The sequence below is a fragment of the Streptomyces sp. HNM0574 genome, assembly GCF_012726235.1.
GTDB lineage: Bacteria > Actinomycetota > Actinomycetes > Streptomycetales > Streptomycetaceae > Streptomyces.
The window spans coordinates 800,385-855,990 of the sequence record NZ_JAASAH010000001.1; the positions used below are offsets into that span (position 1 = coordinate 800,385).

The window sequence follows — 55,606 nt, forward strand, 5'->3', positions numbered from 1 at the left end:
GAGGGGGAGGGGAAGCCGCCGGTGTGGATCGGCGTGCGCTCCAGCATCCGCAGCTGGTCGTGGATGGCGCGGGCGACGTCCCAGCTGCGGAAGGGGTTGATGTCGGCCTCGGGGTTCTTCGGCACCAGCTCCTCGGCCAGCTGCCAGCTGCCCCAGCGGGTGCCCATGCCGAGTATCCCCTTGGGGCCGGCGTAGTAGACGAGGTTGCTGGCCTGCTCGGCGGTGAGCTTGGCCAGGCCGAGCCGGATGCGTTCGGCACCGGCGTCGCCCGGGTCCTGCGGGACGGCCTCGGGGATCTTCGCGCCGGAGCCCGAGCCGCCGAGCAGGCTGCCCCAGTGTCCGCGCAGGTCCTTCGCGGCCTTCTCGCAGATCTGCTTCGCCCACAGCCAGCCGAGGACGGGGGCGACGAGCATCGCGCGCAGGTAGATGCCGAGCACACCGTCCAGCGGCAGCTTGATCATCAGCATCACGGCCAGACCGCCGAGGACGACCATCGCCGCCGCGCCGAGGCTCCCGGCCCGCTTGTTCTGCGCGCCCGCGATGGAGCGGCGCAGCTGGAAGACGAGCAGCCACAGCAGGGTGCCGGGCAGGAAGACGAGGCCGAAGGTGGCCATGACGAGGGTGAGCCGGGTGTCCCTGACCTTGCGGATCCGGTTGGCCGCGAGGCAGTGCTCGACCACCGACTGCGGTTCGATGCCGAAGGACTGGATGAGCGCCTTGCGCGCCCCGCCCAGCATCCGGACCTGGACGGCCCGGGAGAACGCCTCGCCGAGGTTCGGCTCGAACAGCGAGAGCTTCGGCTTCTTCACCTCCGCCGCCTCGTTGGCCTGGAGCACGTCGGCCACGGGGCTGTCGCGGTAGGCGGCCGAGGCCAGGGCCTGCGTCGCCGCCGTCCGTCCGCTGCCCGAGCCCTGCAGCGGGACCTGGGCGCCGGGGCTGAAGTCGCTCCCGATCGCGGCCGCTTTGGAGAGATCGTCGAAACCGGCCACTGAGCCCCCACTTCACCGAGCTGTTCCCGTAACGCGTGCGCACCGGCCACGGCCAACTTGCCCAACTGCCGTGGCCGGTACACCTTTTCACGTCGGGCGTCCGCGCACACGCACGCCCGGCGCGGTGCACGCCTGGCGCCCAGAGTAGCCCCGATCAGGACCTCTTCTCCTCCTCTTCCAGGATCCTGGCGGCCACTTGAGGGGGCATCGGCTCGTGTCCGGCGTACGAACGGGCGAACCGGCCGGTGCCGTGCGAGAGGGAGCGGAGGTCCACCGCGTACCGGTCGATCTCGATCTCGGGGACGCGGGCCCGGATCAACGTACGGGCGCCCGGGGTCTGTTCGGTTCCGGAGACCCGGCCGCGGCGGCCGGACAGATCGCTCATCACCGGTCCGACGAACTCCTCCTCGACCAGTACCCGCAGGTCGGCCATCGGCTCCAGCAGGTGCATCCCGGCCCCGGCCGCCGCCTCGCGCAGCGCGAGCGCCCCCGCGGTCTGGAAGGCGGCGTCCGAGGAGTCCACGGAGTGCGCCTTGCCGTCGTGCAGGGTGACCCGGACGTCGACGAGCGGGCGGGAGCCGCCGCCCGCGGTCACGCCCCTGGCGGCCTGCGCCCGTACGCCCTTCTCCACGGACGGGATGAACTGGCGGGGCACGGCGCCGCCGACGACCTTGTCGACGAACTCGATGCCGGAGCCGGCCGGCAGCGGCTCCACCGTGATCTCGCAGATCGCGAACTGGCCGTGCCCGCCCGACTGTTTGACGTGCCGCCCGCGCCCGGAGGCCGGCTCGGCGAAGGTCTCGCGCAGGGCCACCTCGTGCGGCACCCGGTCGACCTGGACGCCGTAGCGCGTCCGCAGCCGCTCCAGCGCCACGTCGGTGTGTGCCTCGCCGAGGCACCAGAGCACCAGCTGGTGGGTGTCCTGGTTCTGCTCCAGGCGCATCGCCGGGTCCTCGCCGACGAGCCGGGACAGCGCCTGCGAGAGCTTGTCCTCGTCGGCCTTGCTGTGCGCCCTGATGGCGACCGGCAGCAGCGGGTCGGGCATCTGCCAGGGCTCCATCAGCAGCGGCTGGTCCTTGGCCGAGAGGGTGTCCCCCGTACCGGCGTGGCCCAGCTTGGCGACGCAGGCGAGGTCTCCGGCGACGGCGCGGGACAGCGGGCGCTGCTGCTTGCCGAAGGGCAGCGTCAGCGCCCCGATCCGCTCGTCGGCCTCGTGCGGTGCGCCGTCGGGGTCCGCCTGCCCGTCCGTACGGCCGCCGTCGCCGTTGCCGCCGTCGTGCCCGTTCGCGTGCGCCGGGTGCAGGCGGTCCTCGGCGCCGTGCCCGCTGACGTGCACCGTCTCGTCCGGCCTGAGGGTGCCGGAGAAGACCCGGACCAGGGACATCCGGCCGACGTACGGGTCCGAGGTGGTCTTGATCACCTCGGCGGCCAGCGGGCCGTCCGGGTCGCACACCAGCGGCGGGCGGGAGGCGCCCTGCGGGGTGCGGACGTCCGGCGGCTCGTGCTCCTGCGGGGTGGGGAAGCCGCCGGTGATCAGATCCAGCAGCTCGACGGTGCCCAGGCCGCGGCCGGTGCCGTCGGGGGGCGGAGCGGCGGCCAGCACGGGGTGGAAGACGCCGCGGGCGACGGCCTTCTCCAGGTCCTCGATCAGGGTGGCCACCTCGCACTGCTCGCCGCCGAGGTAGCGCTCCATGAGGGTCTCGTCCTCGCTCTCCGCGATGATCCCCTCGATGAGCCGGTTCCTGGACTCCTCCAGCTGCGGCTGGGTCTCGGCGGCCGGGTCGTGCTCGGTGCGCTCGCCGCCGGTGTAGTCGAAGACGCGGCGGGTGAGCAGGCCGGTCAGGCCGGTGACGGGGGCGTGCCCGTCGGGCCCGGGGGTGCCGCGCCGTGGCAGGTAGAGCGGGATGACGGCGTCCGGGTCGTCGCCGCCGAAGGTCTCGCGGCAGGAGGCGACCAGCGCGTCGAAGTCGGCGCGCGCGGCGTCCAGATGCGTCACGACGATCGCGCGGGGCATGCCCACGGCGGCGCACTCGTCCCAGACGGCGCGGGCCTGGGCGTCCACGCCGTCGGCGGCCGAGACGACGAAGAGGGCCGCGTCCGCCGCGCGCAGACCGGCCCTCAGCTCCCCGACGAAGTCGGCGTACCCGGGGGTGTCCAGCAGGTTGACGCGGATGCCGTTCCACTCGACGGGGACCAGGGAGAGCTGGACGGACCGGTGCTGCCGGTGCTCGATCTCGTCGTAGTCGGACAGGGAGCCGCCGTCCTCGACCCGGCCCGTCCGGTTGACCGCGCCGGACGTCAGCGCCAGCGCGTCCACCAGGGTCGTCTTGCCGGAGCCGGTGTGGCCGACCAGCACCACGTTCCGCAGCGCGGAGGGGTGGCCGGCCGCGCTCGCCCTGCCGGCGGCTCCGGGGTGTGCGTTCGCTTTGTCGCCCATGTGTCCCGCCTTCCGGTCGACACCTGCTGGGACGGGGGCGCGGAAACCCGCGGTCCTCCGAGCCTTCCACCGCTACCGGGACGCGTCCATACGTCGGACGGGCCCCGCGCGTCCGCCGGGCGCACGCCGCCGGGCCGGGCGCCGGGGTGCCGGGTGGGGCCGAACGCGTGACCGGCCGGGGCCTCCGGTGCCTCAGCTCTCGTCGGCCGCCGTGCGCGGGGGCCAGGCGGACGGGTCGAGGACGCCGAGGGTGTAGGCGCGGGCGACGAGCGCGGTCCGGCCGCGTACGCCCCAGCGGTCGGCGAGGCGGGCCAGGTGGTAGTTGACGCCGTCCACGCCGAGGCCGACCGCGCCCGCGATCGCCGAGGTGGTCTCGCCCGCCGCGGCCAGCGCCAGGATGCGGGTCTCGACGGGCCCCGCGGTGCCGGGCCCCGCCTGCGGCGCCGGGCCCGTCGCGGCAGGCCGCCGGACGAGGAGCTGGACCAGGAGCGTGGGCTCGTCCAGCGGCGAGTCGCTGACCGGCTCGACGGTCAGCTCCCCGTGACGCTCCTCCCCGCCGGTGTGCCAGCGCACCGCGAGCGGGTAGCGGGAGCGGCGGCCCAGGCGGAGGGCCTCGGTGAGCCGCTCCAGCTGGCCGGTGCCGCGCGGGCGGAACAGCTCCAGCGCGTTCCGGCCGAGGAGCCTGCCGGGGGAGGTGCCCCACTCGTGGCCCATGGCCGGGTTGGCGATCAGCATCGTGCCGTCCCTGCGGCAGACCACCAGGGGGTTCTGGACGCGGTCGAAGAGCAGCAGGAAGCGGTTCCGCCAGGCCACCGCGTCGGGTGCCCGGTGGGGACCGGCGCGCCAGGTGGTCAGCGCGGCGGACGCGAGGAGGCGCGTGTCCGGCTGCCCCGCACCGGGTTCCTCCGTCGTCCCGCTCACGGCGTCCGCTCCCTCCTCCGTCGCGTTAGCACCGGACGCGCTGCCGGCGCAAGGGGTCCGCGTACCTCAGGACTACACAATCACGTAGTCCGGCGGCCCGGTCCGGCGGGTGCGGCGGGCGAGGCTGTGGGGACGGGCCCGCTCGCCGGCCCGTACGCGAGTCGTGAAATCCCCTACCGTGGAAGGCACTTCAGCCATGAGCCAGGTTCCCCAGCCCGCGACGCGGGACGGCGGCGCGGCCCCGGCGGACGGCATCCCCGTCGTCGACATCTCCGCCACCGGCCTCACCAGCACCCCGGTCCAGAGCGCCATGGAGCTGGCCCGGACCCACGGGCCGGTGTTCCGCCGCCGGCTGCACGGGCGGGACATGCTGTTCGTCAGCGACCCCGGCCTCGTCGCCGAGATCGCCGACGAGACGCGGTACCGCAAGACCATCGGCCAGGCGCTGGAGAACGTGCGCGAGTTCGCCGCCGACGGGCTCTTCACCGCGTACAACGAGGAGCCCAACTGGGCCCGCGCGCACGACATCCTGATGCCCGCCTTCGCGCTCGGCTCGATGCGCACCTACCACCCGGTGATGCTGAAGGTCTGCCGCCGCGTGCTGGAGTCCTGGGACGCCAAGGCCGCCCCGGAGGCCGGGGAGCGCGGCGTCGTCGAGGTGTCCGAGGACATGACGCGGATGACCCTCGACACCATCGGACTCGCGGGCTTCGGCTTCGACTTCGACTCCTTCTCCCGCGAGGAGCCGCACCCCTTCGTCGACGCGATGGTGCGCTGCCTGGTGTGGAGCATGCGGAAGCTCGGCCGCAAACCGGGCGAGGACCACGAGGCCGAGGACGCGGACTTCCGCGCCGACGCCGGCTACCTCGCCTCCGTCGTCGACGACGTCATCACCGCGCGCCAGGAGTCCGGCGACACCTCCACCGACGACCTGCTCGGCCTGATGCTCGGCGCCACCCACCCCGGGGACGGCAGCCGCCTGGATGCGCAGAACATCCGCAACCAGGTCATCACTTTCCTCATCGCGGGGCACGAAACCACCTCCAGCGCCCTCTCGTTCGCGCTGTACTACCTGCTCAAGAACCCCACCGTGCTCGCCCTCGCACAGCGCGAGGCCGACGAACTGTGGGGCGACGGCCCGGAGTACCCCGAGCCGGCCTTCGAGGACGTCGGCAGGCTCCGCTACACCCGCCAGGTGCTCAGCGAGGCGCTGCGGCTGTGGCCCACCGCGCCCAACTTCGGCCGCGAGCCCCGCGAGGACGTCCTGCTCGGCGGCCGCTACCCGCTGCGCGCGGGCGAGGCCGTCGTCGTGCAGTCGACGATGCTGCACCGCTCCCACGTGTGGGGCGACAACCCCGAGTGCTTCGACCCCGCACGCTTCACCCCCGAGGCCGAGGCGGACCGCCCCGTGCACGCGTACAAGCCGTTCGGCACCGGTGAACGCGCCTGCATCGGGCGGCAGTTCGCGCTGCACGAGGCGACCATGCTGCTCGCGATGATCGTCCACCGGTACCGGCTCGTCGACCACACCGACTACCGGCTGCGCATCAAGGAGACCCTCACCCTCAAGCCCGAGGACTTCACCCTCACCCTCGCCCCGCGCACCCCCGCCGACCGCGCCGCGCTCCGCGCCGCCTACGGCCCCGCCCGCGACACCGACGCCGGCGCCGCCCCCGCGAGCGACCCCGCGCTGCCCGCCCGCGTCCGCGCCGGCACCGGACTGCTCCTGCTGCACGGCTCCAACTACGGCACCTGCCGCGAGTTCGCCGCCGACCTCGCCGACCTCGCCGGCGAACTCGGCTGCGCCACCGAGACCGCGCCGCTCGACGCCTACGGCCCCGGCGGCGCCCCGCTGCCCACCGACCGGCCCGTCGTCCTCGTCGCCGCCTCGTACAACGGTCGCCCCACCGACGACGCGGCCCGCTTCCACGCCTGGCTGGAGTCGGCGGAGGACGGCGCGGCCGAGGGCGTCACCTTCGCGGTGCTCGGCGTCGGCGACCGCGCCTGGGCCGCCACCTACCAGCGCGTCCCCACTTTCCTCGACGACCGGCTCGCCGCGCTCGGCGGCACCCGGCTGCTGCCCCGCGCCGAGGCCGACGCCTCCGGCGATCTCGGCGGCGCCGTACGGGAGTTCACCGCCCGGCTGCGCGGCGCCCTGCTGGAGCGGCACGGCGACCCGGACAGCGCCGGCGCCGCCCCCGCCACCGGCGACGACGGGCCGTCCTACGAGGTCACCGAGGTCACCGGCGCCCCGCTGGACGCGCTCGCCGCCCGGCACGGGCTGGCCCCCGTCACCGTCACCGAGGCCCGCGACCTCACCGCGCCCTCGCACCCCCGGCGCAAGCGCCTGCTGCGCGTCGCCCTGCCGGACGACGGGAGCTACCGCACCGCCGACCACCTGGCCGTCCTCCCCGCCAACGGCGCGGACGCCGTCGAACGCGCCGCCCGCCTCCTCGGCGCCGACCCGGACACCGTGCTCGACATCCGCTCCCGCCGCCCCGGCCGCGGCCGGCTCCCCGTCGACCGGCCGCTGACCGTACGGGAACTCCTCACCCGGCACCTCGAACTCCAGGAGAGGCCCACCGCCGCGCAGACCGCGCTGCTCGCCGAGGCCGACCCCTGCCCGCCGGAGGCGTCCGCGCTGGCCGCGCTCGCCGCCGACGAGGAGGCACGCGCGGCCGACCACCGCACCGTCCTCGACCTGATCGAGGACCACCCGGCGCTGACCGGAGCGCTCGGCTGGCAGCAGATCCTCGACCTGCTGCCGCCGCTGCGCACCCGGCACTACTCGATCTCCTCCTCGCCCCGCCACGACGCCCGCACCGCCGACCTGATGGTCTCCGTCCTGGAGGCGCCCTCCCGCGCCGGGCGCGGCACCTACCGGGGCACCGGCTCGGGCCACCTCGCCGCGCTGCGCCCCGGGGACACCTTCCTCGCCCGCGTCCAGCCCTGCCGCGACGCGTTCCGCATCCCGCACACCGCGGACACCCCCGTCGTCATGATCGCCGCCGGCACCGGCCTCGCCCCGTTCCGCGGAGCCGTCGACGACCGGCGCGGCCTGCTGCTTCAGGGCCGCCAACTCGCCCCCGCGCTGCTCTACTTCGGCTGCGACCACCCGGAGGACGACTTCCTGCACGCCGACGAGCTCCGCGCCGCGGAGCGGGCCGGCGCCGTCTCCCTGCGCCCCGTGCACAGCGAGGCCCCCGCCGGCGACCTGCGCTTCGTGCAGCACCGCATCGCCGCCGAGGGCGCGGAACTGTGGCGGCTGCTGGAGTCCGGAGCCCGGGTGTACGTGTGCGGCGACGGCTCGCGCATGGCACCCGGCGTACGCGCCGCCTTCCGCGAGCTGTACGTGACATACGGCACGAACGCGACGGGAACCGGGGCCGGTTCCGAGGCCGCCGAGGCCGAGGAATGGCTGCGCCAACTCACCGCCGAGGGCCGGTACGTCGAGGACGTCTACGCGGCGGGCTGACCCCCGCCGCGCCGGGCCGCGGCGCCCCGTCCCGCCCGTCGCGCGCGGGCGGGACGGGGCGCAACCCGGCACCTCGCGGACGCGTCTTTTTCCCCGGACGGGTGGGGCGCGGCGCAACCCGGCGCCACTGCGATCCGTTCGCGGTGGCCCGCCGCCGCGTGACTACGATGGGCCCGCCGGTGGTCCGACCGCCACCGGTTCGCTTTCGACCACCACAGGACGGCCATGCTGAACAAGTACGCGCGTGCGTTCTTCACGCGTGTCCTCACACCGTTCGCCGCGTTGCTGCTGCGCCTGGGAGTGAGCCCCGACACGGTCACGCTGATCGGCACCGGCGGCGTGGTCGCGGGAGCCCTGGTCTTCTTCCCCTTCGGCGAGTTCTTCTGGGGCACCGTCGTCATCACGCTGTTCGTCTTCTCGGACCTCGTCGACGGCAACATGGCCCGGCAGCTGGGACGTTCGAGCCGCTGGGGAGCCTTCCTCGACTCCACGCTGGACCGCGTCGCCGACGCGGCCGTCTTCGGCGGCATCGCGCTCTGGTACGCGGGCGGCGGGGACAGCGTCCTGATGTGCGCGGTCACCATCTTCTGCCTCGCCAGCGGCCAGGTCGTCTCCTACACCAAGGCGCGCGGCGAGAGCATCGGCCTGCCGGTGAACGTCAACGGGCTGATCGAGCGCGCCGAACGCCTCGTCATCACCCTCGTCCTGGCCGGGCTGGCGGGCTTCGAGACCACCTTCGGGGTGCCCTGGATCGGCGTGCTGCTGCCCGTCGCGCTGTGGGTCGTCGCGCTCGGCAGCCTGGTCACCCTGATCCAGCGCGTCGTCACCGTGCGCCGCGAAGCCGCCGAAGCGGAGGCCGCATGAGTACGGCAGAACCGGCACCGGCCCGGGCCACCGCGGCGGAACGGCTGACGGACGCGCTGTACGGGCTCGGCTGGAGCGCGGTGAAGAAGCTCCCCGAGAGCACCGCCGAGCGGCTCGGCCGCCGCATCGCCGACACCGCCTGGAAGCGGCGCGGCAAGGGCGTCCTGCGGCTGGAGTCCAACCTCGCGCGGGTCGTCCCCGACGCCGGCCCGGAACGCCTCGCCGAGCTCTCCCGCGCGGGCATGCGCTCGTACCTGCGCTACTGGATGGAGTCCTTCCGGCTCCCGTCCTGGACCCCCGAGCAGATCGCCGCGCACGTCCACGTCGACGGCGTCGAGGGCCCCGGCGGCCTGCGCGAGGCGCTGGACGACGACCGCGGGGTGATCCTCGCCCTCCCGCACCTGGCCAACTGGGACCTGGCGGGCGTCTGGCTCACCACCCGGATGAACACCCCCTTCACCACCGTCGCCGAGCGGCTGCGGCCGGAGAGCCTCTACGACCGGTTCGTCGCCTACCGCGAGAGCCTCGGCATGAGCGTCCTGCCGCACACCGGCGGTTCCGCCTTCGGCACCCTGGCCCGGCGGCTGCGCGAGGGCGGCACCGTCTGCCTCGTCGCCGACCGCGACCTCTCGGCCTCCGGGGTGGAGGTGGACTTCTTCGGCGACACCGCGCGGATGCCCGCAGGCCCCGCCGTCCTCGCCCAGCAGACCGGCGCCCGGCTGATGCCGGTGACGCTCCGGTACGGGCCCTCGCCGAAGATACGGATAAGGGTCCACGACACCGTCGAGGTGCCCGCCGAGGGCACCCGCGCGGAGAAGACGGCCGCCATGACGCAGCGCGTCGCCGACGTCTTCGCCGCCGGCATCGGCGAACACCCCGAGGACTGGCACATGCTCCAGCGGCTGTGGCTCTCCGACCTCGAACCCCGTGCGGAGGGCTCCGCCCCCGGGGAGGGAAGCGCGTGAGAATCGGCATCGTCTGCCCCTACTCCTGGGACGTCCCCGGCGGCGTCCAGTTCCACATCAGGGACCTGGCCGAGCACCTGATCCGGCTCGGGCACCACGTCTCGGTGCTCGCGCCGGCCGACGAGGACACCCCGCTGCCGCCGTACGTCGTCTCGGCGGGCCGCGCCGTGCCCGTCCCGTACAACGGCTCGGTCGCGCGGCTGAACTTCGGCTTCCTCTCGGCGACCCGGGTCCGCCGCTGGGTGCAGGGCGGCGACTTCGACGTGCTGCACATCCACGAACCCGCCTCGCCCTCCCTCGCGTTGCTCACCTGCTGGGCGGCGCAGGGGCCGATCGTCGCCACCTTCCACACCTCCAACCCGAGGTCGCGGGCGATGATCGCGGCGTACCCGATCCTGCAGCCGGCGCTGGAGAAGATCAGCGCGCGGATCGCGGTCAGCGAGTACGCGCGGCGCACCCTCGTCGAGCACCTGGGCGGCGACGCGGTCGTCATCCCGAACGGCGTCGACGTCGGCTTCTTCGCCGCCGCCGAGCCCAAGCCCGCCTGGCAGGGCACCCCCGAGGCGCCGACGATCGGCTTCATCGGCCGGATCGACGAGCCGCGCAAGGGACTTCCCGTCCTGATGAAGGCCCTGCCGCGGATCCTGGAGGAGCAGCCGGGCACCCGGCTGCTCGTCGCGGGCCGGGGCGACGAGGAGGAGGCCGTCGCGGGGCTGCCGGAGGAGATGCGCGAGCGCGTCGAGTTCCTCGGCATGGTCAGCGACGAGGACAAGGCCAGGCTGCTGCGCAGCGTCGACCTGTACGTGGCGCCCAACACCGGCGGCGAGTCCTTCGGGATCATCCTGGTCGAGGCCATGTCCTCGGGCGCCCCCGTGCTCGCCAGCGACCTCGACGCGTTCGCGCAGGTGCTGGACGGGGGAGCGGCGGGCGAACTGTTCGCCAACGAGGACGCGGACGCGCTCGCCGAGGCGGCCCTGCGGCTCGTCGGCGACCCGGCGCGGCTGGCCGAACTGCGGGAGCGCGGCAGCCGGCACGTGCGCCGCTTCGACTGGTCCACCGTCGGCGCCGACATCCTCGCCGTCTACGAGACCGTCACCGACGGTGCCGCCTCCGTCGCCCCCGACGAACGCATCGGTCTCCGCGCCCGGTTGGGACTCGCGGCCCGCGACTCCTGAGCGGCGGCTCCCGCCGCAGCACGTCCCGGACCGCCCGGCCGCCCCTTTGAACCGCCCGCCGGGCGGCGGCCGTTGACGGCCCCGCACCCGGCCCACCTGGAGCGATCGCCCCCATGCCCACCATGACCACCCTCGTCCTCGTCGCCGCGGCCGTCGCGCTGACCGGCGTCTACCTCAGCTGGACGGCCGGCCGCCTCGACCGGCTGCACGCCCGCATCGACGCGGCCAGGGCGGCGCTCGACGCGCAGCTGCTGCGCCGCGCCTCGGTCGCCCAGGAGCTCGCCACCGCGGGCATCCTCGACCCGGCCGCCTCGATGGTGCTCTACCAGGCCGCGCACGACGCCCGCCTCGCCAAGGAGGAGCAGCGCGAGGTCGCCGAGAGCGAACTGAGCCAGGCGCTCCGCGCCGTCTTCGCCGACACCGCGCAGACCGACGCGGTCCGTGCCGCGCCCGGCGGCGAGGACAGCGCCGTCGAACTGGCCGCCGCCGTACGCCGGGTGCCGATGGCCCGCCGCTTCCACAACGACGCGGTACGCGCCGCGCGCGCCCTGCGGCGGCACCGTACGGTCCGCTGGTTCCGGCTCGCGGGCTACGCCCCGTTCCCGCTCGCCTTCGAGATGGACGACGAGCCGCCGGCGGCCCTCGCCGACCGCGCCAACGGCGCCCCGCAGTAGCCGACCGGCCCCGGCTCCGGGCCGTCCGCCCAGGGCCGACGGGGCGCAGTGGCCCGGACACGGGGCGGATACGGCGCCCCGTACGGCGAAGTGGCCCCGGGCGTTCAGGCCACCTGTTGCGGATTGGCCCTTTCTCCGGGCGGGCCCGTCGGGCGACCGTCTGCGTGGGGTTCACGGTCCGCGTGGCCCCGGTCGCACCGTAGAACCCGCCGAATGAGGTCGAACCGTGTCCACTGAGTCGTCCGCTTCCACCACCCCCGCCCAGGCCGAGACCGGCACGGCGCGCGTCAAGCGCGGCATGGCCGAGCAGCTCAAGGGCGGCGTGATCATGGATGTCGTCACCCCGGAAGAGGCGAAGATCGCCGAGGACGCCGGCGCCGTGGCGGTCATGGCCCTGGAGCGGGTCCCCGCCGACATCCGCAAGGACGGCGGCGTCGCCCGCATGTCCGACCCGGACATGATCGACGGCATCATCAACGCCGTGTCGATCCCGGTGATGGCCAAGTCCCGGATCGGCCACCTCGTCGAGGCCCAGATCCTCCAGGCCCTCGGCGTCGACTACATCGACGAGTCCGAGGTCCTCACCCCGGCCGACGAGGTCAACCACAGCGACAAGTTCGCCTTCACCACGCCCTTCGTCTGCGGCGCCACCAACCTGGGCGAGGCCCTGCGCCGCATCGCCGAGGGCGCGGCCATGATCCGTTCCAAGGGCGAGGCGGGCACCGGCAACGTCGTCGAGGCCGTCCGGCACATGCGCCAGATCAAGAACGAGATCGGCAAGCTCACCGTCCTCGACAACAACGAGCTGTACGCCGCGGCGAAGGAGCACCGCGCCCCGTACGAGCTGGTCAAGGAGGTCGCGACGCTCGGCAAGCTGCCCGTCGTGCTGTTCTCCGCCGGCGGCGTCGCGACCCCGGCCGACGCGGCGCTGATGCGCCAGCTCGGCGCCGAGGGCGTCTTCGTCGGCTCCGGCATCTTCAAGTCCGGCGACCCGGCCAAGCGCGCCGCCGCCATCGTGAAGGCCACCACCTTCTACGACGACCCGAAGGTCGTCGCCGACGTCTCGCGCGGCCTGGGCGAGGCCATGGTCGGCATCAACTGCGACACCCTCCCCGAGGGCGAGCGCTACGCCAACCGCGGCTGGTGACCACCCGCGCCCGGGCCGGAGGCCCGCCCTCCGGCCCGGGCGTCCCGCACCCCGCACGACGCTGTACGTCGCAGCACGACGGAGAAGGACAACCGTGCCCACCCCACCCATCGGCGTCCTCGCCCTCCAGGGCGACACCCGTGAACACCTCGCCGCACTCGACAGCGCGGGCGCGCACGCCGTGCCCGTACGCCGGGCCGAGGAACTGGAGGCCGTGGCCGGCCTCGTCATCCCCGGCGGCGAGTCGACGACGATCGCTAAACTCGCCGTCACCTTCGGGCTCATGGAGCCGCTGCGCGCCCGGATCCGCGCGGGCATGCCCGCCTACGGCTCCTGCGCCGGGATGATCATGCTCGCCGACAAGATCCTCGACCCCCGCTCGGGCCAGGAGACCATCGGCGGCATCGACATGATCGTCCGCCGGAACGCCTTCGGGCGGCAGAACGAGTCCTTCGAGGCGGCTGTCACCATGGAGGGTGTGGAAGGCGGAGCCGGCCGCCCCGTGCACGGCGTCTTCATCCGCGCCCCGTGGGTGGAGTCGACCGGCGCCGGGGTCGAGACCCTGGCCGAGCACGACGGGCACCCCGTCGCCGTCCGGCAGGGACCGCTGCTGGCGACGTCCTTCCACCCGGAGCTCACCGGGGACCACCGGGTGCACGCGCTGTTCGCCGGTATGGTGCACGAGTCCCGCGAGCGGGACGCGTCCGGCGCCGTCTGACGGCGGGAGCGGACGGGGGCCGTCCGGGTCGCCGGGTTCGCCCCGTACCGTCCCGGGGCCGGGAAGCGGGGTCCGTCGCGCGCGGTGGCTGACGGTAAGATCTCCGCGTTGGTTATGTCGAAGACGTCGAATGGAGCGAGGCTGTGTCCGGCCACTCTAAGTGGGCAACCACCAAGCACAAGAAGGCCGTGATCGATGCCAAGCGCGGCAAGCTCTTCGCAAAGCTGATCAAGAACGTCGAGGTCGCGGCCCGTACCGGGGGCGCCGACCCGGATGGCAACCCCACCCTGTTCGACGCCATTCAGAAGGCGAAGAAGAGTTCGGTCCCGAACAAGAACATCGAGAGCGCCGTCAAGCGCGGCGCCGGTCTCGAAGCCGGCGGTGCCGACTACGAGACCATCATGTACGAGGGTTACGGGCCGAACGGCGTCGCGGTGCTCATCGAGTGCCTGACCGACAACCGCAACCGCGCCGCGTCCGACGTGCGCGTCGCCATGACCCGCAACGGCGGCTCCATGGCCGACCCCGGCTCGGTGTCGTACCTCTTCAACCGCAAGGGCGTCGTGATCGTCCCCAAGGGCGACGAGAGCCTCACCGAGGACGACATCCTGGGTGCCGTCCTGGACGCCGGTGCCGAGGAAGTCAACGACCTGGGCGAGAACTTCGAGGTCATCAGCGAGGCCACCGACCTGGTCGCGGTCCGCAGCGCCCTCGTGGACGCCGGGATCGACTACGAGTCGGCGGACAACAACTTCCTCCCCAGCGTGCAGGTCCCGCTGGACGAGGACGGCGCGCGCAAGATCTTCAAGCTGATCGACGCGCTGGAGGACAGCGACGACGTGCAGAACGTCTTCGCCAACTTCGACGTCTCCGACGAGATCATGGCGAAGGTCGACGCCTGACGCGGCTTCGCGGACCGCAGCGCGGACGGGCCGACGGGAAACACCGTCGGCCCGTCCGCGCTTCCGTGCCCGCCACTGTCGGTGGTGCCCGATAGCCTGCGGGAACGGTCGGACGGCGCGGACCGGCGGCCGGCCGGGGCCGGCGGGAACAGCCCGTCCGGCAGGCACAGTTGAGACGTCACCGACGTCACCGACAGATGGGGAGGGCCGCCGCGTGCGCGTACTCGGGGTCGATCCGGGGCTGACCCGCTGCGGCGTGGGCGTCGTCGAGGGCGTCGCCGGGCGGCCGCTGACGATGGCCGGGGTCGGCGTCGTACGGACGCCCGCCGAGGCGGACATCGCCGAGCGGCTCGTCCTCGTCGAGCGCGGCATGGAGGAGTGGCTGGACGCGCACCGGCCCGAAGCCGTCGCCGTGGAGCGGGTGTTCAGCCAGCACAACGTCAGCACCGTGATGGGCACCGCCCAGGCCAGCGCCGTCGCCATGCTGTGCGCGGCGCGCCGCGGACTGCCCGTGGCGCTGCACACCCCCAGCGAGGTCAAGGCCGCCGTCACCGGCTCGGGCCGCGCCGACAAGGCCCAGGTCGGCACCATGGTCACGCGCCTGCTGCGGCTGGACGCGCCGCCCCGCCCGGCGGACGCGGCCGACGCGCTCGCGCTCGCCATCTGCCACATCTGGCGCGCCCCCGCACAGACCCGGCTGAACCGCCTCCAGCAGGCACACGCGGAGCACGCGGCGGCCGCCCGCGCGGCCCGCGCCGCCGCCTCCGCACGCGCCGCCGGAACCGGCCGCAGGACGAACCGACCGGCGGGAGGCGCCCGTTCGGCACCGACCACCCGCCGCGCACCGAAGGACAGCAGCTCATGATCGCCTTTGTCGCAGGGACCGTCGCGGCTCTCGCCCCGGACACCGCCGTCGTCGAGGTCGGCGGCGTCGGCATGGCCGTGCAGTGCACGCCCGGCACCCTCGCCGGGCTCCGCGTCGGCCAGGAGGCCAGGCTCGCCACCTCCCTCGTCGTCCGCGAGGACTCCCTCACCCTGTACGGCTTCGCCGACGACGACGAACGCCAGGTCTTCGAACTCCTCCAGACCGCCAGCGGGGTGGGCCCCCGCCTCGCCCAGGCCATGCTCGCCGTGCACGCCCCGGACGCGCTCAGGACGGCCGTCTCCGCCGGGGACGAGAAGGCCCTCACCGCCGTCCCCGGCATCGGCAAGAAGGGCGCCCAGAAACTGCTGCTGGAGCTGAAGGACCGCCTCGGCGAACCGTCCGGCACCGGCACCCACGCCGCGCGGCAGGGCGCCGGCACCCCCGCCGCCGCGGGCTGGCGCGAGCAGCTGCACGCCGCGCTCATCGGCCTCGGGTACGCCACCCGCGAGGCGGACGAGGCGGTCACGGCCGTCGCACCGCAGGCCGAGGCCGCCCTGGCCGAGGGCGCCCGGCCGCCCGTGCCGCAGCTCCTGCGCGCGGCCCTCCAGACGCTGAACAAGGCGCGGTGACACCGGAGATGGCGGCGACGGCCGCGAGGGCAGCGGGCACCGCGCCCGGGTACGACGTGAACGAAGCCGGGAGGCGCACCACATGAGCCGGGACGACATCCACCACGAGGACGGCCCGTACGGCGAGGCCGGCGAGCGGCTCGTCGGCGCCGAGGCCGACGGGGAGGACAGCGCCGTCGAGGCGGCCCTGCGGCCCAAGGAACTCGGCGAGTTCATCGGCCAGCCCAAGGTCCGCGAACAGCTCGACCTCGTCCTGAAGGCCGCCCGCCAGCGCGGCGGCACGGCGGACCACGTCCTGCTCTCCGGCGCCCCCGGACTGGGCAAGACCACCCTCTCGATGATCATCGCGGCCGAGATGGGCGCCCCGATCCGGATCACCTCGGGCCCCGCCATCCAGCACGCCGGCGACCTCGCCTCGATCCTCTCCTCCCTCCAGGAGGGCGAGGTCCTCTTCCTCGACGAGATACACCGCATGTCCCGGCCCGCCGAGGAGATGCTCTACATGGCCATGGAGGACTTCCGCGTCGACGTGATCGTCGGCAAGGGCCCCGGCGCCACCGCGATCCCGCTGGAACTCCCGCCGTTCACCCTGGTCGGCGCCACCACCAGGGCCGGACTGCTGCCCCCGCCGCTGCGCGACCGCTTCGGCTTCACCGCGCACATGGAGTTCTACGAGCCGGGCGAGCTGGAGGCCGTCGTGCACCGCTCGGCCCGGCTGCTCGACGTCGAGACGGACGCCGAGGGCGCCGCCGAGATCGCCGGACGCTCCCGCGGCACCCCCCGGATCGCGAACCGGCTGCTCCGCCGCGTACGGGACTACGCGCAGGTCAGGGGCGACGGCGCGATCAGCCGCGAGGTCGCCTCCCGGGCCCTGGACGTCTACGAGGTCGACGCCCGCGGCCTCGACCGCCTCGACCGCGGCGTCCTCGACGCGCTGCTGCGGCTCTTCTCCGGCGGCCCCGTCGGCCTCTCGACGCTGGCCGTCGCGGTGGGGGAGGAGCGGGAGACGGTCGAGGAGGTCGCCGAACCGTTCCTGGTCCGCGAGGGCCTGCTGGCCCGCACTCCGCGTGGCCGGGTCGCCACCCCCGCCGCCTGGGCACACCTCGGCCTCGCCCCGCCGCGCTCCACGGCACCGGGTGCGCCCGGAGCCGCCGGGCAGGCCGGGCTCTTCGGAGACTGACCGCCGCCGCGTGACCACGCATGTGACGGACGTGTGAGCGACCGCGTGACGTATCCGACGGACGCGAGACGCCCACGGGGGAACCCCGGCGCCATGCTCGACGTTGTTCCATCGGCGAGGACTGACTTAGACTCCGCCGACGCCGTCCGTCCTGGGCGGCTTGTCCACCCCCGAATACCAGGCCGCCTCAGACGTGGCCGTGTGAAGGAATATCTTCCGCCGTGGATCCTATTGCTCTGCTCCCGTTCATCGTGCTCATCGGGGCCATGTTCCTGATGACCCGCTCCGCCAAGAAGAAGCAGCGTCAGGCCATGCAGATGCGTGACCAGATGCAGCCCGGCACCGGCGTGCGGACCATCGGAGGCATGTACGCCACCGTCAAGGAGATCCGTGACGACGTCGTACTCCTTGAGGTTGCTCCTGGTGTGCACGCGCTCTACGGCAAGAACGCGATCGGCGCCGTCCTCGAGGCCGACGAGTTCGACCGCATCGTGAACGGCCTCCCCGCCGGCGACGGCACCGTCGTCCCGGACGACGCCTCCTCCCTGACCTCCGAGGACGGCGAGGGCTCCGGCCGCATCGACCTCGGCAAGTCCGACGAGGCGGACACCGCCCGCGCCGAGGACGAGACCTCCGCCACCAAGGGCGAGGCCGCCAAGAGCGACTCCGCCGAGGACGAGGCCGCCGCCGAGGACGACGCGCAGCACAAGGACACCAAGCGCGAAGGTGACAGCGACTCCAAGTAAGGTCGGCGCCGCCGGGCCACCACAGACCGGGTCCGGCGGCGGAGCATGTCCGCACACCACTTCGCGCGCCGCGCGGTGTCCCGGCTCAACTCGACGGCCGGCACCGGCGGTTGGACAGGGAGAGACAGATAGGTGGCAGCACCGAAGAAAGGCCGCAGGACCCCGGCCGGGCAGGGGAAGCCATGGCGTTCGCTGACGCTGATCCTGCTGGCCATGGTGGGGCTGACAGTGGGCATGTTCGCCTCCGGCCAGACCACTCCGCGACTGGGCATCGACCTCGCGGGCGGTACCAGCATCACGCTGGAGGCCAAGAACCAGCCGGGCCGCCCTGACGCGATCAACCCGACGAACATGCAGACCGCCGTCGGCATCATCGAGCGGCGCGTCAACGGTCTGGGTGTCTCCGAGGCCGAGGTCCAGACCCAGGGCGACCGGCACATCATCGCCAACATCCCCCGGGGCACCAACGAGAAGCAGGCACGGGAACAGGTCGGTACGACGGCCGAACTCGGCTTCCGCCCCGTGCTGTCGATGGCGCAGACCACCAAGCAGCAGCCGCAGCAGCCCGAGCCGGAGTCCTCGGCGGGCGAGACCGGCGGCGAGAAGCAGCCCGAGAAGGACACCCCGCCGCAGGGCCGCGCCGTCACCGACGGCCTCAAGACCACGGCGGACAAGACCCCTTCGCCCCAGGCGACGGACGGCGACGAGGGCGCGCAGAGCGAAGCCCCCACCGCCCCGCCCCAGCAGCAGATGCCCCAGCCGCCCGGCGTGCCCAAGAAGCTCGCGGGTGAGCTGGAGAAGCTCGACTGCACCACCAAGAAGGCACGCGCCGACGCCAGTTCGGCCGCCGCTGCCGCCCAGCCCGACGAGCCGGTCGTCGCGTGTGACCAGAAGGAGAAGGTCAAGTACGCGCTCGGCCCGATCGCCGTCAAGGGCAAGAACGTCAAGGACGCCCAGGCATCCCTCGACCAGCAGAGCGGTCAGGGCTGGATCGTCAACATGTCCTTCGACGACAAGGGCAGCAAGCAGTTCGCCTCCGTCACCGGCGACCTGTCCAAGAACCAGCCCCCGCAGAACCAGTTCGCGATCACGCTGGACGGTGAGGTCGCCTCCGCGCCCTCCGTCAACGGCCCGATCGGCGGCGGCAACGCGATGATCTCCGGCAGCTTCACCCAGCAGTCGGCCGAGGACCTGGCCAACATCCTGTCCTTCGGCGCGCTCCCGCTGACCTTCGAGGAATCGGACGTCACGACCGTCACCGCCGCGCTCGGCAGCGACCAGCTCTCGGCCGGTCTCATCGCCGGCGCCATCGGTCTCGCGCTCGTCGTGATCTACCTGATCGTGTACTACCGCGGCCTGTCGGTCATCGCGCTGCTCAGCCTGCTGGTCTCCGGCGTCCTGACGTACACGATCATGACCTTGCTCGGACCGGCCATCGGCTTCGCGCTCAACCTGCCGGCCGTCTGCGGTGCGATCGTCGCGATCGGTATCACCGCCGACTCGTTCATCGTCTACTTCGAACGGGTCAGGGACGAGATCCGCGAGGGCAGAACGCTCCGGCCCGCCGTCGAGCGCGGCTGGCCCCGGGCCCGACGCACCATCCTGGTCTCGGACTTCGTGTCGTTCCTCTCCGCCGCGGTGCTGTTCGTCGTCACCGTCGGCAAGGTGCAGGGCTTCGCGTTCACGCTCGGGCTCACCACGCTGCTCGACGTCGTCGTGGTGTTCTTCTTCACCAAGCCGCTGATGACGCTGTTCTCCCGGACCCGCTTCTTCGCGAGCGGTCACCCCTGGTCGGGGCTCGACCCGCGGCGGCTCGGCGCCAAGCCCCCGCTGCGCAGGGGCCGTCGTCCCTCCGTCGTCAGCACCGACCCGAAGGAGGCCTGAGATGTCGCGACTTGGCGATCTCGGCGCCCGGCTGTACCGCGGTGACATCGGCTACGACTTCATCGGCAAGCGGAAGTTCTGGTACGCCGTCTCGATCCTGATCACGATCACGGCGTTCGTGGGCCTCGCGGTCCGCGGCCTCGTGATGGGCATCGAGTTCGAGGGCGGCGCCGTCCTGACGACGCCGAAGACCAGCGCCAGCGTCCAGCACACCAGCGAGGTGGCGGAGGAGGCCTCCGGGCACACCGCCATCGTCCAGAAGCTGGGCAGCGGCGGCATGCGCATCCAGATCTCCGGCGTCGACACCGAGAAGTCGACCCAGGTCAAGGAGCAGCTCGCCGAGGAGCTGAAGGTCGACCCGAACCAGGTCGACACCCAGCTCGTCGGCCCCAGTTGGGGCGAGCAGATCGCGAACAAGGCCTGGCTCGGCCTCGCGATCTTCATGGTCCTCGTGGTGATCTACCTGGCCATCGCCTTCGAGTGGCGGATGGCTCTGGCCGCGCTGATCGCGCTCATCCACGACCTCACCATCACCGTCGGGGTGTACGCCCTGGTCGGCTTCGAGGTCACCCCGGGCACGGTCATCGGTCTGCTGACGATCCTCGGCTACTCGCTGTACGACACGGTCGTCGTCTTCGACGGCCTGCGCGAGAGCACGACGAACGTCACCAAGCAGACCCGCTTCACCTACAGCGAGATCGCGAACCGGAGCATCAACGCGACCCTGGTGCGGTCCATCAACACCACGGTCGTGGCGCTGCTCCCGGTCGCCGGCCTGCTGTTCATCGGCGGCGGCCTGCTCGGCGGCGGCATGCTGAACGACATCGCCCTCTCGCTGTTCGTCGGCCTCGCCGCCGGCGCGTACTCCTCGATCTTCATCGCGACCCCGCTGGTCGCGGACTTCAAGGAGCGCGAGCCGCGGATGAAGTCCCTCGCCCGGCGCGTGCACGCCAAGCGCGCCAAGGCCGAGGAGCGCGACCACCAGGGCGACGACGGGGACGGCGACGACGGGGACGCCTCCCCGTCCGACGGCCCGCTGCCCTCCGGCGCCTCGCTCACCGTGGGGGAAGCGCCCGCGGGCACGACCCCGGCGGCGGCCGGCGCCCCCGGGGCCCCGGGCCAGCGCAGCCAGCCCTCCCCGCGGGGCAAGGGCCGCGGCCGCCCCTCAGGAAAGCGCAGGTGAACGACGTGAGCAGCATCAGTGACACCCGGGAGTCCGCGGGCGTCCCCGATTCCGTCCGGCAGCTGCTGACGGACCGCATCCGGGACGTCGCGGACTACCCGAAGCCGGGCGTGATGTTCAAGGACATCACCCCGCTGCTGGCGGACGCCGAGGCGTTCGCGGTGCTCACGGACGCCCTGGCGGAGATCGCGCGGGAGCGCGGCGCCACGAAGATCGTGGGCCTGGAGGCCCGCGGCTTCATCCTCGCGGCCCCCGCGGCGGTACGGGCCGGCGTCGGCTTCGTACCCGTACGCAAGGCGGGCAAGCTGCCCGGCGCGACCCTCGCCCAGTCCTACGAGCTGGAGTACGGCAGCGCCGAGATCGAGGTGCACGCCGAGGACCTCGCCGAGGGGGACCGGGTGCTCGTCATCGACGACGTGCTCGCCACCGGCGGTACGGCCGAGGCGTCGCTCCAGCTCATCCGGCGGGCGGGAGCCCAGGTCGCGGGCGTCGCCATACTGATGGAGCTCGGCTTCCTCGACGGGCGCGGGCGGATGGCCCCCGCGCTGGCGGGCGCCCCGCTCGACTGCCTGGTCACCGTCTGACCCGAGCCACGGCGGCACAGCACGGCGGCATCCGCGAGGGCCCTGTACCTTGCGGAGCCGACGGCCGTACTGTGCCGCCGTCGTGCTGTGCGGGGATTCCCGCCGCCCGGCGCCCCGCCCCGACGCCCCTCCGCACCGCCGGGGAGCGCGCCGGGCAGGTGTTCGCCGCCGCCGTCGCAGGGCAGCGGCGGGCAGGGCGCCGATACCATGGCAGTCCGGCCCCCGAGCCGGACTGAGGTCCAACGAGGAGTGCTCTTGCCAGACGAGGCTCAGCCGCTCACCGCCGCACAGCGGGAAGCCGAGGCCCGTGGCGCAGCCGCCACGGGCGGGGGCAAGACGTCCGCGCAGGGCGGCACGAACGACGGCGACCCCGCAGCGGGCCGGCCCGCGCAGGGCGCCGCCAACCCGGCGGCCGAGGCGGCGCCGCCCGCGGTCCGGGGCCCCGGCCCCACGAACGGCAGCACGCCCGCCGGCACCGAACCGGCCCGGGCCGAGGACGGCTCCCGCGAGCGCGTCGCCCCGGCCCGCGCGGTCTCCGGCGTCTCCGGGCGCTCCGGCTCGTCCAACCGCGTACGGGCCCGGCTCGCGCGCCTCGGCGTGCAGCGCTCCAGCCCGTTCAACCCCGTGCTGGAGCCGCTGCTGCGGATAGTGCGGAGCAACGACCCCAAGATGGAGTCGGCGACGCTCCGCCAGATCGAGCGCGCCTACCAGGTCGCCGAACGCTGGCACCGCGGCCAGAAGCGCAAGAGCGGCGACCCGTACATCACGCACCCGCTCGCCGTGACGACGATCCTCGCCGAGCTCGGCATGGACCCGGCGACGCTGATGGCGGGCCTGCTGCACGACACCGTCGAGGACACCGAGTACGGACTCGACACCCTGCGCCGGGACTTCGGCGACCAGGTCGCCCTGCTCGTCGACGGCGTCACCAAGCTGGACAAGGTGAAGTTCGGCGAGGCCGCGCAGGCCGAGACCGTCCGCAAGATGGTCGTCGCGATGGCCAAGGACCCGCGGGTGCTGGTCATCAAGCTCGCCGACCGGCTGCACAACATGCGCACGATGCGCTACCTCAAGCGGGAGAAGCAGGAGCAGAAGGCCAGGGAGACCCTGGAGATCTTCGCCCCGCTCGCGCACCGCCTGGGCATGAACACCATCAAGTGGGAGCTGGAGGACCTCGCCTTCGCGATCCTCTACCCCAAGATGTACGACGAGATCGTCCGCCTCGTCGCCGAGCGCGCGCCCAAGCGGGACGAGTACCTGGCCGTCGTCACCGACGAGGTGCAGGCCGACCTGCGCGCCGCCCGGATCAAGGCCACCGTCACCGGGCGGCCGAAGCACTACTACAGCGTCTACCAGAAGATGATCGTCCGCGGCCGGGACTTCGCGGAGATCTACGACCTGGTCGGCATCCGCGTCCTGGTGGACACCGTCCGCGACTGCTACGCGGCACTGGGCACCGTCCACGCCCGCTGGAACCCGGTTCCGGGGCGGTTCAAGGACTACATCGCGATGCCCAAGTTCAACATGTACCAGTCGCTGCACACGACGGTGATCGGCCCCGGCGGCAAGCCCGTCGAGCTCCAGATCCGCACCTTCGACATGCACCGCCGCGCCGAATACGGCATCGCCGCGCACTGGAAGTACAAGCAGCAGGCCGTGGCCGGGACTTCGAAGGTCCGCACGGATGTGCCCAAGGGTGGCGGGAAAGACGACACCGTCAACGACATGTCCTGGCTGCGGCAGTTGCTCGACTGGCAGAAGGAGACGGAGGACCCGGGCGAGTTCCTGGAGTCGCTCCGCTTCGACCTCTCGCGCAACGAGGTCTTCGTCTTCACGCCGAAGGGCGACGTCATAGCGCTCCCGGCCGGAGCCACCCCCGTCGACTTCGCGTACGCCGTGCACACCGAGGTCGGGCACCGCACCATCGGCGCCCGCGTCAACGGCCGTCTGGTGCCGCTCGAATCGACCCTCGACAACGGCGACACCGTCGAGGTCTTCACCTCCAAGGCACCCGGCGCCGGCCCCTCGCGGGACTGGCTCGGCTTCGTCAAGTCCCCCCGCGCGCGCAACAAGATCCGCGCCTGGTTCACGCGCGAGCGCCGGGACGAGGCCATCGAGCAGGGCAAGGACGAGATCGCCCGCGCGATGCGCAAGCAGAACCTGCCGATCCAGCGCATCCTCACCGGCGACTCCCTCGTCACCCTCGCGCACGAGATGCGCTACCCGGACATCTCCGCGCTGTACGCCGCCATCGGCGAGGGCCACGTCTCCGCGCAGAACGTCGTGCAGAAGCTCGTCCAGTCCCTCGGCGGCGAGGACGCGGCCAACGAGGACCTGGCCGAGACCGCCTCGCCCATGCCGGTGCGCTCCAAGCGCCGCTCGCCCGCCGATCCCGGAGTGGTCGTCAAGGGCGTCGACGACGTGTGGGTCAAGCTGGCCCGCTGCTGCACACCGGTGCCGGGAGACCCGATCATCGGCTTCGTCACCCGCGGCAGCGGCGTCTCCGTGCACCGTGCCGACTGCGTCAACGTCGACTCCCTCTCCAAGGAGCCGGAGCGGATGCTGGAGGTCGAGTGGGCGCCGACGCAGTCCTCGGTCTTCCTCGTCGCCATCCAGGTCGAGGCGCTGGACCGCTCCCGGCTGCTGTCCGACGTCACCCGCGTGCTGTCCGACCAGCACGTCAACATCCTCTCGGCGGCCGTCCAGACCTCCCGGGACCGGGTGGCGACCTCCCGCTTCACCTTCGAGATGGGCGACCCGAAGCACCTCGGCCACGTCCTGAAGGCAGTACGCGGCGTCGAGGGCGTCTACGACGTCTACCGCGTCACCTCGTCCAAGGGACAGCACGGGCAGCACGGGCAGGGCTGAACGGGGGGCGGGTCCGCGGTGAACGCCCCACCGCCGCCCCGGAGTTCGACGGGCCGACCGCACCGGAAACGGAAGAGGCCCCGCCGGTCCCAGGACCGGCGGGGCCTCGTGTGTGCCCGGGGGCGGTTCAGCCGCCGAACTCCTCCAGGCCCTTCATGGCCTGGTCCAGGAGCTGCTGGCGGCCCTCCAGTTCCTTCTCCAGCTTCTCCGCCTTCGCCGTGTTGCCCGCGGCGCGGGCCTGCTCGATCTGGCGGCGCAGCTTGTCGGCGGCCTCCTGCAACTGGCCGGTGAGACCCTCGGCGCGGGCCCGCGCCTCCGGGTTGGTGCGGCGCCACTCGGCCTCCTCGGCCTCCTGGATCGCCCGCTCCACCGCGTGCATACGGCCCTCGATCTTCGGCTTCGCCTCACGCGGCACGTGACCGATCGCGTCCCAGCGCTCGTTGAGCGAACGGAACGCGCTGCGGGCCGACTTGAGATCCGTGACCGGGAGCAGCTTCTCCGCCTCGACGGCCAGCTCCTCCTTCAGCGTCAGGTTCTCCCGCTGCTCCGCGTCCCGCTCGGCGAACACCTCGGACCTGGCCTGGAAGAAGACGTCCTGGGCGCCGCGGAAGCGCTGCCACAGGTCGTCCTCGTGCTCCCGCTGCGCGCGCCCGGCGGCCTTCCACTCCTGCATCAGGTCCCGGTACTTGGCGGCCGTGGGGCCCCAGTCCCGCGAGCTGGACAGCGCCTGCGCCTCCTGGACCAGCTTCTCCTTGCGCTTGCGCGCCTCCTCGCGCTGGGCGTCCAGGTGCGCGAAGTGCTGCTTGCGACGCTTGGAGAAGGCGGACCTGGCGTGCGAGAAGCGGTGCCAGAGCTCGTCGTCCGTCTTGCGGTCCAGCCGGGGGAGGCCCTTCCAACGGTCCACCAGCGCCCGCAGTTTGTCACCGGCCGCCCGCCACTGTTCGCTCTGCGCGAGCTCTTCGGCCTCGGCGACCAGCGCCTCCTTGGCGGCCTTGGCCTCCTCGTTGGCCTGTGCCTTCTTGGCCTTGCGCTCCTCGCGGCGCTCCTCGACCGTCTTCGCCAGGGCGTCGAGCCTCACGCGCAGCGCGTCCAGGTCGCCGACCGCGTGGTGGGCGTCCACCTGCTCCCGCAGATGCGCGATCGCGGCCTGCGCGTCCTTCGCGGACAGGTCGGTGGTCCTCACCCTGCGCTCGAGGAGGCCGATCTCCACGACCAGGCCGTCGTACTTGCGCGTGAAGTAGGCGAGGGCCTCCTCGGGAGAGCCAGCCTGCCAGGATCCGACGACCTTCTCGCCCTCGGCCGTCCGCACGTACACGGTCCCCGTCTCGTCGACGCGGCCCCACGGGTCGCTGCTCACAGCGCCTCCTCCACATGATGCCGATCAGGGCTTCCGCCCCCGGCATCGTCCACATTTCTCGTCAAGGCCAACATAGGCGACCGGCCCCCGCGCTGTCCGCATCCGGCCGAGGCTGTCTGCAACCGCCGGGCGCGGACGGTGCCGCGGCCGCGGAGCGCGGGGCTCCGGTCGCGTTCTTCCGGTTCCGGTCAGGTCTTCCGTACCGTCGCGCGGTCGATGACGACGTGCGCGTTCGGCGCGGAGTTCTGCGTCTGCGGGTCCGGTGCCGAACCCGCGGCGGCGATCTTCTCCAGGACGTCCATACCGCCGGTGATCTTCCCGAACGGCGTGTAGTCCGGCGGCAGTTGGCTGTCCTCGAAGACCAGGAAGAACTGGCTGCCGCCCGAGTCCCGGCCCCGGCCCGAGGCCGCGTCGTACTGGTTGGCCATGGCCACGGTGCCCGCCGGGTACACCCCGTCCCGCACCTCGGCGTCCTTGAGGTTCTCGTCGGGGACGGTGTACCCGGGGCCGCCCTGGCCGGTGCCCGTCGGGTCGCCGCACTGCAGCACGTGAATACCCTCGTCGACCAGGCGGTGACAGCGCGTGTGGTCGAAAAAACCCTCGCCCGCGAGGAAGTTGAAGGAGTTCACCGTGCGCGGCGCCTTCTCCGCGTCCATGGCGACCGTGATGTCACCGCAGTTGGTGCCCAGCGACATGGTGTACGAGGCGGACGCGTCGATCTTCATCGCGGGCTGCGTCTCCCACTGTTCGTCCCCGGGCTTCCCATCCGCCGGCTTCCCGCAGGGGTCCTCGCCGCTCTTCCCGCCCCCGCCCCCGCCCTCGCCGGACGCGGACGACGCGCCCCCCTTCGCGTCCGCCGCTCCGTCCCCGGCGGACCCGCCCTCCCCGCCCGTCACCGCGTACGCCACCGCAGCGACCAGGGCGACGGCCAGGACCGCGCCGCCCGCCGCCAGCCGGATACGCCGCTTCCGCCGGGCCTCGGCCCGGCGCTGCTCCTGGCGCAGCTGCTTCTGGCGGGCGAGCTGTTTCCTGCGCTGCTCCTTGCTGACCACGGTCGTCTCCTTCGGCGCTGGACGGTGGCGGGCGGCGGGCGCCCCTCTGGTCGGGAGGGACGGCACCGGCGGACGCCGCGGGAGCGGGCGCCGCCGGGGTACGGACACGGGTTCGCGGCGCCGTGTCGGCCGCCGGTAGGCTGAGGGTTCTCATCGATCATCGGCGCCGTCGTTCCGCCACGTGAGCGTCACCACGTGCACCGCTCGCGGGGAACGACAGCCGGGTGACCGACAGCCGTGAATTCACTGCCGGACGACTGAAGGACGATCGTGCTCGTTGCCGGGTTCCCCGCCGGGGCCTGGGGGACCAATTGCTATCTGGTCGCCCCCGCCGCCGGTGAGGAGTGCATCATCATCGACCCGGGCCACCAGGCCGCCGAAGGGGTCGAGGAAGCCCTCGCCAAGCACCGGCTGAAGCCGGTCGCCGTCATGCTCACGCATGGCCACATCGACCATGTCGCCTCCGTGGTGCCGGTCTGCGGGGCGCACGACGTCCCCGCCTGGATCCACCCCGAGGACCGCTACATGATGAGCGACCCGGAGAAGGCGCTCGGCCGCACCATCGGCTCCCAGCTGATGGGCGAGCTGACCGTCGGCGAGCCGGACGACGTCGCCGAGCTGACCGACGGCGCCACCCTGAACCTGGCCGGTCTGGAGCTGACCGTCGCGCACGCCCCGGGCCATACCAAGGGGTCGGTGACCTTCCGGATGCCCGAACAGGCCGACGTACCGCCGGTCTTCTTCTCGGGCGACCTGCTGTTCGCCGGCTCCATCGGACGTACCGACCTGCCCGGCGGCGACCACGCCGAGATCCTCCGCTCGCTGGCCCGCGTGTGCCTGCCGCAGGAGGACGAGACCGTGGTGCTGTCCGGCCACGGCCCCCAGACCACCATCGGCCGCGAGCGCGCCGCCAACCCGTTCCTGCGGGACGTGGCGGCCGGCGGCCCCGGGAGCGGTGGGATCGACATCGCTCCGCGACGAGGAATGTGACGAGAGACCGTTGAGCACCTTCAAGGCCCCCAAGGGCACCTACGACCTGATCCCGCCCGTCTCCGCGAACTTCCTCGCGGTCCGCGAGGCCCTCTCCGCGCCGCTGCGCCGTGCCGGGTACGGGTACATCGAGACGCCCGGCTTCGAGAGCGTCGAGCTCTTCGCGCGCGGCGTCGGCGAGTCCACGGACATCGTGACGAAGGAGATGTACACCCTCACCACGAAGGGCGGCGACGAACTCGCCCTGCGCCCCGAGGGAACGGCCTCCGTGCTCCGTGCCGCGCTGGAGTCCAGCCTGCACAAGGGCGGCAACCTCCCGGTCAAGCTCTGGTACTCGGGCTCGTACTACCGCTACGAGCGCCCGCAGAAGGGCCGTTACCGGCACTTCTCGCAGGTCGGCGCCGAGGCGATCGGCGCGGAGGACCCCTCCCTCGACGCCGAGCTGATCATCCTGGCCCACGACGCCTACCGCTCGCTGGGCCTGCGGAACTTCCGCATCCTGCTCAACTCCCTGGGCGACAAGGAGTGCAGGCCGGTCTACCGCGCCGCGCTCCAGGAGTTCCTGCGCGGCCTCGACCTCGACGAGGAGACCCGCCGCCGGATCGACGTCAACCCGCTGCGCGTCCTCGACGACAAGCGCGAGGCCGTCCAGCGGCAGCTCACCGGGGCGCCGATGATGCGCGACCACCTGTGCGAGGCCTGCAAGGAGTACCACGAGCAGGTCCGCGAGCTGCTGACGGCGGCGGGCGTCGGGTACGAGGACGACCCCAAGCTGGTGCGCGGCCTCGACTACTACACCCGCACCACCTTCGAGTTCGTGCACGACGGCCTCGGCTCGCAGTCGGCCGTCGGCGGCGGCGGGCGCTACGACGGCCTCTCCGAGATGATCGGCGGCCCCGCACTGCCCTCGGTGGGCTGGGCGCTGGGCGTGGACCGCACCGCGCTGGCGCTGGAGGCCGAGGGCGTCGAGCTCGAACTGCCCTCCGCCACCGAGGTGTTCGCGGTGCCGATCGGTGAGGAGGCACGCCGCGCGCTGTTCGGCGCGGTGACGCAGCTGCGCCGGGAGGGCGTCGCGGCCGACTTCGCGTACGGCGGCAAGGGCATGAAGAACGCCATGAAGTCCGCCAATCGTTCGGGCGCCCGCTTCGCGCTCCTCGTCGGCGAACGCGACCTCGCCGAGGGAGTCGCCCAGCTCAAGGACCTGACCACGGGCGAGCAGACCGCCCTGCCACTCGATCGTGTGGTGGCCGAAGTCCGGGCGAAACTGGCCTGACGGACAGCCACTTGGTGCACAATGAGCGGCACCTTTCGCGCGGGTACGGGACGGAAACCGCCCGTACCCGCGCGGGCACACGCAGGCACGGCACGCTCAGGCAGACGGCATCGGGCACCCACGAGGACGGCACTTCGCTATGACGACGACGGCACCACGGAATCACGTTCGCTCAGGAGCGGGCAGTCACGCGGACTCCGGCGGTGCCTTCGGCGCGAGCCGGGCCTTCGCCTGGATGCTGGTGATCACCGGCGCCGCCGGGCTGCTCGCGGCCTGGGTGATCACGCTCGACAAGTTCAAGCTCGCCGAGGACCCGGACTTCAAGGCCGGATGCAGCCTCAACCCGATCGTCTCCTGCAACAACATCATGGAGAGCGACCAGGCCGCGGCCTTCGGTGCGCCGAACCCGATGATCGGCCTCGTCGCGTACGGCATCGTCATCTGCGTCGGCGTGAGCCTGCTCTCCGGCGCGCGCTTCCCCCGCTGGTACTGGCTGGCCTTCCACGCGGGCACGCTCTTCGGCGTCGGCTTCTGCACCTGGCTCATGTACCAGTCGCTGTACAACATCGGCTCGCTGTGCCTGTGGTGCTGCCTCGCCTGGGCGGCCACCATCGTCATGTTCTGGTACGTGACGGCGTTCAACGTTCGCGAGGGGCTGCTCCCGGCGCCGGGAGCGGTCCGGGGCTTCTTCGAGGAGTTCCCCTGGGTGGTGCCGGTCGCGCACATCGGCATCATCGGCATGCTGATCCTCACCCGCTGGTGGACGTTCTGGACCAGCTGACCGCCCGCGCGGGGCGACCCGCGCGGACCCGGCTGTCAGTGGGGTGACTTAGGGTTTCCGGCGTGGAGCCCGATCTTTTCACCGCAGCAGCAGAGGAGCGTCAGGCGAAGGACCCCTCGGCCAGCCCGCTGGCCGTGCGGATGCGCCCGCGCAACCTCGACGACGTCGTGGGGCAGCAGCATCTGCTGCGCCCCGGCTCCCCCCTGCGCCGCCTCGTCGGCGAGGGCGGCAGCGGCCCGGCGGGGCCCTCGTCGGTGATGCTGTGGGGCCCGCCCGGCATCGGCAAGACGACCCTCGCGTACGTCGTCAGCCAGGCCACGGACAAGCGCTTCGTGGAGCTGTCGGCGATCACCGCGGGGGTCAAGGAGGTCCGCTCCGTCATCGACGGGGCCCGCCGCTCCTCCGGCGCGTACGGCAAGGACACCGTCCTCTTCCTCGACGAGATCCACCGCTTCAGCAAGGCCCAGCAGGACTCGTTGCTGCCCGCCGTGGAGAACCGCTGGGTCACCCTCATCGCGGCCACCACGGAGAACCCGTACTTCTCGGTGATCTCCCCGCTGCTCTCCCGCTCCCTGCTGCTCACCCTGGAGCCGCTCACCGACGACGACCTGCGCGGCCTGCTGCACCGCGCGGTCGAGGACGAGCGCGGCCTCGGCGGCGCCGTCACCCTCCCCGAGGACGCGGAGGCGCACCTGCTGCGGATCGCGGGCGGGGACGCGCGCCGCGCGCTGACGGCGCTGGAGGCGGGCGCGGGCGCCGCGCTGGCCAAGGGCGAGCCGGCGATCAGCCTGGCCTCGCTGGAGGAGGCCGTGGACCGCGCCGCGGTGAAGTACGACCGGGACGGCGACCAGCACTACGACGTGGCGAGCGCGCTGATCAAGTCCATCCGCGGTTCGGACGTCGACGCGGCGCTGCACTACCTGGCACGGATGATCGAGGCGGGGGAGGACCCGCGGTTCATCGCCAGACGCCTGATGATCTCCGCGAGCGAGGACATCGGCCTGGCGGACCCGACGGCGCTCCAGACGGCCGTCGCGGCGGCGCAGGCGGTCGCGATGATCGGCTTCCCCGAGGCCCGGATCACGCTCGGCCAGGCCACCGTCGCCCTCGCTCTCGCGCCCAAGTCGAACGCGGCGTACAAGGCCATCGACGCGGCCCTCGCCGACGTCCGCGCGGGTCTCGCGGGCCCGGTGCCGCCGCATCTGCGCGACAGCCACTACCAGGGCTCGGCCAAGCTCGGCCACGGCCAGGGCTACCAGTACCCGCACGACCTCCCGGGCGGCATCGCGGCCCAGCAGTACGCGCCGGACGCGATCCACGGCAAGCGGTACTACGAGCCGACGCGGTACGGCGCGGAGGCGCGGTACGCGGACGTCGCGGACCGTGTCCGCTCCCGGCTGAACGGCGAGAACGGCTCCGGCGACTGAGCCCGGAGAGCAACGCAGCGACGGGGCACGGCTGAGAAAAGGGGAGAGGGCCGGGAAGGCCGCTGCCCACCGCCTTCCCGGCCCCGTCTGCCGCCCCCTCCGGGGCCCGGTGCCGGCGCGTCCCCCTCGGCTGCCCGGCTCCGGTGGCTTTCCTCGGTGCTCCCCGCCGTCAGCGCTCCCCGTCCTCGCCGCCGTCCCGCAGCGCCCCGTACGCGGAGCCGGCCCGTCCGCCGCGCTCCAGGGTCTCCTCGGCGGCGGCCTCGAAGAGGCGGTGCATGGCGCGGCGCAGCTGCGCGATGTCGGCGACCGGCTCGGGGAACTCGAAGCGCGCGTCGAAGCAGCGGTCCCGCGAGCCCCGTTCGACGAACCGGACCCGCATCCCGTACCGGTCCAGGGCCAGCGGCAGGGCGCGGGTGCCCGCCGGGCACACCGGCTCCCGGGTGCCCAGCAGCGAGCCGAGGCTCTGCACCTGCTCCTCGTGCGCGGCGGCCAGGTGCTGGAGCAGCTCGGCCTCGTGCGGCATCAGCGGGTCGGCCGCGGCGGCGGCGAACTGCTCGGGCTCGACGTGCTCCTCGCCCCAGAGGTCGTCGACGTACGCCTCGCCGACCTCCAGCCGCACCAGCATCCAGGCGATGTCGGACTCCTCCGCGGCGCCCCCGGGGTACTGCTCGGCGATCAGCTGGGCGCAGACGGCGCGCTCCTCGTCGCGTACCGCGGTGAGCCAGCCGGCGACCCAGGCGCGGCCGCGGATCCGGTGCGGTGCGGAGACCGGTGCCACGTCCGTGAGTTCCATCACGGCGGTCACGTCGTCATCCTGCGCATAAGCCGCGACCTGGGCGGTTGGAGCCGCGGCGGGGAGAAGCAATACGATGTCCCCGTCCGGCGTGACGGCACGCGCTGCTGGTTCTCCGTTACCCAGTGGTCCCGCTTCGGGGGCACCGGTTCCCGGAACGGTCAGCGCGGCAGATACGCTGGACTCCACGAGGGTTCGTACACGCTCGGCAGCCGACGGCTGTCGTGCGTCTTCCACGGGACGCGGCTGACTCCGTCCGGTTTCGGTACCGGGCAGGGGGATCCCAGGTCGAAACATGCGTTCTCCTCCAACGACTAAGGTAAGCCTTACCTAACCTACACGGAGGTCCGTTCAACGTGAACCAGTCGCGTCCCAAGGTCAAGAAGTCGCGTGCACTCGGCATTGCGCTGACCCCGAAGGCCGTCAAGTACTTCGAGCAGCGTCCCTACCCGCCGGGTGAGCACGGCCGGGGCCGCAAGCAGAACAGTGACTACAAGGTCCGTCTGCTGGAGAAGCAGCGCCTGCGTGCGCAGTACGACATCAGCGAGCGCCAGATGCTGCGTGCCTACGAGCGCGCCCGCAAGGTCGACGCCAAGACCGGTGACGCCCTGGTCATCGAGCTCGAGCGCCGCCTGGACGCCCTCGTCCTGCGGTCCGGCCTGGCCCGCACGATCTACCAGGCCCGCCAGATGGTCGTCCACGGCCACATCTCGGTGAACAACACCAAGGTCGACAAGCCGTCCTTCCGCGTGACCCCGGGCGACGTCGTCATGGTCCGCGAGCGCAGCCGCTCCAAGCACCCCTTCCAGGTGGCCCGCGAGGGTGGCTACGACACCGAGGGCGAGACCCCGCGCTACCTGGAGGTCAACCTCCAGGCGCTGGCGTTCCGCCTCGACCGTGACCCGAACCGCAAGGAGATCCCGGTCGTCTGCGACGAGCAGCTCGTCGTCGAGTACTACGCTCGCTGAGCCTCGACCGCTCCACGCCGCACGGCGTTCCGGCCCGCCTGTCTCCCCCTCGGCCCTGAGTTCCGCTCAGGCCGGCGGGGGCGGCACGGCGGGCCGTCGTGCGTCGTCGGCGCGCAGCACGCCCGCCGTGCTCCACGGGCGGGGCGTGCCCGCTCTGTTCTCCTGCCGCCTGGTGGCGGCCGGATGCCGGAGCAGTTCGCGTTCCGTGACGCCCCGGGGGCCCAGCTCCCGGCCGCGGCGGAAGGCCGCGCGCGCGGCCTCCTCGCCCAGCGCCTCGCGCACCCGGTCCCGGCAGGCGATGCCGGCCTCCTCCAGCGAGCGCGGCCCCGGACGGAGCGCGCCCAGCGTCCGCAGGCCCTCGCCCGCGGCGCCGAGCAGCTCACCCGCGCGCTCGGGCTCGTCCGGCACGGTCAGCGCCGCCAGGTGCTGGAGCGCCAGCGCGGTGCCGAAGACGTCGTGAAAGGCGCGCTTCGCGGCGAGGCACTCCAACGTCAACTCGTGCGCCCGCTCCGGGGATCCGAGCCGGGCGTGCGCCTGCGCCAGCGCGTACAGCGCGTAGCTGCGGGCCCACTGCTCGTCGCTGTCGGCCGCGATGTCCCGGGCCTCGTCGGCGAGGGTCAGCGCGGTCTCCGGCTCGTCGTCGGCCAGGTGCGCCACGGCCAGCTGCACGAGCGCGAGGATCACCAGGGTGTTGAGTTCGCCGAGCGCGCGGAAGCGGTCCAGCACCTCGCTCAGCAGGGCCTTCGCGCGGGACGCCTCGCCGCGGGCCAGGGCCAGCAGGCCCAGCATCTGCCGCGCGTACACGGCCGCGGTCTCGTCGTCGTTGGCCTCGGCCAGCTCCAGGCACTCGTGCAGCACGCCCAGCGCGGCGACCAGATCGCCCCGCAGCAGCGACGCCAGCCCCGAGACCCACAGCGCCTTCGCGCGTGCCTCCGGCTGGTCGCCGGACCAGGCCAGGGCCCGGTCCAGCCACGCCTGCCCCTCGGCCAGCCGGCCGCAGCCGAGCCAGTAGAACCAGAGCGTCGCGGCCAGGTACTGGCCGGTGTGCGCCTCCTCCGGGTACTCCAGGCAGTACTCCAGCGCCAGCCGCAGATTGGGCAGTTCCTGGTCGACGTGGGCGGCGATCTCGTCCTGCCGCGGGCTGAACCAGTCCAGTTCGCACCAGGTGGCCAGGCCGAGATACCAGTCGCGGTGCCGGCGGCGCAGCCACTCGGCCTCGCCGAGCTCCTCCAGCCACAGCGCCCCGTACTCCCGGAGCGTCTCCAGCAGGTGGTAGCGGGCCTGCCGGGTGGGGGCCGCGGCCTCCGGGCGGTCCGACGGGTCCCCGGCGTCCGCCACGTCGGGCCCGGTCCGGACCACCACGGACTGGGCGACCAGGGAGGCGAGCGCGGGCAGCACCCGGTCGACGGGCAGGTCGCCGCCCGCGCAGAGGTACTCGGCCGCCTCCAGGTCGAAGTCGCCCGCGAAGACGGACAGCCGGGCCCACAGCAACCGCTCCTGGGCGGTGCACAGTTCGTGGCTCCAGCCGATCGCGGTGCGCAGCGTCCGGTGCCGGGGGAGTGCGCTGCGGTCGCCGCCGGCGAGCAGCCCGAAGCGGTCGTCGAGGCGCTGCCCGATCTGCTCGACGGAGAGCGCGCGCAGCTGCTCGGCCGCGAGCTCCAGCGCGAGCGGGATGCCGTCGAGGCGGGCGCACAGGTCGGTGACGGCGGTGAGCGTCCGGCCGCGCGCCGCGAAGCCGGGGAGGATGCCGCGGGCCCGCTCGGTGAACAGCTCCACGGCTTCCTCGCGCCCCAACGGCCCCAGCGGGAACAGGCGTTCACCCGCGATGTGCAGCGGCCGCCGGCTCGCGACGAGCATCCGCAGGCCCGGCGCGTGCCGCAGCAGCCCGGCCGCGAGTTCGGCGCACTCCTCGGCCAGGTGCTCGGCGTCGTCGAGGAACAGCAGCGCCTCCCGGCCGGCGAAGTGCTCCCGCAGCACCGACCGGGGCGGGCCGCCCGCGCTGTCCTGGAGGCCGAGCGCCTCGATCACGGTGTGGGCCGGCGTCCCGCCGTCCCGCAGCGCGGCCAGGCCGACGTACCAGACGCCGTCGGAGAAGCGATCCTGCACGCGTTCGGCGGCGCGCAGCGCGAGCCGTGTCTTGCCCGTGCCGCCGGCGCCCGTCACCGTCGTCAGCCGGGCCCGCGTCAACTGCTCGGACAGCGCGGCGACTTCCGTCTCGCGGCCCACGAACCCGCTGAGCGCGCCGGGGAGGTTGCCCCGCGTGCGCGGCCGCGCGGGCGAGGGCTCCGGGGAGTGCTCGGGGCGCTGGAAGGGTCGCATAAAACACGGAGCGTACGCGGAGGTGAGCGCACCGTACAAACGCCGTGATGCGGCGGCACGCACCCCGTGACGCCGCCAACCGGCCCGTGGCGCGGGGCCGTTCCCCGGGTGTGCGCGCCGCGCGGCCGCCTCCGCGTGCGCGGCCCGGAATGGGGTACGGACGCGGGGCCGCGGCGCGATAAGGTCGGTACCTGCCGCCGCACCGGGCACCGCCTCGCGACCGAGCAGCTGCCACACGGCGGCGGCCGACCCCCAAGACGACCGAGGGAAGCGGTGCAGCGTGTCCGGTGGAGAAGTGGCCGGTCTCCTGGTGGCCGTCTTCTGGGCGATCCTGGTGTCGTTCCTCGCCGTGGTGCTGGTGAGGCTCGCACAGACGCTCAAGGCGGCGACCAAGCTCGTGACGGGCGTGACGGAACAGGCCGTCCCCCTGCTGGGAGAGGCGTCCGCGACCGTGCGCTCCGCGCAGAGCCAGCTGGAGCGCGTCGACGCCATCGCGTCCGACGTCCAGGAGGTCACCTCCAACGCCTCGGCGCTCTCGTCCACCGTCTCCACCACCTTCGGCGGCCCGCTCGTCAAGGTCGCGGCCTTCGGCTACGGCGTACGGCGGGCCCTCGGGCGGCAGAAGACCGACACTCCCGCGCCCCGCAAGGTGGTCGTGTCCGGCACGCTGCCCCGTGCCCGGCGCGCCGGCCGCAAGCGCGGAAAGGGCTGATCCACGCACATGTTCCGCCGTGCCTTCTGGTTCACCACCGGCGCCGCAGCCGGTGTGTGGGCCACGAACAAGGTCCACCGCAAGCTCCGCAGCCTCGCGCCCGACGCGCTCGCGGTCCGCGCCGCCGACAAGGCCGTCGAAGGCGGCCACCGGCTGCGGGAGTTCGCGCTCGACGTCCGCGCGGGAATGTCCCAGCGCGAGACCGAGCTTAGGGACGTCCTGGGCCTCACCGCGCCCGTGGACCCTCCGCACCAAGACCTCCTGCCCCCGCGGGCCCAGCGGCCCGAACTGGGGACGACCTACTCATACGACCGGAAAGAGGACCACTGATGGAGTCGGCTGAAATCCGCCGCCGCTGGCTGCGCTTCTTCGAGGAGCGGGGGCACACCGTCGTGCCGTCGGCGTCGCTGATCGCGGACGACCCGACGCTGCTGCTGGTCCCCGCGGGCATGGTCCCCTTCAAGCCCTACTTCCTGGGCGAGGTCAAGCCGCCGTACCAGCGGGCGACCAGCGTGCAGAAGTGCGTCCGTACGCCGGACATCGAGGAGGTCGGCAAGACCACCCGGCACGGCACCTTCTTCCAGATGTGCGGCAACTTCTCCTTCGGCGACTACTTCAAGGAAGGCGCCGCGAAGTTCGCCTGGGAGCTGCTCACCACCCCCGTCGACGGCGGCGGTTACGGCCTCGACCCCGAGCGCCTGTGGATCACCGTCTACGAGGACGACGACGAGGCCGAGCGCATCTGGCGCGACGTCGTCGGCGTCCCGGCCGCGCGCATCCAGCGCCTCGGCAAGGACGAGAACTACTGGGACATGGGCGTGCCCGGCCCCTGCGGCCCCTGCTCCGAGATCAACTACGACCGCGGCCCCGAGTTCGGCGAGGAGGGCGGCCCCGCGGTCAACGACGAGCGCTACGTGGAGATCTGGAACCTGGTCTTCATGCAGTACGAGCGCGGCCCGGGCCAGGGCAAGGACTACCCGATCCTCGGCGACCTGCCCAGCCAGAACATCGACACCGGCCTCGGCCTGGAACGCCTCGCGATGATCCTGCAGGGCGTGCAGAACATGTACGAGATCGACACCTCGCGCATGATCATCGACAAGGCCGGGGACCTCACCGGCGTCCGCTACGGCACCGCCGAGTCCTCCGACGTCTCCCTCCGCGTCGTCGCCGACCACATCCGCACCGCCATCATGCTCATCGGCGACGGCGTCACCCCGGGCAACGAGGGCCGCGGCTACGTCCTGCGCCGCATCATGCGCCGGGCCATCCGGAACATGCGGATCCTCGGCTCCGAGGGCCCGACGGTCGCCGAGCTGACGGACACCGTCATCAAGGCCATGAGCCCGCAGTACCCGGAGCTGGAGACCGAGCGCAAGCGCATCGAGACCGTCGCGCTCGCCGAGGAGGCCGCCTTCCTCAAGACCCTCAAGGCCGGCACCAACATCCTCGACACCGCCGTCACCGAGACCCGCGCCGCCGGCGGCAGCGTGCTCTCCGGCGAGAAGGCGTTCCTGCTCCACGACACCTGGGGCTTCCCCGTCGACCTCACCCTGGAGATGGCCGCCGAACAGGGCCTCTCCGTGGACGAGGACGGCTTCCGCCGTCTGATGAAGGAGCAGCGGGAGCGCGCCAAGGCCGACGCGCGGGCCAAGAAGCAGGGCCACGCCGACCTTTCCGCGTACCGCGAGATCGCCGACCGCAGCGGCGCCACCGAGTTCACCGGGTACAAGTCCACCGAGGGCGAGACCTCCGTCGTCGGCCTGCTCGTCGACGGCGTCTCCTCGCCCGCCGCCCGCGAGGGCGACGAGGTCGAACTCGTCCTCGACCGCACCCCGTTCTACGCCGAGGGCGGCGGCCAGCTCGCCGACACCGGCCGGGTGCGGCTCGGCAGCGGCGCCGTCGTCGAGGTGCGGGACGTGCAGCAGCCGGTGCCCGGCGTGACGGTGCACAAGGGCGTCGTCCAGGTCGGCGAGGTCACCGTGGGCGCCCCGGCGTACGCGGAGATCGACGTCACGCGGCGCCGGTCCATCGCCCGCGCGCACAGCGCCACCCACCTCACCCACCAGGCGCTGCGGGACGCGCTCGGCCCGACCGCCGCCCAGGCCGGTTCGGAGAACTCCCCGGGCCGCTTCCGCTTCGACTTCGGCTCGCCCAACGCTGTTCCCGGCACGGTGCTGCTGGACGTGGAGCAGCGGATCAACGAGGTCCTCTCCCGTGAACTCGACGTCCAGGCCGAGTACATGGGCATCGAGGAGGCCAAGAAGCAGGGCGCGCTGGCCGAGTTCGGCGAGAAGTACGGCGACACCGTGCGTGTGGTGACCATCGGCGACTTCTCCAAGGAGCTCTGCGGCGGCACGCACGTGCACAACACCGCGCAGCTCGGCCTGGTGAAGCTGCTGGGCGAGTCCTCCATCGGCTCCGGCGTCCGCCGCGTCGAGGCGCTGGTCGGCGTCGACGCCTACCAGTTCCTGGCCCGCGAGCACACGGTCGTCTCGCAGCTCACCGAGCTGGTCAAGGGCCGTCCCGAGGAGCTGCCGGAGAAGGTGTCCGGGATGCTCACCAAGCTCAAGGACGCGGAGAAGGAGATCGAGCGCTTCCGCGCCGAGAAGGTCCTCCAGGCCGCCGCCGGGCTGGCCGAGGGCGCCAAGGACGTGCACGGCGTCGCGCTCGTCGCCGCGAAGGTCCCGGACGGCACCGCCGCCGACGACCTGCGCACCCTGGTGCTCGACGTCCGCGAGCGGCTCCAGGCGCTGCACGGCGCCGCCGGCCGCCCGACCGTCGTCGCCCTGTTCACGGTGACCAACGGCCGCCCGCTGACGGTCATCGCGACCAACGACGCCGCCCGCGACCTCGGCCTCAAGGCCGGCGACCTGGTGCGGACGGCCGCGAAGACGCTGGGCGGCGGTGGCGGCGGCAAGCCGGACGTCGCCCAGGGCGGCGGCCAGAACGCGGACGCCGTGCCGGAGGCCGTCGCCGCCGTCGAGCGTCTCGTGGCGGAGGCCCGCTGATGCGCCGCGGCCGTCGCCTCGCCGTCGACGTCGGGGACGCCCGGATCGGGGTCGCCAGCAGCGACCCCGACGGGGTCCTGGCCACCCCGGTCGAGACCGTGCCGGGGCGGGACGTCCCGGCGGCGCAGCGGCGGCTGGCCGCGCTGGTGGCCGAGTACGAACCGCTGGAGGTCGTCGTCGGGCTCCCTCGCTCCCTCAAGGGGGGCGAGGGCCCGGCCGCGGCCAAGGTGCGCGCGTTCGCCGAGGAGTTGGCGAGGAACATCACACCTGTGCCGGTCCGGCTCGTCGACGAACGGATGAGCACGGTGACCGCGGCGCAGGGCATGCGGGCCTCGGGAGTCAGCTCCAAGAAGGGCCGTTCGCGTATCGACCAGGCCGCCGCCGTCGTGATCCTGCAGAGTGCGCTGGAGACCGAGCGGACCTCGGGCGAGGCTCCGGGGCATTGCGTCGAAGTGGTTGTCTGATCGCGATACGGTAACGTCTCGCGCGACACGGCAGCCGTCCGAGCACGAGTCGCCGTACGCGTGACCCGGTGAAGGGCGCGTACGCTCGCGCCACTTGGGCAACCGGCTGCCGCATGCCGGCACAAGGGGATCGATGACTGAGTATGGCCGGGGGTACGGCTCCCAACCGTGGCACCCAGAGGACCCCCTCTACGGGGATCAGGGCGGCTGGCAGGACCCGTACGGCGGCGGACAGCATCAGGCCCCGCAGCAGCAGAACTACGCGGAAGCGCCGCAGTACGACGCCTACGGCTACGGCCAGGAGCAGGCCACCGGGCAGCAGTTCCCGCACTACGCGCAGCAGCCCCATCAGCCGCAGCAGGGGTACGACCCGTCCTACGCCGATCACTCCTACGGTGGCCCGTCCTACGGCGATCCCTCGTACGGGGAACCGTCGTTCGGGGGGCAGCACCAGGGCCAGTACGACACGGGCCAGGGCGCGTACGCCGGCGGCTGGGACCCCGCGCAGGGGGACGGCCAGGGGTACGACCCGGCCTACGGCATGGGCGCCACCGACCCGTACGGCATCCCGCCCGTCGGGCCGGAGCACCCGGAGCACCACGAGCCGGACCCGCAGGGGTACCCGTACCCGGAGCGGCAGCATCCGCAGGGCGGCCCGGGGCCCGACCCCGAGACCGGCTGGGACCCGGGCCCGGACCGCGGTGAGCACGCCTTCTTCGCGGGGGGCGACGAGGACGGCGACGACGGGGACGACGTCCCCGAGGGCAAGGGGAAGGGCCGCGGTGGCCGGACCCGTCGCGGTGGCGGCACCAAGCGCCGCAGCGGCTGCGCCGTCTTCGCCATGACGGCCGTCGTCATCGGCGGCGTGGGCGCCGTCGGGTACTTCGGGTACGACTTCTACCAGTCGCGATTCGCCGCGCCGCCGGACTACGCGGGCAAGGGCAGCGGCGAGGTCACCGTCGAGATCCCGGACAACTCGACGATCTCCGACATGGGGAACGCCCTGAAAAGTGGGGGAGTGGTGAAGAGCCACGACGCCTTCGTGGCCGCCGCGACCGAAGGGGGCGGCGACCGCATTCAGAGCGGCACCTACACGATGCGGAAACAGATGGCCGCGTCCGAGGCCGTGAAGCTGATGCTCGACCCCGCCAGCCAGAATGTCCTGATCGTGCCCGAGGGCGCCCGCAACGCCCAGGTCTATTCGATGATCGACGACAAGATCGGGCTGAAGGACGGCACCACCGCGAAGGTCGCCGAGGAGAAGTCCGGAAGCCTCGGACTTCCTTCCTGGAGCGGCGGTTCACACGTCAAGGACCCGCTGGAGGGCTTCCTCTACCCGTCCCGCTACACCGTCGGCGAGGATGCCACGCCGGAGGACGTGCTGAAGCAGATGGTGACGCGTGCGGAGAAGCGTTACGAGAGCATCGGCATAGCGGACAAGGCGAAGAGCGTGGGCCTGGATTCGCCGTTCGAGGTCCTCTCGGTGGCGAGCCTCGTCCAGGCGGAGGGCCGCACGCACGACGATTTCCGGAAGATGTCCGAGGTGGTCTACAACCGCCTCGAACCCGGGAACACCGAGACCAACGGCATGCTCGAATTCGACTCGACGTACAACTACGTCAAGAATCAGAGCGAGATCGATCTCACCGTCAGCGAGCTGCGGAACTACAACAACCGCTACAACACCTATTTCTACAAGGGGCTGCCGCCCGGGCCGATCGGAAACCCCGGCGACGACGCGCTGAAGGCCGCGGTGAACCCGGACGACGGCGGCTGGTTCTACTTCATCTCCCTCGACAACAAGACCTCGCAGTTCACGAAGACGTACAAGGAACACGAGAAGCTCGTCGAGAAGTTCCGGAAGATCCGCCAGGGCAAGTGACGCCTTTTCTCCCGGTGCCGGAACATCCGGCACCGGGAATTGGCGTGGGCGAGGTGTGTCCGGGATGTGATGGTTTGACAGTCCCGAGCCGCGCTGTGTTCCATGGGGCGGATATATGTGGCGGCCGCCTTTCCTGCCGGAGACAACGGCCCGCCGGAAACGCCCGGGCCGGGAAATGCCCGGCGCGTGGCGTCAGGGCGACGCACGCCGCGGAAGACGGCGCGCGGAACCCGCGGAGAGTGGAGGGTGCATGGCTGACCAGGAAGCGGCGCGGCACAGGGCGGCGGTGCTCGGCTCACCCATCGCGCACTCGCTCTCACCCGTCCTGCACCGCGCCGCCTACGCCAAACTCGGCCTCACGGACTGGAGTTACGGCGCGCACGAGGTCGACGAGTCCCGCATCGGCGCCTTCCTCGACAGCCTGGGCCCGCGCGGCGGCGAGCGCGCCGAGGGCGGCTGGCGCGGCCTCAGCCTGACCATGCCGCTCAAGCGCGCCGTCATCCCGCACCTGGACGGGATCACCGAGACCGCCGCCTCCGTCGAGGCCGTCAACACCGTCGTGTTCACCGAGGACGGCCGCCGCACCGGCGACAACACCGACATCCCCGGCATGGTCGCCGCCCTCCGCGAACGCGGCGCCGGCACCGTGGAGAGCGCCGCCGTCCTCGGCGCCGGCGCCACCGCCTCCTCCGCGCTCGCCGCCCTCGCCCGCGTGTGCACCGGCGACATCACGGCGTACGTGCGCAGCGCGGCCCGCGCCCACGAGATGAAGGGCTGGGGCGAACGGCTCGGCGTCCGCGTCCGCGTCGCCGACTGGGCCGAGGCCGACGAGGCGTTCCGCGCGCAGCTCGTCGTCGCCACCACCCCGGCCGGCGCCACCGACGGGCTCGCGGACGCCGTGCCGGACCACCCCGGCACCCTCTTCGACGTGCTCTACGACCCGTGGCCGACCCCGCTCGCCGCCGCCTGGGCCGCGCGCGGCGGCACCGTCGTCGGCGGGCTCGACCTGCTGGTGCACCAGGCGGTGCTCCAGGTCGAGCAGATGACGGGCGTCACCGCCGCCCCGCTCGCCGCGATGCGCGAGGCCGGCGAGGCGGCCCTCGCCGCCCGCTGACGCGTCCCCCCGGTCCGCTCCCTGGACGGGGCCGGGGGAGCCGGCGGCCTCGTGGGAAGATCGGGGGCAGACCGTTCGCACCGCGAATTCGCACCCACGAATCAGGACACGAGGAGCACCGTTGAGCAGGTTGCGCTGGCTGACGGCCGGGGAGTCGCACGGCCCCGCACTGGTGGCGACGCTGGAGGGGCTGCCCTCCGGAGTCCCGGTCACCACGGACATGGTGGCGGACGCACTGGCACGGCGGCGCCTGGGCTACGGGCGCGGTGCCCGCATGAAGTTCGAGCGTGACGAGGTCACCTTCCTCGGCGGCGTGCGGCACGGTCTGACCCTCGGCTCCCCGGTGGCCGTCATGGTGGGCAACACCGAGTGGCCGAAGTGGGAGAAGGTCATGGCGGCCGACCCGGTCGACCCGGCCGAGATCGAGGGCATGGCCCGCAACGCCCCGCTGACCCGCCCCCGCCCCGGCCACGCCGACCTGGCCGGCATGCAGAAGTACGGCTTCGACGAGGCCCGCCCGATCCTGGAGCGCGCCTCCGCGCGCGAGACCGCGGCCCGCGTGGCCCTCGGCACCGTCGCCCGCTCGTACCTGAAGGAGACGGCGGGCATCGAGATCGTCTCGCACGTCGTCGAACTCGGCGCCGCCAAGGCCCCGTACGGCGTCGTCCCCGAGCCCGGCGACGTGGCCCGGCTGGACGAGGACCCGGTGCGCTGCCTGGACGCCGACGCCTCCAAGGCGATGGTCGCCGAGATCGACAAGGCGCACGAGGACGGCGACACCCTCGGCGGCGTCGTCGAGGTCGTGGCCTACGGCGTGCCCGTCGGGCTCGGCTCGCACGTGCACGGCGACCGCCGCCTGGACTCCCGCCTGGCCGGTGCCCTCATGGGCATCCAGGCCATCAAGGGCGTCGAGCTGGGCGACGGCTTCGACCTCGCGCGGGTGCCCGGCTCGCAGGCGCACGACGAGATCGTGCGCGGCGCGGACGGCATCACCCGCTCCAGCGGCCGCTCCGGCGGCACCGAGGGCGGCCTCTCCACCGGCGAACCGCTGCGCGTCCGCGCCGCGATGAAGCCCATCGCCACCGTGCCCCGCGCCCTGGCCACCGTCGACGTCGCCACCGGCGAGGAGGCCCGGGCGCACCACCAGCGCTCGGACGTGTGCGCCGTCCCGGCCGCCGGGATCGTCGCCGAGGCCATGGTCGGACTGGTCCTCGCGGACGCCGTCGCGGAGAAGTTCGGCGGCGACAGCGTCACCGAGACCCGGCGCAACGTCCGCGGCTTCCTCGACGGCCTGGAGATCAAGTGACCGGCGGGGCAGGCGAGTCGGGCCCCTCCGTCGTCCTCGTCGGCCCCATGGGCTCCGGCAAGACGACGGTCGGTGACATCCTCGCCGCCCGCCTCGGAACCACCTGCCGGGACACCGACGCCGACATCGTCGCCGCACAGGGGAAGCCCATCTCGGAGATCTTCCTCGACGACGGCGAACCCGCCTTCCGCGACCTGGAACGCGCGGCCGTCCGCACCGCACTCACCGAACACACCGGCGTCCTCGCCCTCGGCGGCGGCGCCGTCCTCGCGGAGGAGACCCGCGAACTCCTCGCCGGACAGCCCGTCGTCTTCCTGGAGATGGGCGTCGCCGAGGCCGTCAAGCGGGTCGGGCTCGACGCCCCGCGCCCGCTGCTGCTGGTCAACCCGCGCCAGCAGTGGCGCAAGCTGATGGACGAGCGCCGCCCGCTGTACGAGCAGGTCGCCCGCGCCGTCGTCAGCACCGAAGGCCGTACCCCCGACGAGGTCGCCGACGAGATCCTCGAAGCCTTGGAGCTGAAGCAGTCATGACCACCGAGACCCCCACCCGCATCACCGTCGGCGGCACCGAGGGCACCGCGCCGTACGACGTCCTCGTCGGACGGCAGCTGCTGGGCGAACTGCCCGGCCTGATCGGCGAGTCCGCCAAGCGCGTCGCCGTCCTGCACCCCGAGGCGCTCGCCGAGACCGGCGACGCGCTCCGCCAGGACCTGGCCGACCAGGGCTACGAGGCGATCGCCATCCAGCTGCCCAACGCCGAGGAGTCCAAGACCGCCGAGGTCGCCGCGTACTGCTGGAAGGCGCTCGGCCAGTCCGGCTTCACCCGCAGCGACGTCGTCGTCGGCGTCGGCGGCGGCGCCACCACCGACGTCGCCGGCTTCGTCGCCGCGACCTGGCTGCGCGGGGTGCGCTGGATCGCCGTGCCGACGACCGTGCTCGGCATGGTCGACGCGGCCGTCGGCGGCAAGACCGGCATCAACACCGCCGAGGGCAAGAACCTCGTCGGCGCCTTCCACCCGCCCGCCGGCGTGCTCTGCGACCTGGCCGCGCTCGACTCCCTCGGCGTGCACGACTACGTCGGCGGCCTCGCCGAGGTGATCAAGGCAGGCTTCATCCGGGACCCGGCCATCCTCGAACTCGTCGAGAGCGACCCGGAGGCGGCCCGTACGCCCGCCGGCCCGCACACCGCCGAGCTGATCGAGCGTTCCATCCGGGTCAAGGCGGCGGTCGTCACCTCCGACCTGAAGGAATCGGGCCAGCGCGAGATCCTCAACTACGGGCACACCCTCGCGCACGCCATCGAGAAGAACGAGCGCTACAACTGGCGGCACGGCGCCGCCGTCTCCGTCGGCATGGTCTTCGCCGCCGAACTCGGCCGGATCGCCGGACGGTTGGACGACGCCACCGCCGACCGGCACCGCCGCATCCTGGAGTCCGTCGGGCTGCCCGTCACCTACCGCGGCGACCAGTGGCCGAAGCTGGTCGAGACGATGAAGGTCGACAAGAAGTCTCGCGGCGACCTGCTGCGCTTCATCGTCCTCGACGGCCTCGGCAAGCCCGTCGTCCTGGAGGGCCCGGACCCGGCGATGCTGCTCGCCGCGCACGCGGAGATCGCCGCGTGAGCCCGCAGCGCGTCCTGGTGCTCAACGGCCCGAACCTCGGCCGCCTCGGCTCCCGCGAGCCCGACGTGTACGGCTCCACCTCGTACGCGGGCCTCGTCGAGGAGTGCACCGCACGCGGCGCGGAGCTCGGGATGGACGTCGAGGTCCGGGAGACCAACGACGAGGCGGAGATGATCCGTTGGCTGCACGAGGCGGCCGACGGCGCCCTCCCCGTCGTCATCAACCCCGGTGCGTTCACCCACTACTCGTACGCGATGCGGGACGCGGCGGCCCAGCGCAGGGCCCCGCTCGTGGAGGTGCACATCTCCAACCCGCACGCCCGCGAGGAGTTCCGGCACACCTCGGTCGTCTCCGCCGTCGCCAGCGGCACCATCGCGGGCTTCGGCATCGGCTCCTACACGCTCGCGCTGCGCGCCCTCGCCGCCGAACTCACGGGCTGAGCAAGGGCGTCGGGCACGGACGCCGGCCGCCCGGTCACCCCCGGGCGGCCGGGCGCTGTACCGTCCACTACTGTCACACCATCACGGCGCTGCGGGGGCAGTGCCCGCACACGCGAGACGGAGTTGGGGACCGGATGCAGCAGGGCCGCCCGAGCGAGTACGGGGCACAGCAGCCCGTTCCGCTTCCGGAACCCTTCCCCGCCTACGGCCAGGGCCCGGGCTGGAACGGCCCGGGACACCACCGCCCCCCGGCCCCCGGCGGCCCCCCGCCCCCACCGGGCCCGCCCCCCGCGGCCCCGGCCCCGCACGTCCCCCCGGCACCGGCACCCCCGGCCCCCGCACCCGGCGGCCCCGCACCGGCACCCGCGGCACCCGTGCCCGCGCCCGCGCCGTCCGGTCACCCGGGCCACCCCGCGCACCCCAGCGGCCCCCCGCAGGGCCCGGGCACCAGTGAGACCACCGGCCACATCCAGCTGCCCCGGGGCGCGCCCGTCGAGATACCCGCGCCCGGCACCGACCCGGAGCAGCTCGACGCCACCCGCGCCGCCGTCGCCGTCCTGCTGATCGGCCCGGCCGGCGCGGGCAAGACCACCGTCGCGCGCCACTGGGCGGGCCGCCGCGCCGTCCCCACCGCGCACATCAGCCTCGACGACGTCCGCGAGTGGGTACGCTCCGGCTTCGCCGACCCGCAGACGGGCTGGAACGAGCACTCCGAGGCGCAGTACCGGCTGGCCCGCCGCACCTGCGGCTTCGCCGCGCGGAACTTCCTCGCCAACAACATCTCCTGCGTCCTCGACGACGCCGTCTTCCCCGACCGCCCCGTCATCGGCCTCGGCGGCTGGAAGCGGCACGTCGGCCCGGGGCTCATCCCCGTCGTGCTGCTGCCCGGGCTGGAGGTCGTCCTGGAGCGGAACGCCGAGCGCAGCGGCAACCGCAGGCTCAGCGACGAGGAGGTCGCCACCATCCACGGCCGCATGGCCGGCTGGTACGGCTCCGGGCTGCCGATCATCGACAACACCCGGCAGGACGTCGCCACCACGGCCCGCATGCTCGACGACGTCGTGGCCCGCAGCCTCGCCAGCCCGCCCAGCTGGTGAACCGCCCCCGCGCCGCCCGGGAACGGGGCGGCGCGGCAGGCCCCCGGAAGGCCGCCGTCCCCCGCACGGACCCGCTCACCCGGCTGCCCGCGTGCGCGCTCCGTACGCTCGGCACATGTCCGAGGTGCATGTGGTCCGCCGGTCTCAACTGCGCGAGCGCTGCGCCGCGAGCGCGGCCCCGGGCGGCCAGGCCGACGCGGTGCTCGTCTCACGGCCCGCCAACATCCGCTATCTGACCGGCCGCAGCCCCCGCGGCGCCGCCCTGCTGCTCGGCGCGGACGGGCAGGACACCCTGATCGGCCCGGCCGAACCCGACCGCCCCTGCGACGACGGCAGCCACCCGTCCGACGACCTGCGCACCTGCGAGCTCTCCGCGCCCGACGGCGACACCGCCGTCGCCGCCGCCGACCTCGCGGTACGCACCGGCGCCCGCAGCCTCGGCGTCGAGGAGTACCACCTCACCGTCGCCCGGCACCGCGCCCTGGCCTCCGTCGCCCCCGGGCTGCGGCTGACCGACCTGGCGTGCGCCGTCGAACAGCAGCGGGTGGTCAAGGACGAGGAGGAGATCGCCGCCCTGCGGGTCGCGGCGGAGATCACCGACCAGGCGCTCGGCGAGCTCCTGGAGTCGATCCTCGTCGGCCGCACCGAGCGGCACCTCGCGCTCGAACTGGAGCGCCGCCTCATCGACCACGGCGCCGAGGGCCCCGCCTTCCCCACCTCCGTCGCCACCGGACGCCACTCGGGGCTGGCCCGGCACAAGCCCACGGACCGGCGCGTGGAGGAGGGCGACTTCCTCACCGTGCGACTGGGCGCCCGGTACCGCGGCTACCGTTGCCAGATCGGCCGTACGTTCGTCATCGGCACCGCGCCGGAGGACTGGCAGGTCGACCTGTACGACCTCGTCTTCGCCGCCCAGCGGGCCGGCCGCGAGGCCCTCACCCCGGGCGTGGCCTGCAGCGGAGTGGACCGCAGCGCCCGCCGCGTACTGGCCTCCGCCGGGTACGGGGAGGAGGCCGGACCGGTCACCGGGCACGGCGTCGGACTGGAAATCGGTGAGGACCCTCAGCTGTCACCTGCGGCCATGGGTAAACTGGACGATCGTGTGCCGGTCACCGTCCAACCGGGGGTTCATGTCCCGGGCCGAGGCGGCGTCCGGATCGACGACACACTCGTCGTCCGTCCTCAGGCGGACGGCGGACCCGAGCTACTCACCATCACGACCAAAGAGCTGCTCGCCCTGTAGCCCGACGGGCCTGCGGGGCGCTTCAGTGCTTTGGTCCCGCAGCAGCAGTCTCAGGAGATTCCGCGACCGTGGCATCCACGAACGACCTCAAGAACGGCATGGTGCTCAAGCTCGACGGCGACCAGCTCTGGTCCGTCGTCGAGTTTCAGCACGTCAAGCCCGGCAAGGGTCCCGCCTTTGTCCGTACGAAGCTGAAGAACGTCCTCTCCGGCAAGATCGTCGACAAGACGTTCAACGCGGGCACCAAGGTCGAGACGGCCACTGTGGACCGCCGGGGTATGCAGTTCAGCTACAAGGACGGCGACTACTTCGTCTTCATGGACATGGACACGTACGACCAGATCCATGTCTCCCCCGAGGTCGCCGGCGACGCCGCCAACTACCTGCTCGAGGGCTTCGAGGCGACGGTGGCCATGTACCAGGGCAACCCGCTCTCGGTCGAGCTCCCGGCCGCCGTCGAGCTGGTCATCGCAGAGACCGAGCCCGGCGTGCAGGGCGACCGCTCCACCGGCGGCTCCAAGCCGGCCACCCTGGAGACCGGCTACCAGGTCGCCGTCCCGCTCTTCATCACCACGGGTGAGAAGATCAAGGTCGACACCCGCTCCGGCGAATACCTCGGCCGGGTGAACAGCTAACCGTGGCATCCCGCAGCAAGGCCCGTAAGCGCGCCTTCCAGATCATCTTCGAGGCCGACCAGCGCGGACGCCTGGTCACCGAGGTCCTCGCGGACTGGATCCGGCACGCGCGGACCGACGACCGGCAGCCGCCGGTCAGTGAGTACACGATGCAGCTCGTCGAGGGGTACGCGGAGTCCGCCGACCGTATCGACGAACTGATCAGCACCTACTCCGTGGGCTGGACCCTCGACCGCATGCCGGTCGTCGACCGGTGCATCCTGCGGCTCGGCGCGTACGAACTGATCTGGTCGGACGACATCCCCGACGCGGTGGTGATCGACGAGGCGGTGCAGCTCGCCAAGGAGTTCTCCACCGACGAGTCGCCCTCCTTCATCAACGGCCTGCTGGCCAAGCTGAAGGAGCGCAAGCCCAGCCTCGGGCTCTGAGCCGGAGCCGGCCTCTTCCGGCGAGGGCCGCGCAGCACCGTCGCGCGGGCCTCGCTCCGGCCGGTCCGGCCCCGGGCCGATCCGGCCCGCTGCCGGGCGCAGACACACCAACGCCGCCGGGGCGAGCTCCTGGTCCACCGAGATCCCTCTCGGAAGGACCGGGTGCCCGCCCCGGCGGCGTGGTGTTCTCGGTGCGCGGACCTCCGCGCCGGCGTACCGCCTCCGCCGCTCAGGGCCGGAGGCCGTACGTCACGGCGCCGGTCACACGTCCTCGTGCGCGACGGCGCGGCGCGCGTCGGCGTCGAGCACGCCCCAGCTGATCAGCTGCTCGGTCAGGACGGACGGCGACTGGTCGTAGATCACGGCCAGGGTGCGCAGGTCGTCCTGGCGGATCGACAGCACCTTGCCGTTGTAGTCACCGCGCTGGGACTGGATCGTCGCCGCGTACCGCTGGAGCGGGCCCGCCTTCTCGGCCGGGACGTGCGCCAGCCGCTCGAGGTCGAGCACCAGCTTCGGCGGCGGCTCGGCGGCACCGCCCGGCGTCGTGCCCGGCAGCAGCTCCTGCACCGGGACGCCGTAGAAGTCCGCCAGCTCGGCGAGGCGCTGCACGGTCACAGCACGGTCGCCGCGCTCGTACGAGCCGACCACGACCGCCTTCCAGCGGCCCTGGGACTTCTCCTCCACACCGTGAAGGGAGAGGCCCTGCTGTGTGCGGATGGCCCGGAGCTTCGCTCCGAGCTGCTTGGCGTATTCGCTGGACATGAGGCTCCCCGGACGCTGTTTCGCTTCGGCGGCTGCGCCGCTGTTTGGTAACTCACTGTGAGGTTACGCAGCGTAATATGCTCCGTCAAGCCGAGAGCCCCGCACCCCCCTCCGACCAGCGACGACCCAGCTCACGGGCTGATCGCAAGTCGGGAAACAGGCCCCGTTCGGCCCCTTCCGCACCCCCGCGCGCGAGCCCTGCGGAAGCCCTGGGCAACCCCCGGAAGAGTGACGTCCGGGCCCGGTGGTAGCGTGGTCGGCCGACACATCAGGCGTCCTTTAAGTCCCGTCCCGTGAGACGGGGAAGGAGGTCCGTACCCCATGGATTCCATGGACCACGGCAAGAGCTCTGCTCCGGCCCGCCCCGTTCTGGAGGCGCCGGACATCGCGCGGGTGCTCACCCGCATCGCCCACGAGATCGTCGAACGCGCCAAGGGCGCCGACGACGTGGTGCTCCTCGGCATCCCCACCCGCGGCGTGCACCTCGCCCAGCGGCTCGCCGTCAAACTCGGCGAGATCACCGGCCGCGAGATCCCCGTCGGCTCGCTCGACATCACCATGTACCGCGACGACCTGCGCCTCGGCCCGGTCCGCGCGCTGGCCCGCACCGAGATCCCCGGTGAGGGCGTCGACGGACGGCTCGTCGTCCTCGTCGACGACGTGCTCTTCTCCGGCCGCACCATCCGCGCCGCGCTCGACGCCCTCGGCGACATCGGCCGCCCCCGCGCCGTGCAGCTCGCGGTCCTCGTCGACCGCGGCCACCGCGAACTCCCCATCCGCGCCGACTACGTCGGCAAGAACCTCCCCACCTCGCTGCGCGAGACGGTCAAGGTCCGGCTCACCGAGGAGGACGGCCGCGACGGCGTGCTGCTCGGTGAGCAGGACGCCCCCGCCGACCCGGCCGCCGAACCCTCCCAGCGGTAGCACCCGCCGACAGGCGACAGCAGCACAGCGAACCGGCCGGCAACATCACGCACGCCCGGCCCCGCCGCGGCCCCGCATGCCCGCACGCCCCTGCCCGGCCGCGCACCCGGCCGGCCCGAGCGTGCCCGCGAACGCCGCGCCGGCCCGCGAACCCCCAGCTCAAGCCCCCTCCGACGCCTCACCACGGAAGGCAACAGATGAAGCGCCATCTCATCTCGGCCGCCGACCTCACCCGTGACGACGCCGTCCTGATCCTCGACACCGCCGAGGAGATGGCACGCGTCGCGGACCGGCCGATCAAGAAGCTGCCGACGCTGCGCGGCCGCACCGTCGTCAACCTCTTCTTCGAGGACTCCACCCGCACCCGGATCTCCTTCGAGGCCGCGGCCAAGCGCCTGTCCGCCGACGTCATCAACTTCTCCGCGAAGGGCTCCTCCGTCTCCAAGGGCGAGTCCCTCAAGGACACGGCGCTCACCCTGGAGGCCATGGGCGCCGACGCCGTCGTCATCCGCCACCCCTTCTCCGGCGCCCCGCACCGGCTGGCCACCTCGGGATGGATCGGCGGCTCCGTGGTCAACGCGGGCGACGGCACCCACGAGCACCCCACGCAGGCGCTGCTCGACGCGTTCACCATGCGCCGCCGTCTCGGGGGAGGCGAGGGCCGGGACCTGTCGGGCCGTCACATCACCGTCGTCGGGGACGTCCTGCACAGCCGCGTCGCCCGCTCCAACGTGCACCTGCTGAGCACCCTCGGCGCCGAGGTCACCCTCGTCGCGCCGCCCACCCTGGTGCCCGTCGGCGTCGACACCTGGCCCTGCGAGGTGAGCTACGACCTCGACGCCGTACTCGCCAAGTCCGACGCCGTGATGATGCTCCGAGTCCAGCGCGAACGCATGAACGCCGCCTACTTCCCGACCGAGCGCGAGTACTCCCGCCGCTACGGCCTGAACGGCGAACGCATGGCCCGGATGCCCGAGCACGCGCTCGTCATGCACCCCGGACCGATGAACCGCGGCATGGAGATCACCGCCGAGGTCGCCGACTCGCCGCGCTGCACCGCCGTCGAGCAGGTCACCAACGGTGTCAGCATCCGGATGGCCGTGATGTACCTGCTGCTCGGCGGCTCCGAGCCCGCCGTCTCCACCGCCGCACCCGCACCCGCCGCCCGCAACGAGGAGAGCAACTGACCATGAGCGACACCGCGAAGACCCTGATCCGCGGGGCGCGGATCCTCGGCGGCGAGCCCACCGACGTCCTGATCGAGGGCGAGACCGTCACCGCCACCGGCGAGGGCCTGAGCGCCGAGGGCGCCGAGACCGTCGAGGCCGGCGGCCGCATCCTGCTGCCCGGCCTCGTCGACCTGCACACCCACCTGCGCGAGCCCGGCCGCGAGGACTCCGAGACGGTGCTGACCGGCACCAAGGCCGCGGCCAAGGGCGGCTTCACCGCCGTCCACGCCATGGCCAACACCTTCCCCGTCGCCGACACCGCCGGCGTCGTCGAGCAGGTCTGGCGCCTGGGCAAGGAATCCGGCTACTGCGACGTCCAGCCCGTCGGCGCCGTCACCGTCGGCCTCAACGGCAAGCAGCTCGCCGAGCTCGGTGCCATGCACGACTCCGCCGCCTCCGTCCGCGTCTTCTCCGACGACGGCAAGTGCGTCGACGACGCCGTGATGATGCGCCGCGCCCTGGAGTACGTGAAGGCCTTCGACGGCGTCGTCGCCCAGCACGCGCAGGAGCCCCGGCTGACCGAGGGCGCCGAGATGAACGAGGGCGTCGTCTCCGCCGAACTCGGCCTCGGCGGCTGGCCCGCCGTCGCCGAGGAGTCGATCATCGCCCGGGACGTGCTGCTCGCCGCCCACGTCGGCTCCCGCGTGCACATCTGCCACCTGAGCACCGCCGGCTCCGTCGAGATCGTCCGCTGGGCCAAGTCCAAGGGCTGGAACGTCACCGCCGAGGTCACCCCGCACCACCTGCTGCTGACCGACGAACTGGTCCGCTCCTACGACCCCGTCTACAAGGTCAACCCGCCGCTGCGCACCGAGGCCGACGTGATGGCGCTGCGCGAGGCCCTCGCCGACGGCACCATCGACTGCGTCGCCACCGACCACGCCCCGCACCCGCACGAGGACAAGGACTGCGAGTGGGGCGCGGCCGCCATGGGCATGGTCGGCCTGGAGACGGCGCTCTCCGTCGTCCAGCACACCATGGTCGACACCGGCCTCCTGACCTGGGAACAGGTCGCCGACCGGATGTCCCACCGCCCCTCCGCCATCGGCCGCCTGGAGGGCCAGGGCCGCCCGGTCGCCGCTGGCGAGCCTGCCAACCTCGTCCTCCTGGACCCCGACTACCGTGGGTCCGTGGACCCCGCGGGCTTCGCCTCCCGCAGCCGCAACACCCCGTACCAGGGCCGTGAGCTGCCGGGACGCGTGACCCACACCTGGCTGCGGGGCCGTGCGACGGTCGTGGACGGGAATCTCACGTGAACCCTCAGAACCTCATGACGTACCTGGCCGCTGCCGAGCCGCGGTCCCAGGAGGTCACCGACTGGGCAGCCCGCATCGGCTGGACCGTCGGGCTGCTGATCTTCATCGCCCTCCTGTACTGGCTGATGCGCCAGGGCTGGAAGTGGCGCGGCACCCTCCAGGGCGGACTGCCCGAGCTGCCCGCGGCGCCCGAGGACCGGGGCGAACCCCGGCTCACCCTCAGCGGCCGCTACCACGGCTCCACCACCGCGGGGCAGTGGCTCGACCGGATCGTCGCGCACGGCCTGGGCGTCCGCAGCCGCGCCGAACTGACCCTCACCCGCGAGGGCATCGCCGTGGAACGCCCCGGCGCGCAGGACTTCTTCATCCCCGCCGACCGGATCACCGACGCCCGGCTCGACAAGGGCATCGCGGGCAAGGTCCTGACCGAGGGCGGCCTGCTCGTCATCACCTGGCGGCACGGCGAGGGAGAGCTCGACTCCGGCTTCCGCTCCGACCGCGCCGCCGAACACCCGCAGTGGGTCACGGCCGTGCGGGACCTCGCGGAGAGCACCGGCGCACCGGACGCCGCGGACGCGGACACCGCGCACGAGAAGAACACCGAAACGGAAGGCGCACGATGACCACCTCCACCAGGGGAATCGCCCAGCAGAAGGCGTCTCCCGCCGTACTGGTCCTGGAGGACGGCCGCAGTTTCCGCGGCCGTGCCTACGGGGCCGTGGGGGAGACGTTCGGTGAGGCGGTGTTCTCCACCGGCATGACCGGCTACCAGGAGACGCTGACCGACCCCTCCTACCACCGCCAGGTGGTCGTGATGACCGCCCCGCACATCGGCAACACCGGAGTCAACGACGAAGACCCCGAGTCCCGCCGCATCTGGGTCTCCGGCTACGTCGTCCGCGACCCCGCCCGCGTCCCGTCCAACTGGCGCTCCGTGCGCTCCCTGGACGAGGAGCTCGCCGCGCAGGGCGTCGTCGGCATCAGCGGCATCGACACCCGCGCGCTCACCCGCCACCTGCGCGAGCGCGGTGCCATGCGGGTCGGCATCTTCTCCGGCGAGGCCGTCGCGGACGAGGCGACGCTGCTGGCCAAGGTGAAGAACTCGCCCGAGATGAAGGGCGCCGACCTGTGCGGCGAGGTGGCGACCGACGAGGCGTACGTCGTCCCCGCCGTCGGGGAGAAGCGCTTCACCGTCGCCGCCGTCGACCTCGGCATCAAGGGCATGACCCCGCAGCGGATGGCCGAGCGCGGCATCGAGGTGCACGTCCTGCCGCCGTCCTCCACCGTCGAGGACCTCTACGCCGTCAACCCCGACGGCGTGTTCTTCTCCAACGGCCCCGGGGACCCGGCCACCGCCGAGCACCCCGTCGCCCTGATGCAGGCCGTACTGGAGCGGAAGACTCCGCTCTTCGGTATCTGCTTCGGCAACCAGATCCTCGGCCGCGCCCTCGGCTTCGGCACCTTCAAGCTGAAGTACGGGCACCGGGGCATCAACCAGCCGGTCCAGGACCGCACCACCGGCAAGGTCGAAGTGACCGCGCACAACCACGGGTTCGCCGTGGACGCGCCGCTCGACCGCGTGAGCGAGACCCCGTACGGCCGCGCCGAGGTCTCCCACGTGTGCCTGAACGACGACGTGGTCGAAGGCCTCCAGCTGCTCGACCAGCCCGCCTTCAGCGTCCAGTACCACCCCGAAGCGGCAGCGGGTCCGCACGACGCCGCCTACCTTTTCGACCGCTTCGTATCCCTGATGGAGGGCCAGCGTGCCTAAGCGCACCGACATCCAGTCCGTCCTGGTCATCGGTTCCGGACCGATTGTGATCGGCCAGGCTGCCGAGTTCGACTATTCCGGTACCCAGGCTTGCCGGGTCCTCAAGTCCGAGGGCCTGCGCGTGATTCTGGTGAATTCCAACCCGGCCACGATCATGACCGACCCGGAGATCGCCGACGCCACCTACGTCGAGCCGATCACCCCGGAATTCGTCGAGAAGATCATCGCCAAGGAGCGTCCCGACGCCCTGCTGCCCACCCTCGGCGGGCAGACGGCACTCAACGCCGCGATCTCCCTCCACGACGCGGGCACCCTCGCGAAGTACGGCGTCGAACTCATCGGCGCCAATGTCGAGGCGATCAACAAGGGCGAGGACCGCGACCAGTTCAAGGACGTCGTCGAAGAAGTCCGCAAGAAGACCGGACACGGCGAATCCGCGCGTTCCTACATCTGCCACTCGATGGACGATGTGCTCAACGGGGTCGAGGAGCTGGGCGGTTACCCGGTGGTGGTGCGTCCCTCGTTCACGATGGGCGGTGCCGGTT

At 72.7% G+C, this 55,606-nt stretch carries 48 protein-coding genes and 1 pseudogene (1 of these 49 running past the window's edge); 41 read left to right on the forward strand and 8 right to left on the reverse strand.

Features of this window, described 5'->3' with window-relative positions; genetic code table 11:
* The 3 genes from HCC30_RS03395 to HCC30_RS03405 form a co-directional block, all read right to left on the reverse strand.
* Positions 1-989, reverse strand: the 5' portion of a protein-coding gene (locus tag HCC30_RS03395) for a hypothetical protein (RefSeq protein WP_169440421.1). Its footprint begins 688 nt before the window's first position; the window shows 989 of its 1,677 coding nt (coding positions 1-989); it begins with the start codon at positions 987-989; its stop codon lies off the left edge, out of view.
* A gap of 154 nt (positions 990-1,143) precedes the next feature.
* Positions 1,144-3,426 (reverse strand): elongation factor G-like protein EF-G2, encoded by a 2,283-nt coding sequence (locus tag HCC30_RS03400; protein WP_169440422.1) that lies wholly within the window; start codon positions 3,424-3,426, stop codon positions 1,144-1,146.
* Between the two features lie 192 nt (positions 3,427-3,618).
* The gene (locus HCC30_RS03405; protein ID WP_346776468.1) at positions 3,619-4,347 is read right to left on the reverse strand and encodes a PAS domain-containing protein; all 729 of its coding nucleotides are present in this window, start codon (positions 4,345-4,347) and stop codon (positions 3,619-3,621) included.
* Between the two features lie 196 nt (positions 4,348-4,543).
* On the opposite strand from HCC30_RS03405, the gene HCC30_RS03410 reads away from it, so the two are divergent.
* From HCC30_RS03410 to HCC30_RS03485, 16 genes are all read left to right on the forward strand, one after another.
* Positions 4,544-7,822 carry a cytochrome P450 gene (locus HCC30_RS03410; RefSeq protein WP_169440423.1) on the forward strand — a complete coding sequence of 1,093 codons (3,279 nt, stop codon included), beginning with the start codon at positions 4,544-4,546 and terminating at the stop codon, positions 7,820-7,822.
* Between the two features lie 225 nt (positions 7,823-8,047).
* Positions 8,048-8,686 carry a phosphatidylinositol phosphate synthase gene (pgsA, locus tag HCC30_RS03415; RefSeq protein ID WP_169440424.1) on the forward strand — a complete coding sequence of 213 codons (639 nt, stop codon included), beginning with the start codon at positions 8,048-8,050 and terminating at the stop codon, positions 8,684-8,686.
* Positions 8,683-9,651, forward strand: coding sequence for a phosphatidylinositol mannoside acyltransferase (locus HCC30_RS03420; RefSeq protein ID WP_169440425.1), 969 nt, complete (start codon positions 8,683-8,685; stop codon positions 9,649-9,651). Before pgsA ends, HCC30_RS03420 begins: the two co-directional genes overlap by 4 nt.
* Positions 9,648-10,826, forward strand: a complete 1,179-nt coding sequence (locus tag HCC30_RS03425) for a glycosyltransferase family 4 protein (RefSeq protein WP_169440426.1) — start codon at positions 9,648-9,650, stop codon at positions 10,824-10,826. Before HCC30_RS03420 ends, HCC30_RS03425 begins: the two co-directional genes overlap by 4 nt.
* Before the next feature lie 113 nt (positions 10,827-10,939).
* Positions 10,940-11,500, forward strand: a complete 561-nt coding sequence (locus tag HCC30_RS03430; protein ID WP_169440427.1) for a hypothetical protein — start codon at positions 10,940-10,942, stop codon at positions 11,498-11,500.
* Between the two features lie 226 nt (positions 11,501-11,726).
* Positions 11,727-12,647: a pyridoxal 5'-phosphate synthase lyase subunit PdxS gene (gene pdxS / locus HCC30_RS03435; protein ID WP_169440428.1), complete on the forward strand. Its 921-nt coding sequence runs from the start codon at positions 11,727-11,729 to the stop codon at positions 12,645-12,647.
* Positions 12,648-12,741: 94 nt separating this feature from the next.
* Positions 12,742-13,365, forward strand: coding sequence for a pyridoxal 5'-phosphate synthase glutaminase subunit PdxT (pdxT, locus tag HCC30_RS03440; protein ID WP_169440429.1), 624 nt, complete (start codon positions 12,742-12,744; stop codon positions 13,363-13,365).
* A 143-nt stretch (positions 13,366-13,508) separates the two neighbouring features.
* Positions 13,509-14,267, forward strand: coding sequence for a YebC/PmpR family DNA-binding transcriptional regulator (locus tag HCC30_RS03445; protein ID WP_169440430.1), 759 nt, complete (start codon positions 13,509-13,511; stop codon positions 14,265-14,267).
* A 214-nt stretch (positions 14,268-14,481) separates the two neighbouring features.
* Positions 14,482-15,132: a crossover junction endodeoxyribonuclease RuvC gene (gene ruvC, locus HCC30_RS03450; RefSeq protein WP_169440431.1), complete on the forward strand. Its 651-nt coding sequence runs from the start codon at positions 14,482-14,484 to the stop codon at positions 15,130-15,132.
* Entirely contained in the window at positions 15,129-15,761 is a 633-nt protein-coding gene (gene ruvA / locus HCC30_RS03455; protein ID WP_169440432.1) for a Holliday junction branch migration protein RuvA, read from the forward strand. The genes ruvC and ruvA overlap by 4 nt, the downstream gene beginning before the upstream one ends.
* A gap of 82 nt (positions 15,762-15,843) precedes the next feature.
* The gene (ruvB, locus tag HCC30_RS03460; protein WP_169440433.1) at positions 15,844-16,941 is read left to right on the forward strand and encodes a Holliday junction branch migration DNA helicase RuvB; all 1,098 of its coding nucleotides are present in this window, start codon (positions 15,844-15,846) and stop codon (positions 16,939-16,941) included.
* Positions 16,942-17,162: 221 nt separating this feature from the next.
* Complete coding sequence (gene yajC, locus HCC30_RS03465) at positions 17,163-17,687, forward strand: preprotein translocase subunit YajC (RefSeq protein WP_169440434.1); 525 nt, start codon at positions 17,163-17,165, stop codon at positions 17,685-17,687.
* 132 nt (positions 17,688-17,819) lie between these two features.
* Positions 17,820-19,571, forward strand: a complete 1,752-nt coding sequence (secD, locus tag HCC30_RS03470) for a protein translocase subunit SecD (protein WP_169440435.1) — start codon at positions 17,820-17,822, stop codon at positions 19,569-19,571.
* 1 nt (position 19,572) lies between these two features.
* On the forward strand, positions 19,573-20,754 hold the full coding sequence (gene secF, locus HCC30_RS03475; protein WP_169440436.1) for a protein translocase subunit SecF: 1,182 nt from the start codon (positions 19,573-19,575) through the stop codon (positions 20,752-20,754).
* 5 nt (positions 20,755-20,759) lie between these two features.
* Positions 20,760-21,338 carry an adenine phosphoribosyltransferase gene (locus HCC30_RS03480; RefSeq protein WP_346776469.1) on the forward strand — a complete coding sequence of 193 codons (579 nt, stop codon included), beginning with the start codon at positions 20,760-20,762 and terminating at the stop codon, positions 21,336-21,338.
* A 255-nt stretch (positions 21,339-21,593) separates the two neighbouring features.
* A complete protein-coding gene (locus tag HCC30_RS03485; protein WP_169440437.1) occupies positions 21,594-24,206 on the forward strand; it encodes a bifunctional (p)ppGpp synthetase/guanosine-3',5'-bis(diphosphate) 3'-pyrophosphohydrolase in 2,613 nt (870 codons plus the stop codon).
* A gap of 127 nt (positions 24,207-24,333) precedes the next feature.
* Here HCC30_RS03485 and HCC30_RS03490 read toward each other — a convergent pair whose 3' ends face one another.
* Positions 24,334-25,563: a DUF349 domain-containing protein gene (locus HCC30_RS03490; protein WP_169440438.1), complete on the reverse strand. Its 1,230-nt coding sequence runs from the start codon at positions 25,561-25,563 to the stop codon at positions 24,334-24,336.
* 188 nt (positions 25,564-25,751) lie between these two features.
* Entirely contained in the window at positions 25,752-26,615 is an 864-nt protein-coding gene (locus HCC30_RS03495) for a peptidylprolyl isomerase (RefSeq protein ID WP_169440439.1), read from the reverse strand.
* A 270-nt stretch (positions 26,616-26,885) separates the two neighbouring features.
* Here HCC30_RS03495 and HCC30_RS03500 point away from each other — a divergent pair, with 270 nt between their 5' ends.
* From HCC30_RS03500 to HCC30_RS03515, 4 genes are all read left to right on the forward strand, one after another.
* Complete coding sequence (locus HCC30_RS03500; protein WP_169440440.1) at positions 26,886-27,605, forward strand: MBL fold metallo-hydrolase; 720 nt, start codon at positions 26,886-26,888, stop codon at positions 27,603-27,605.
* A 10-nt stretch (positions 27,606-27,615) separates the two neighbouring features.
* A complete protein-coding gene (gene hisS / locus HCC30_RS03505) occupies positions 27,616-28,878 on the forward strand; it encodes a histidine--tRNA ligase (RefSeq protein WP_169440441.1) in 1,263 nt (420 codons plus the stop codon).
* A gap of 139 nt (positions 28,879-29,017) precedes the next feature.
* Entirely contained in the window at positions 29,018-29,659 is a 642-nt protein-coding gene (locus tag HCC30_RS03510; RefSeq protein ID WP_169440442.1) for a vitamin K epoxide reductase family protein, read from the forward strand.
* Positions 29,660-29,721: 62 nt separating this feature from the next.
* Positions 29,722-31,086, forward strand: coding sequence for a replication-associated recombination protein A (locus HCC30_RS03515; protein WP_169440443.1), 1,365 nt, complete (start codon positions 29,722-29,724; stop codon positions 31,084-31,086).
* Between the two features lie 169 nt (positions 31,087-31,255).
* Here HCC30_RS03515 and HCC30_RS03520 read toward each other — a convergent pair whose 3' ends face one another.
* Entirely contained in the window at positions 31,256-31,891 is a 636-nt protein-coding gene (locus tag HCC30_RS03520) for a DUF2470 domain-containing protein (protein WP_346776470.1), read from the reverse strand.
* A 344-nt stretch (positions 31,892-32,235) separates the two neighbouring features.
* Here HCC30_RS03520 and rpsD point away from each other — a divergent pair, with 344 nt between their 5' ends.
* Entirely contained in the window at positions 32,236-32,847 is a 612-nt protein-coding gene (rpsD, locus tag HCC30_RS03525; protein ID WP_169440444.1) for a 30S ribosomal protein S4, read from the forward strand.
* Positions 32,848-32,913: 66 nt separating this feature from the next.
* Here rpsD and HCC30_RS03530 read toward each other — a convergent pair whose 3' ends face one another.
* Entirely contained in the window at positions 32,914-35,166 is a 2,253-nt protein-coding gene (locus HCC30_RS03530; RefSeq protein WP_169440445.1) for an AAA family ATPase, read from the reverse strand.
* A gap of 280 nt (positions 35,167-35,446) precedes the next feature.
* On the opposite strand from HCC30_RS03530, the gene HCC30_RS03535 reads away from it, so the two are divergent.
* From HCC30_RS03535 to nusB, 14 genes are all read left to right on the forward strand, one after another.
* The gene (locus tag HCC30_RS03535) at positions 35,447-35,878 is read left to right on the forward strand and encodes a DUF948 domain-containing protein (protein ID WP_169440446.1); all 432 of its coding nucleotides are present in this window, start codon (positions 35,447-35,449) and stop codon (positions 35,876-35,878) included.
* A 9-nt stretch (positions 35,879-35,887) separates the two neighbouring features.
* Positions 35,888-36,208, forward strand: a complete 321-nt coding sequence (locus HCC30_RS03540) for a DUF6167 family protein (RefSeq protein WP_240979259.1) — start codon at positions 35,888-35,890, stop codon at positions 36,206-36,208.
* Complete coding sequence (alaS, locus tag HCC30_RS03545; protein WP_169440447.1) at positions 36,208-38,889, forward strand: alanine--tRNA ligase; 2,682 nt, start codon at positions 36,208-36,210, stop codon at positions 38,887-38,889. Before HCC30_RS03540 ends, alaS begins: the two co-directional genes overlap by 1 nt.
* Complete coding sequence (gene ruvX, locus HCC30_RS03550) at positions 38,889-39,353, forward strand: Holliday junction resolvase RuvX (RefSeq protein WP_169440448.1); 465 nt, start codon at positions 38,889-38,891, stop codon at positions 39,351-39,353. The genes alaS and ruvX overlap by 1 nt, the downstream gene beginning before the upstream one ends.
* Before the next feature lie 133 nt (positions 39,354-39,486).
* The gene (mltG, locus tag HCC30_RS03555; RefSeq protein ID WP_169440449.1) at positions 39,487-41,235 is read left to right on the forward strand and encodes an endolytic transglycosylase MltG; all 1,749 of its coding nucleotides are present in this window, start codon (positions 39,487-39,489) and stop codon (positions 41,233-41,235) included.
* A 250-nt stretch (positions 41,236-41,485) separates the two neighbouring features.
* A complete protein-coding gene (locus tag HCC30_RS03560) occupies positions 41,486-42,349 on the forward strand; it encodes a shikimate dehydrogenase (RefSeq protein ID WP_169440450.1) in 864 nt (287 codons plus the stop codon).
* Positions 42,350-42,470: 121 nt separating this feature from the next.
* Complete coding sequence (aroC, locus tag HCC30_RS03565) at positions 42,471-43,655, forward strand: chorismate synthase (protein WP_169440451.1); 1,185 nt, start codon at positions 42,471-42,473, stop codon at positions 43,653-43,655.
* Positions 43,656-43,702: 47 nt separating this feature from the next.
* Positions 43,703-44,185: a shikimate kinase gene (locus HCC30_RS03570; RefSeq protein ID WP_169440538.1), complete on the forward strand. Its 483-nt coding sequence runs from the start codon at positions 43,703-43,705 to the stop codon at positions 44,183-44,185.
* Positions 44,182-45,276: a 3-dehydroquinate synthase gene (gene aroB / locus HCC30_RS03575; protein ID WP_169440452.1), complete on the forward strand. Its 1,095-nt coding sequence runs from the start codon at positions 44,182-44,184 to the stop codon at positions 45,274-45,276. The genes HCC30_RS03570 and aroB overlap by 4 nt, the downstream gene beginning before the upstream one ends.
* A complete protein-coding gene (gene aroQ / locus HCC30_RS03580) occupies positions 45,273-45,716 on the forward strand; it encodes a type II 3-dehydroquinate dehydratase (RefSeq protein ID WP_169440453.1) in 444 nt (147 codons plus the stop codon). Before aroB ends, aroQ begins: the two co-directional genes overlap by 4 nt.
* 134 nt (positions 45,717-45,850) lie before the next feature.
* Positions 45,851-46,813, forward strand: coding sequence for an AAA family ATPase (locus HCC30_RS03585; protein ID WP_169440454.1), 963 nt, complete (start codon positions 45,851-45,853; stop codon positions 46,811-46,813).
* A gap of 115 nt (positions 46,814-46,928) precedes the next feature.
* A complete protein-coding gene (locus tag HCC30_RS03590) occupies positions 46,929-48,056 on the forward strand; it encodes an aminopeptidase P family protein (protein WP_169440455.1) in 1,128 nt (375 codons plus the stop codon).
* A 68-nt stretch (positions 48,057-48,124) separates the two neighbouring features.
* Positions 48,125-48,691, forward strand: coding sequence for an elongation factor P (gene efp, locus HCC30_RS03595; RefSeq protein WP_169440456.1), 567 nt, complete (start codon positions 48,125-48,127; stop codon positions 48,689-48,691).
* A 2-nt stretch (positions 48,692-48,693) separates the two neighbouring features.
* Positions 48,694-49,119, forward strand: coding sequence for a transcription antitermination factor NusB (gene nusB, locus HCC30_RS03600; RefSeq protein ID WP_169440457.1), 426 nt, complete (start codon positions 48,694-48,696; stop codon positions 49,117-49,119).
* A gap of 261 nt (positions 49,120-49,380) precedes the next feature.
* Here the strand turns inward: nusB and bldD are convergent, their stop codons facing one another.
* The gene (gene bldD / locus HCC30_RS03605; protein ID WP_169440458.1) at positions 49,381-49,881 is read right to left on the reverse strand and encodes a transcriptional regulator BldD; all 501 of its coding nucleotides are present in this window, start codon (positions 49,879-49,881) and stop codon (positions 49,381-49,383) included.
* A gap of 321 nt (positions 49,882-50,202) precedes the next feature.
* On the opposite strand from bldD, the gene pyrR reads away from it, so the two are divergent.
* The 6 genes and pseudogenes from pyrR to carB form a co-directional block, all read left to right on the forward strand.
* Entirely contained in the window at positions 50,203-50,805 is a 603-nt protein-coding gene (gene pyrR, locus HCC30_RS03610; RefSeq protein WP_169440459.1) for a bifunctional pyr operon transcriptional regulator/uracil phosphoribosyltransferase PyrR, read from the forward strand.
* A 197-nt stretch (positions 50,806-51,002) separates the two neighbouring features.
* Complete coding sequence (locus tag HCC30_RS03615; RefSeq protein WP_169440460.1) at positions 51,003-51,992, forward strand: aspartate carbamoyltransferase catalytic subunit; 990 nt, start codon at positions 51,003-51,005, stop codon at positions 51,990-51,992.
* 2 nt (positions 51,993-51,994) lie between these two features.
* On the forward strand, positions 51,995-53,290 hold the full coding sequence (locus tag HCC30_RS03620) for a dihydroorotase (RefSeq protein ID WP_169440461.1): 1,296 nt from the start codon (positions 51,995-51,997) through the stop codon (positions 53,288-53,290).
* 14 nt (positions 53,291-53,304) lie between these two features.
* The gene (locus HCC30_RS03625; protein WP_169440539.1) at positions 53,305-53,913 is read left to right on the forward strand and encodes a hypothetical protein; all 609 of its coding nucleotides are present in this window, start codon (positions 53,305-53,307) and stop codon (positions 53,911-53,913) included.
* Positions 53,910-55,061 (forward strand): glutamine-hydrolyzing carbamoyl-phosphate synthase small subunit, encoded by a 1,152-nt coding sequence (gene carA / locus HCC30_RS03630; protein WP_169440462.1) that lies wholly within the window; start codon positions 53,910-53,912, stop codon positions 55,059-55,061. The genes HCC30_RS03625 and carA overlap by 4 nt, the downstream gene beginning before the upstream one ends.
* Positions 55,054-55,606: pseudogene (gene carB / locus HCC30_RS03635) on the forward strand (carbamoyl phosphate synthase large subunit); the annotation flags it as partial. The gene carA and the pseudogene carB, both read left to right, overlap by 8 nt.

Excerpts from the sequence above, each read along its gene's own strand:
- HCC30_RS03400 (WP_169440422.1), bottom strand. The coding sequence starts at position 3,426 with ATGGGCGACAAAGCGAACGCACACCCCGGAGCCGCCGGCAGGGCGAGC.
- HCC30_RS03410 (WP_169440423.1), top strand. The coding sequence starts at position 4,544 with ATGAGCCAGGTTCCCCAGCCCGCGACGCGGGACGGCGGCGCGGCCCCG.
- pgsA (WP_169440424.1), top strand. The coding sequence starts at position 8,048 with ATGCTGAACAAGTACGCGCGTGCGTTCTTCACGCGTGTCCTCACACCG.
- HCC30_RS03420 (WP_169440425.1), top strand. The coding sequence starts at position 8,683 with ATGAGTACGGCAGAACCGGCACCGGCCCGGGCCACCGCGGCGGAACGG.
- HCC30_RS03430 (WP_169440427.1), top strand. The coding sequence starts at position 10,940 with ATGCCCACCATGACCACCCTCGTCCTCGTCGCCGCGGCCGTCGCGCTG.
- ruvA (WP_169440432.1), top strand. The coding sequence starts at position 15,129 with ATGATCGCCTTTGTCGCAGGGACCGTCGCGGCTCTCGCCCCGGACACC.
- ruvB (WP_169440433.1), top strand. The coding sequence starts at position 15,844 with ATGAGCCGGGACGACATCCACCACGAGGACGGCCCGTACGGCGAGGCC.
- secF (WP_169440436.1), top strand. The coding sequence starts at position 19,573 with ATGTCGCGACTTGGCGATCTCGGCGCCCGGCTGTACCGCGGTGACATC.
- HCC30_RS03510 (WP_169440442.1), top strand. The coding sequence starts at position 29,018 with ATGACGACGACGGCACCACGGAATCACGTTCGCTCAGGAGCGGGCAGT.
- HCC30_RS03530 (WP_169440445.1), bottom strand. The coding sequence starts at position 35,166 with ATGCGACCCTTCCAGCGCCCCGAGCACTCCCCGGAGCCCTCGCCCGCG.
- HCC30_RS03540 (WP_240979259.1), top strand. The coding sequence starts at position 35,888 with ATGTTCCGCCGTGCCTTCTGGTTCACCACCGGCGCCGCAGCCGGTGTG.
- alaS (WP_169440447.1), top strand. The coding sequence starts at position 36,208 with ATGGAGTCGGCTGAAATCCGCCGCCGCTGGCTGCGCTTCTTCGAGGAG.
- ruvX (WP_169440448.1), top strand. The coding sequence starts at position 38,889 with ATGCGCCGCGGCCGTCGCCTCGCCGTCGACGTCGGGGACGCCCGGATC.
- mltG (WP_169440449.1), top strand. The coding sequence starts at position 39,487 with ATGACTGAGTATGGCCGGGGGTACGGCTCCCAACCGTGGCACCCAGAG.
- HCC30_RS03560 (WP_169440450.1), top strand. The coding sequence starts at position 41,486 with ATGGCTGACCAGGAAGCGGCGCGGCACAGGGCGGCGGTGCTCGGCTCA.
- HCC30_RS03570 (WP_169440538.1), top strand. The coding sequence starts at position 43,703 with ATGGGCTCCGGCAAGACGACGGTCGGTGACATCCTCGCCGCCCGCCTC.
- aroB (WP_169440452.1), top strand. The coding sequence starts at position 44,182 with ATGACCACCGAGACCCCCACCCGCATCACCGTCGGCGGCACCGAGGGC.
- HCC30_RS03585 (WP_169440454.1), top strand. The coding sequence starts at position 45,851 with ATGCAGCAGGGCCGCCCGAGCGAGTACGGGGCACAGCAGCCCGTTCCG.
- HCC30_RS03590 (WP_169440455.1), top strand. The coding sequence starts at position 46,929 with ATGTCCGAGGTGCATGTGGTCCGCCGGTCTCAACTGCGCGAGCGCTGC.
- bldD (WP_169440458.1), bottom strand. The coding sequence starts at position 49,881 with ATGTCCAGCGAATACGCCAAGCAGCTCGGAGCGAAGCTCCGGGCCATC.
- pyrR (WP_169440459.1), top strand. The coding sequence starts at position 50,203 with ATGGATTCCATGGACCACGGCAAGAGCTCTGCTCCGGCCCGCCCCGTT.
- HCC30_RS03615 (WP_169440460.1), top strand. The coding sequence starts at position 51,003 with ATGAAGCGCCATCTCATCTCGGCCGCCGACCTCACCCGTGACGACGCC.
- HCC30_RS03620 (WP_169440461.1), top strand. The coding sequence starts at position 51,995 with ATGAGCGACACCGCGAAGACCCTGATCCGCGGGGCGCGGATCCTCGGC.
- HCC30_RS03625 (WP_169440539.1), top strand. The coding sequence starts at position 53,305 with ATGACGTACCTGGCCGCTGCCGAGCCGCGGTCCCAGGAGGTCACCGAC.
- carA (WP_169440462.1), top strand. The coding sequence starts at position 53,910 with ATGACCACCTCCACCAGGGGAATCGCCCAGCAGAAGGCGTCTCCCGCC.